This is a genomic window from Streptomyces sp. NPDC047841 (genome assembly GCF_040704085.1).
Classification (GTDB): domain Bacteria; phylum Actinomycetota; class Actinomycetes; order Streptomycetales; family Streptomycetaceae; genus Streptomyces; species Streptomyces argyrophylli.
Genome location: NZ_JBEYRP010000044.1, coordinates 1 through 42,460 on the forward strand (window position 1 = coordinate 1; position 42,460 = coordinate 42,460).

The 42,460-nt window shown below is 70.5% G+C and carries 40 protein-coding genes and 9 pseudogenes; 26 read left to right on the forward strand and 23 right to left on the reverse strand.

The genetic code is table 11. The features are described from left to right. From AB0947_RS39430 to AB0947_RS39440, 3 genes are all read left to right on the forward strand, one after another. Window positions 1-711: hypothetical protein (locus AB0947_RS39430; protein WP_366755210.1), on the forward strand; the 711-nt coding region annotated here is incomplete at its 5' end. A gap of 152 nt (window positions 712-863) precedes the next feature. Then, window positions 864-1,013: a hypothetical protein gene (locus AB0947_RS39435; RefSeq protein WP_366755211.1), complete on the forward strand. Its 150-nt coding sequence runs from the start codon at window positions 864-866 to the stop codon at window positions 1,011-1,013. A 181-nt stretch (window positions 1,014-1,194) separates the two neighbouring features. Next, the gene (locus tag AB0947_RS39440; RefSeq protein WP_366755212.1) at window positions 1,195-2,496 is read left to right on the forward strand and encodes an ATP-binding SpoIIE family protein phosphatase; all 1,302 of its coding nucleotides are present in this window, start codon (window positions 1,195-1,197) and stop codon (window positions 2,494-2,496) included. Window positions 2,497-2,688: 192 nt separating this feature from the next. Here AB0947_RS39440 and AB0947_RS39445 read toward each other — a convergent pair whose 3' ends face one another. Beyond that, window positions 2,689-3,396 (reverse strand): hypothetical protein, encoded by a 708-nt coding sequence (locus AB0947_RS39445; protein WP_366755247.1) that lies wholly within the window; start codon window positions 3,394-3,396, stop codon window positions 2,689-2,691. Window positions 3,397-3,522: 126 nt separating this feature from the next. On the opposite strand from AB0947_RS39445, the gene AB0947_RS39450 reads away from it, so the two are divergent. From AB0947_RS39450 to AB0947_RS39470, 5 genes and pseudogenes are all read left to right on the forward strand, one after another. Further along, a complete protein-coding gene (locus AB0947_RS39450; protein WP_366755213.1) occupies window positions 3,523-3,714 on the forward strand; it encodes a hypothetical protein in 192 nt (63 codons plus the stop codon). 8 nt (window positions 3,715-3,722) lie between these two features. Further along, window positions 3,723-3,935: pseudogene (locus tag AB0947_RS39455) on the forward strand (hypothetical protein); the annotation flags it as partial. Window positions 3,936-4,202: 267 nt separating this feature from the next. After that, window positions 4,203-4,391, forward strand: a pseudogene (locus AB0947_RS39460) (ribonuclease BN); the annotation flags it as partial. Between the two features lie 49 nt (window positions 4,392-4,440). Continuing rightward, window positions 4,441-5,007 (forward strand): Chromate resistance protein ChrB, encoded by a 567-nt coding sequence (locus AB0947_RS39465; protein ID WP_366755214.1) that lies wholly within the window; start codon window positions 4,441-4,443, stop codon window positions 5,005-5,007. Continuing rightward, entirely contained in the window at window positions 5,004-6,194 is a 1,191-nt protein-coding gene (locus AB0947_RS39470) for an MFS transporter (RefSeq protein WP_366755215.1), read from the forward strand. The genes AB0947_RS39465 and AB0947_RS39470 overlap by 4 nt, the downstream gene beginning before the upstream one ends. Window positions 6,195-6,211: 17 nt before the next feature. Here the strand turns inward: AB0947_RS39470 and AB0947_RS39475 are convergent, their stop codons facing one another. The 4 genes from AB0947_RS39475 to AB0947_RS39490 are packed head-to-tail and all read right to left on the reverse strand — an operon-like array spanning window position 6,212 to window position 8,901. Continuing rightward, the gene (locus AB0947_RS39475; RefSeq protein WP_366755216.1) at window positions 6,212-6,556 is read right to left on the reverse strand and encodes a DedA family protein; all 345 of its coding nucleotides are present in this window, start codon (window positions 6,554-6,556) and stop codon (window positions 6,212-6,214) included. Then, complete coding sequence (locus tag AB0947_RS39480) at window positions 6,535-6,822, reverse strand: hypothetical protein (RefSeq protein WP_366755217.1); 288 nt, start codon at window positions 6,820-6,822, stop codon at window positions 6,535-6,537. The genes AB0947_RS39475 and AB0947_RS39480 overlap by 22 nt, the downstream gene beginning before the upstream one ends. A gap of 37 nt (window positions 6,823-6,859) precedes the next feature. Further along, window positions 6,860-8,233, reverse strand: coding sequence for an ATP-binding protein (locus tag AB0947_RS39485; protein ID WP_366755218.1), 1,374 nt, complete (start codon window positions 8,231-8,233; stop codon window positions 6,860-6,862). Continuing rightward, window positions 8,230-8,901, reverse strand: coding sequence for a response regulator transcription factor (locus AB0947_RS39490; RefSeq protein WP_366755219.1), 672 nt, complete (start codon window positions 8,899-8,901; stop codon window positions 8,230-8,232). Before AB0947_RS39490 ends, AB0947_RS39485 begins: the two co-directional genes overlap by 4 nt. 160 nt (window positions 8,902-9,061) lie before the next feature. On the opposite strand from AB0947_RS39490, the gene AB0947_RS39495 reads away from it, so the two are divergent. The 4 genes from AB0947_RS39495 (at window position 9,062) to AB0947_RS39510 (ending at window position 11,799) form a co-directional block, all read left to right on the forward strand. Beyond that, on the forward strand, window positions 9,062-9,715 hold the full coding sequence (locus tag AB0947_RS39495) for a DUF4956 domain-containing protein (protein ID WP_366755220.1): 654 nt from the start codon (window positions 9,062-9,064) through the stop codon (window positions 9,713-9,715). Then, window positions 9,712-10,518 (forward strand): polyphosphate polymerase domain-containing protein, encoded by an 807-nt coding sequence (locus tag AB0947_RS39500; protein WP_366755221.1) that lies wholly within the window; start codon window positions 9,712-9,714, stop codon window positions 10,516-10,518. Before AB0947_RS39495 ends, AB0947_RS39500 begins: the two co-directional genes overlap by 4 nt. Beyond that, window positions 10,515-11,375 (forward strand): phosphatase PAP2 family protein, encoded by an 861-nt coding sequence (locus tag AB0947_RS39505; protein ID WP_366755222.1) that lies wholly within the window; start codon window positions 10,515-10,517, stop codon window positions 11,373-11,375. The genes AB0947_RS39500 and AB0947_RS39505 overlap by 4 nt, the downstream gene beginning before the upstream one ends. Window positions 11,376-11,598: 223 nt before the next feature. Further along, a complete protein-coding gene (locus AB0947_RS39510; protein ID WP_366755223.1) occupies window positions 11,599-11,799 on the forward strand; it encodes an LAETG motif-containing sortase-dependent surface protein in 201 nt (66 codons plus the stop codon). A 29-nt stretch (window positions 11,800-11,828) separates the two neighbouring features. Here AB0947_RS39510 and AB0947_RS39515 read toward each other — a convergent pair whose 3' ends face one another. From AB0947_RS39515 to AB0947_RS39525, 3 genes and pseudogenes are all read right to left on the reverse strand, one after another. Further along, entirely contained in the window at window positions 11,829-11,960 is a 132-nt protein-coding gene (locus tag AB0947_RS39515) for a hypothetical protein (RefSeq protein ID WP_366755224.1), read from the reverse strand. Window positions 11,961-12,002: 42 nt separating this feature from the next. Further along, a pseudogene (locus tag AB0947_RS39520) lies at window positions 12,003-12,107 on the reverse strand (VCBS repeat-containing protein); the annotation flags it as partial. A 68-nt stretch (window positions 12,108-12,175) separates the two neighbouring features. Further along, window positions 12,176-13,027, reverse strand: a complete 852-nt coding sequence (locus tag AB0947_RS39525) for a class I SAM-dependent methyltransferase (protein ID WP_366755225.1) — start codon at window positions 13,025-13,027, stop codon at window positions 12,176-12,178. Window positions 13,028-13,147: 120 nt separating this feature from the next. On the opposite strand from AB0947_RS39525, the gene AB0947_RS39530 reads away from it, so the two are divergent. Then, a complete protein-coding gene (locus AB0947_RS39530; RefSeq protein WP_366755248.1) occupies window positions 13,148-13,732 on the forward strand; it encodes a TetR family transcriptional regulator in 585 nt (194 codons plus the stop codon). A 586-nt stretch (window positions 13,733-14,318) separates the two neighbouring features. Here the strand turns inward: AB0947_RS39530 and AB0947_RS39535 are convergent. Then, on the reverse strand, window positions 14,319-14,960 hold the full coding sequence (locus tag AB0947_RS39535; protein WP_366755226.1) for a methyltransferase domain-containing protein: 642 nt from the start codon (window positions 14,958-14,960) through the stop codon (window positions 14,319-14,321). Window positions 14,961-15,508: 548 nt separating this feature from the next. Beyond that, complete coding sequence (locus tag AB0947_RS39540; RefSeq protein WP_366755227.1) at window positions 15,509-15,898, reverse strand: metalloregulator ArsR/SmtB family transcription factor; 390 nt, start codon at window positions 15,896-15,898, stop codon at window positions 15,509-15,511. Between the two features lie 106 nt (window positions 15,899-16,004). Between AB0947_RS39540 and AB0947_RS39545 the strand changes: the two genes are divergently transcribed. Beyond that, on the forward strand, window positions 16,005-17,984 hold the full coding sequence (locus AB0947_RS39545; RefSeq protein ID WP_366755228.1) for a heavy metal translocating P-type ATPase: 1,980 nt from the start codon (window positions 16,005-16,007) through the stop codon (window positions 17,982-17,984). Beyond that, on the forward strand, window positions 17,981-18,391 hold the full coding sequence (locus tag AB0947_RS39550; RefSeq protein ID WP_366755229.1) for a (2Fe-2S) ferredoxin domain-containing protein: 411 nt from the start codon (window positions 17,981-17,983) through the stop codon (window positions 18,389-18,391). Before AB0947_RS39545 ends, AB0947_RS39550 begins: the two co-directional genes overlap by 4 nt. Window positions 18,392-18,486: 95 nt before the next feature. Here the strand turns inward: AB0947_RS39550 and AB0947_RS39555 are convergent. Both AB0947_RS39555 and AB0947_RS39560 read right to left on the reverse strand, forming a co-directional pair. Further along, window positions 18,487-19,176: pseudogene (locus AB0947_RS39555) on the reverse strand (MFS transporter); the annotation flags it as partial. A 106-nt stretch (window positions 19,177-19,282) separates the two neighbouring features. Further along, window positions 19,283-19,735 (reverse strand): annotated as a pseudogene (locus AB0947_RS39560) (HAD-IC family P-type ATPase); the annotation flags it as partial. A gap of 1,028 nt (window positions 19,736-20,763) precedes the next feature. Between AB0947_RS39560 and AB0947_RS39565 the strand changes: the two are divergent. The 3 genes from AB0947_RS39565 (at window position 20,764) to AB0947_RS39575 (ending at window position 24,473) form a co-directional block, all read left to right on the forward strand. Continuing rightward, entirely contained in the window at window positions 20,764-21,984 is a 1,221-nt protein-coding gene (locus tag AB0947_RS39565; RefSeq protein ID WP_366755230.1) for a S53 family peptidase, read from the forward strand. 319 nt (window positions 21,985-22,303) lie between these two features. Next, window positions 22,304-23,530, forward strand: coding sequence for an ADP-ribosylglycohydrolase family protein (locus tag AB0947_RS39570; RefSeq protein WP_366755231.1), 1,227 nt, complete (start codon window positions 22,304-22,306; stop codon window positions 23,528-23,530). A 706-nt stretch (window positions 23,531-24,236) separates the two neighbouring features. Next, a complete protein-coding gene (locus tag AB0947_RS39575; protein ID WP_366755232.1) occupies window positions 24,237-24,473 on the forward strand; it encodes a hypothetical protein in 237 nt (78 codons plus the stop codon). A gap of 1,153 nt (window positions 24,474-25,626) precedes the next feature. Here AB0947_RS39575 and AB0947_RS39580 read toward each other — a convergent pair. The 4 genes from AB0947_RS39580 to AB0947_RS39595 form a co-directional block, all read right to left on the reverse strand. Beyond that, the gene (locus AB0947_RS39580) at window positions 25,627-26,466 is read right to left on the reverse strand and encodes a caspase family protein (RefSeq protein WP_366755233.1); all 840 of its coding nucleotides are present in this window, start codon (window positions 26,464-26,466) and stop codon (window positions 25,627-25,629) included. Next, window positions 26,463-26,867, reverse strand: a complete 405-nt coding sequence (locus AB0947_RS39585) for a hypothetical protein (RefSeq protein WP_366755234.1) — start codon at window positions 26,865-26,867, stop codon at window positions 26,463-26,465. Before AB0947_RS39585 ends, AB0947_RS39580 begins: the two co-directional genes overlap by 4 nt. A gap of 34 nt (window positions 26,868-26,901) precedes the next feature. Beyond that, on the reverse strand, window positions 26,902-27,483 hold the full coding sequence (locus AB0947_RS39590) for a SigE family RNA polymerase sigma factor (RefSeq protein ID WP_366755235.1): 582 nt from the start codon (window positions 27,481-27,483) through the stop codon (window positions 26,902-26,904). 152 nt (window positions 27,484-27,635) lie between these two features. Then, a complete protein-coding gene (locus AB0947_RS39595) occupies window positions 27,636-28,037 on the reverse strand; it encodes a peptidoglycan-binding domain-containing protein (protein ID WP_366755236.1) in 402 nt (133 codons plus the stop codon). 562 nt (window positions 28,038-28,599) lie between these two features. On the opposite strand from AB0947_RS39595, the gene AB0947_RS39600 reads away from it, so the two are divergent. Next, on the forward strand, window positions 28,600-28,809 hold the full coding sequence (locus AB0947_RS39600; RefSeq protein ID WP_366755237.1) for a hypothetical protein: 210 nt from the start codon (window positions 28,600-28,602) through the stop codon (window positions 28,807-28,809). 63 nt (window positions 28,810-28,872) lie between these two features. Here the strand turns inward: AB0947_RS39600 and AB0947_RS39605 are convergent, their stop codons facing one another. Further along, window positions 28,873-29,082 (reverse strand): hypothetical protein, encoded by a 210-nt coding sequence (locus tag AB0947_RS39605; protein WP_366755238.1) that lies wholly within the window; start codon window positions 29,080-29,082, stop codon window positions 28,873-28,875. Between the two features lie 608 nt (window positions 29,083-29,690). Here AB0947_RS39605 and AB0947_RS39610 point away from each other — a divergent pair. After that, a pseudogene (locus tag AB0947_RS39610) lies at window positions 29,691-29,831 on the forward strand (IS30 family transposase); the annotation flags it as partial. 41 nt (window positions 29,832-29,872) lie between these two features. Here the strand turns inward: AB0947_RS39610 and AB0947_RS39615 are convergent. Then, window positions 29,873-30,346 (reverse strand): hypothetical protein, encoded by a 474-nt coding sequence (locus AB0947_RS39615; RefSeq protein ID WP_366755239.1) that lies wholly within the window; start codon window positions 30,344-30,346, stop codon window positions 29,873-29,875. A 222-nt stretch (window positions 30,347-30,568) separates the two neighbouring features. Between AB0947_RS39615 and AB0947_RS39620 the strand changes: the two are divergent. Together AB0947_RS39620 and AB0947_RS39625 are read left to right on the forward strand one after the other, a co-directional pair. Continuing rightward, a pseudogene (locus tag AB0947_RS39620) lies at window positions 30,569-31,072 on the forward strand (NUDIX domain-containing protein). Window positions 31,073-31,463: 391 nt separating this feature from the next. Further along, on the forward strand, window positions 31,464-36,056 hold the full coding sequence (locus AB0947_RS39625) for a hypothetical protein (protein ID WP_366755240.1): 4,593 nt from the start codon (window positions 31,464-31,466) through the stop codon (window positions 36,054-36,056). A 67-nt stretch (window positions 36,057-36,123) separates the two neighbouring features. On the opposite strand, the pseudogene AB0947_RS39630 reads toward AB0947_RS39625, so the two are convergent. Beyond that, a pseudogene (locus AB0947_RS39630) lies at window positions 36,124-36,884 on the reverse strand (transposase family protein). A gap of 658 nt (window positions 36,885-37,542) precedes the next feature. Between AB0947_RS39630 and AB0947_RS39635 the strand changes: the two are divergent. The 3 genes from AB0947_RS39635 to AB0947_RS39645 all read left to right on the forward strand — a co-directional run bounded on the left by AB0947_RS39635 (window position 37,543) and on the right by AB0947_RS39645 (window position 39,009). Next, window positions 37,543-37,854, forward strand: a complete 312-nt coding sequence (locus tag AB0947_RS39635; protein WP_366755241.1) for a hypothetical protein — start codon at window positions 37,543-37,545, stop codon at window positions 37,852-37,854. A 295-nt stretch (window positions 37,855-38,149) separates the two neighbouring features. Then, window positions 38,150-38,725, forward strand: coding sequence for a transcriptional regulator (locus tag AB0947_RS39640; protein WP_366755242.1), 576 nt, complete (start codon window positions 38,150-38,152; stop codon window positions 38,723-38,725). Between the two features lie 44 nt (window positions 38,726-38,769). Next, window positions 38,770-39,009: a hypothetical protein gene (locus AB0947_RS39645; RefSeq protein WP_366755243.1), complete on the forward strand. Its 240-nt coding sequence runs from the start codon at window positions 38,770-38,772 to the stop codon at window positions 39,007-39,009. 262 nt (window positions 39,010-39,271) lie between these two features. Here AB0947_RS39645 and AB0947_RS39650 read toward each other — a convergent pair whose 3' ends face one another. The 4 genes from AB0947_RS39650 to AB0947_RS39665 form a co-directional block, all read right to left on the reverse strand. Then, window positions 39,272-39,772 (reverse strand): hypothetical protein, encoded by a 501-nt coding sequence (locus AB0947_RS39650; RefSeq protein ID WP_366755244.1) that lies wholly within the window; start codon window positions 39,770-39,772, stop codon window positions 39,272-39,274. Next, a complete protein-coding gene (locus AB0947_RS39655; protein ID WP_366755245.1) occupies window positions 39,685-40,797 on the reverse strand; it encodes a hypothetical protein in 1,113 nt (370 codons plus the stop codon). Before AB0947_RS39655 ends, AB0947_RS39650 begins: the two co-directional genes overlap by 88 nt. A gap of 125 nt (window positions 40,798-40,922) precedes the next feature. Continuing rightward, a complete protein-coding gene (locus tag AB0947_RS39660) occupies window positions 40,923-41,240 on the reverse strand; it encodes a hypothetical protein (RefSeq protein WP_366755246.1) in 318 nt (105 codons plus the stop codon). Window positions 41,241-41,278: 38 nt separating this feature from the next. After that, window positions 41,279-41,536, reverse strand: a complete 258-nt coding sequence (locus tag AB0947_RS39665; RefSeq protein WP_366755249.1) for a hypothetical protein — start codon at window positions 41,534-41,536, stop codon at window positions 41,279-41,281. Window positions 41,537-41,548: 12 nt separating this feature from the next. Between AB0947_RS39665 and AB0947_RS39670 the strand changes: the two are divergent. Beyond that, window positions 41,549-41,806: pseudogene (locus tag AB0947_RS39670) on the forward strand (transposase); the annotation flags it as partial. Window positions 41,807-42,460 lie beyond the last annotated feature (654 nt).

The window sequence follows — 42,460 nt, forward strand, 5'->3', positions numbered from 1 at the left end:
TCCCGCTTCAAGCGAGGCCGACACGCGCCTCACCTGGCCGACACCGACCCCATCCCGCTGATCGGCGTGACCCAGCTCTACCGGCGGGACGTGCCCGGCTTGCCCGACATCGATGCAGGCGACCTGCTCCAGGTGTTCTGGTGCCCCTTCGAACGGCACGGCGAGAGCCGCCACGAGATGCACGTCGAACTGAGGTGGCGGCACTCGCAGGACACTGGCACACCACTGACCGAGCAGCCGGCCCCCGAGGTCGTCGGCCGCCCCGAACTCGTCCCCTCGCCCTGCGCCCTGCACCCCGAGGAAGTCGTCGAGCACCCATGGTTCGAAGAGCTCCCCGAGAACGTGCGGGAGCGCATCGAAGCGTGGGAGGGAGAGCGGCAAGAGAACGAAAGCGACGACCAAAACGAACAGTACATCTACGATTTGTCCACGGCCCCCGGCTGGAAAGTCGGCGGATACATCGCCTGGAACCTCACCGGACCCACGCGCCTGGCCTGCCCGGTCTGCGACGCAGAGCTCACCCCGCTGCTCACCATCGACCAGCGTGAATGGGATCCCGCCACCACCAGTTGGGTCCCCTACGAGGACCGGCAGGACATCGGGGTCATGGGCGCCAACGTGCCCACAGGCGTCTCACCGGGCCGGGGCCGGCTGATCATCGCCGTCTGCCCCCGCGACCCGCACCACCCGTTCCGCCTCGTCACTCAATAAGTGAACGCCCTCTCCTGCGGGGTGACAGCGGCAGCGCGGTGTTCGTCTTCGCCGACGCCCAGGCCGAGGAAAACGTCGATGGCGCTGCTGTCGATCACGTGCAGCGCCCTCCATCACGCACACCGCCGGCGGAGCGGCGGAAACTGAACCGGATGGAACTCGCCGCAGTCGACGGAGTGCGGTCCGTCTTCGACGGTGACGACCCCGCCGAGCGGCTGGGCGGCGGAGATCTGCACCTGCGCAACGCGGCCCTGCGCCTGCCACTGTGGCGTAGCCGGCCGGCATCGAGTCGGACAACGTAGTCCCACCGCTGTCCGACCACCCCCTCCTGCGCAGCTTCCAGCACGGCGAAACAGTCCCCTGCGGTCGGGACGACTTCGCCGCCCTGATCGGCGGCCCGCACCAGGCCGAGCGGCTCATCCCGCACGACGGCCATGCGGTGATGGTGGCCCCCCATATGCCCGCGGCCTCACCCTCGGCGCGATGGTGGTCTGGCGCACCGGCCTGTCCGAACCCTTCACCGAAGACGAGACGGACCTGATGCGGCAGATCGCCTCACGGGGAGCACTCGCCATCGACAACGCCCGCCGCTACACACGCGAGCACCGAGCGGCCATGGCCCTGCACCAGAGCCCGCTTCCCCCGACCACGACCGACACTCCGGCAGCCGAGACCGCCGGCATCTACCGGCCCGCGAGCGGGGGAGCGGGCACCAGCGGCGACTGGTACGACGCCATCGCCCTGCCTTCCCTCCGACTGGCCCTCGTCGCCGGAGACGTGATCGGCCACGGCATACCCGCAAGCGTCACCATGGGCCGCTTGCGGCGCCGCCATCCAGACACTCCCAGACCTCGAACTGAATGCAGCGGGATGTGCTCACCCGTATCGCGGACCTGGTCCAGCGCCTTGCGGCCGAAGCACCGTCCGACGAACACGACAACCGTCGACGCCACCTGCCTGTACGCGGTCTACGCCCCGGTTACCCGACGCTGCGCCATGGCCAGTGCCGGACACCCGCCACCCGTCCTGATCCGGCCCAACGGGACCGCCGAAGCAGTCGACATCGTCCCCGGACCACCACTCGCCGTCAGCGGCATGCCGTACGAGACCACCACGATCGCCCTCGAGCCAGGTAGCGTTCTCGCCCTCTACACGGACGGCCTGGTCGATCGAGGGGCGGACGACGACACCGATGGCGGGCTCCGACGGCTGACCCGTGCGCTCACCACCTCCCACGGCTCGAACCGCACTCTGGACGAGACCGGCCGGGCAATCGTCGCCGACCTAGTGGACGAAGAAGCACGTGGCGACGCGACCCTGCTGCTGGCTCGCACCCGCGCCGTGCCCGCAGAGGACACCGCTCACCGGCAGATCCCCGCCGATCCGGCAGCCGTCTCCGAGGCGGGGGAATGGACGACCCGCCAACTCACCCTGCGGGGGAGTGGACGACCTGCTTTCACCACCGAACTCATCGTCCACGAGCTGGTCACCAATGCGATGCGCCACGGTCGCCCACCCGCGGAGCTACGGCTGATCCGCCAGAACGTGCTGGTCTGCGAGGTCACCGACGCAAGCAGCACCCAGCCCCGCCTGCGCCGTGCGCGCGCCACCGACGAGGGCGGACGCGGCCTCTTCCTCGTCGCCCGACTCGCCGAGCGCTGGGGCTGCCGCCATGGCCAGAACTACAAGCGATCTGGTCCGAGCAGCTCGTCGCTTGCCCCCACTGGTCCCTCCCGCACTCTCGGAGTGAGGTCTTCGAAGCGGGCCGCCCCCGGTGTCGGATGAGGGAAACGCGTCACCACCATGCATCCCGGCATTGCAGGGGGCTGGGAACCACTGGCCGTCGGCGCATATCGGTGAGCCCGGTGAGATGCGTCTGCCATGACGAGCCACAGGGGCTTCTCACCGGGCTCATCCACTTGGTCTAACTATCCCGAAACGGAGAGGTACCGTCCCGCTCCCGAGTGGCCTCGACGGTCAAGGCGCCCGCCACCGGCGAGAACCACTCCGCTTCCGGCTCGCCGGGGATGGCCCGCCCCTCCGCACGCCACTGCACGGCCAAGCGGCAAAGATCGGCTCCGTGTGCGGATCCGGGCTGTGCGGCGCGTCTCGCGGACCTTGTACTTCCGCCAGCCTCGCACCGACGGCCGGTAGGCATCGGTGAGCCGCTTGAAGACCACGCCCTCCATCCCGACCGACGCCCACGTCAGCCACTCGCCCACGGTCTGCGGGTCGAGCGTCGGACGGGCACAGCGTCCATGGCGCGATGAGCCGGCGGGCGGCGAACAACGATTCCAGCGCGGCCCTGCGCCGCCGGTACGGCCACCCGGTAGTGTCCGTCCCCGACAACCTGAGCGGATCGAATGCCACGAAGTGCGCCGGCCACTCTCCGGCCGCCCGGGCCGCACCGGCGCCGCGCCGGGCAAGCCGGTGTTGCAGCTGCTCGAAGGCCAGCCGGCCCGTGGCGTCCCAGACGACGAGTTCGCCGTCCAGCGCGGTCGCGTCCGGCAGCTGCGCGGCCCCGGCCACGATCTCCGGAAACGAGGCCGCCATCTCGGTGCCGCGCCTGGAGCGCAGCACCACCCCTCCCGCTTCAGCGGAGACGAGCGCCCGGAATCCGTCCCACTTCGGCTCTGCGGCCCACCCGGCAGGCACGTCAGGTCTGTCCACGGCAACGGCCAGCATGGGCTCGGGCAGGCTCCAGGTCACCGTCGGTGCCTTCCACCGCGGCTGGCCGCCGTTTGGGTGCCTTCGGGCGGGGTTCGACGGGCGAAGGGACTCGCCGAGAGAGCCGCTGCGGACACTGACGTCATGAGCGAGAGCAGCGAGAAGGTTCACCACCCCGGTGAGATCGTCCCGCAGTCAGGGATCTACGAATGCGACTGCGGCCAGGGGCATGGGTACAGCACTGACATGAAGGGGCACCGCTTCCCGCCACTGCACGAGGCCTGCGGCGGCAGTGGCTGGAAGCTGAAGGCCGCCGTCGCCCATCCCGGGCCCTGAGCGGCCGAGTGCGGCACCGCTTCGGCCGCGACACCCTGGACGGAGCCGCGGTCCGGGCCACCCTGCTGGACCTCGTCGTCCAGCTCGCCCTCACGCTGCGTCGTCGCGGCCAGGTGGCCCAGGCAGTCACCCTGACTCTGCGGTTCGCCGGTGGCACCACCTGGGAGAAGACCCGCCGTCTGAAGGAAGCCTCCGCGCACGACGAAGATCTGCGCAGCCGCGCATACCAGCTGATGGATGCCGCCGGCCTGCAGCGCGCCCGGCTGATCGGCATGTTCCTCAGGGGTGAGGAGCGTCATCGACGCCGACCAGGTCGCCCAGCAGATCAGCCTCGACCAGGCACGCGAATCCCGGCTCGTGGCCGAAGAAGCCATGGACCGAATCCGTGCCAAGTTCGGCCCCGGCGCGGTCGGTCCCGCCGCCACCGCCGCTTTCCGTCGCGCTTTCTGACCCACACCGTCGTCCGGCGGTCTCCTGCGGCGTACATGTCGGCGACCGACGCGGTGTTGGCCAATATCAGGAAACTGGCCCCCGGTTCGGCCAGGGACATCATCACCCGGGCCGAGAAGCAGTTGCAGAGCAATGCCGGGGTCGGCTCCATCATGGCGGTTGCCGGCATCGTGCTGGCGATGTGGTCGGCCTCCGGCTATGTGACCGCGTTCATCGGCGCGGCGAACACCGGTTCGCCTGAAGTGCCCGAATGTAACGCCTGCTACATTCCTTGATGTGTCGGACACAGAGCCGGGCAGTCGCTGGCTCATTCTCGTGATCAAATTGGCCGCCGAGCCGTCGCGGCACCGGGTGGCGGTCTGGCGGGAGCTGCGCAGGATCGGTGCGCTCTCGCTCGGCCAGGGCGTGTGGGCCGTTCCGGACGTACCCGTCTTCGCCGACGGCATCGCCCGGGCGATCGCATTCACGGAGCAGGCCGGCGGACAGGCGGTCACCCTGAACGCGTCCGGACGCGGGCCCGAGGACGCTGCCCGCTTCGAGGCGCTGTTCACGGCCGCCCGGTCCGCGGACTGGGCGGAGTTCCTGGCAGACTGCGGCAAGTTCGAGGCGGAGCTGGCCAAGGAGATCCGCCTCGCCAAGTTCACCCTCGCCGAGCTGGAGGAAGAGGAGCAGTCGCTGGAGCGGCTGCGGCGCTGGCACCGCGACCTGACCGCCCGCGATGTGTTCGGCGCGCCGGAGGCGGCCGCGGCGGGCCGGCGGCTCAAGGAGTGCACCGCGGCCTGCGAGGACTACGCCGAGCGCGTCTTCCGCGTGCTGCACCAGGCCCCCGAGGGGGAGCAATGACGGCGCGGTCGGCGTCGGCCCGGCAGATGTGGCCGCTGTACGCGGCCGGGTTCACCACGGCCTTCGGCGCGCACGGCATCGCCGCCAACCTCGGCGGTCACGCGGAGGGCGCGGTCACCTCGCTGCTGGTGCTGGGCGGACTGCTCGCCCTCTACGACGGCGCCGAGGTGCTCCTCAAGCCGCTCTTCGGCACCCTCGCGGACCGGGTCGGTGCCCGCCCCGTGCTGCTCGGAGGGCTCGTGGCGTTCGCCGTGGCATCCGCGTCGTACGTCGTGGCGGACAGCCCGGGCTGGCTGTGGGCGGCCCGGCTGGGTCAGGGCGCGGCGGCCTCCGCGTTCTCGCCGTCCGCCTCGGCGCTGGTGGCCCGGCTCAACCCGGCCGCCAAGCACGGGCGTGCCTTCGGCAGTTACGGCTTCCACAAGTCCATCGGTTACACGCTCGGCCCGCTGCTCGGCGGGGTACTGGTGTGGGCCGGTGGCCTGCGGCTGCTGTTTGTGGTGCTGGCGGTGCTGGGCGGGGCGGTGGCGGTGTGGGCGGCGGTCGCCGTCCCCGTCGTACCGCCCCTGCCCAAGGTCCGGCAGACGGTGCTGGACCTGGCACGTCGCCTGGCCGAGCCGGCCTTCCTCGCTCCGACGTCCGCGCTGGCCGCGGCGACCGCCGCCCTGTCGGTGGGCGTGGGCTTCCTGCCCGTCTCGGGCAGAGCCGCCGGGCTGGGCACGATCGCCACCGGGGCCGCCGTGTCGGTGCTGGCCGCCTGCGCGGCCGTCGTCCAGCCGAGGGCCGGACGGGCACTGGACGACGGGCGGCTCACGACGCGTGGCGGGCTGGCGATGGGGCTGCTGGTCACCGCCGGCGGCCTGGCCTGTGCGATGCTGCCGGGCCTCGCCGGGATCCTCGTCGGCGCCGCTCTGATCGGTGTCGGTACGGGGCTGATCACCCCGCTGGGTTTCGCCGCGCTGGCCGCGAGCACCCCTGCGGAGCGTCTCGGGCAGACCATGGGCGCCGCCGAACTGGGCCGCGAACTCGGTGATGCGGGCGGGCCCCTGTGGGTGGCCGTCGTCGCCTCGTTCGCCACGCTCACGTACGGATTCGGGGCGCTCGCGGCTCTCATCGGGATGGGCGCGGTGGTCGCGCTTGTGCGCCGTCGCGCGGTGTCGGCCGTACCCGAGCCCGACACGGAGGAGTGAGGGTTTCTCAGCGCCGGTCAGTCCTGGTGTCTGCGGCGCAGCAGATGCCGGAGCGCGAGTGCGGCGCCGAGGGCGATGAGTGCGTAGAGCTGGTAGCGGGTGATCTCGTCGTAGAGGGCGGTGATGTGGGTGCCCGCCACGTAGGCCAGGGTCGCCCACAGGCCGACCCACAGCGCGGCACCGAGGGCGTCGAAGACGAGGAAGCGGCGCCAGGGCATGCCGCTGGTGCCCGCGATGATGCCGTTGAGCTGGCGCAGTCCTTCGATGAAGCGGGCGACGGTGACGAGCTCGCCGCCATGGCGGGTGAAGAACTCCTCGCTTGCCTGGAAGCGATTCGGCGTCAGGAAGACGTACGGCCCCAACGGTGGACGAAGGCGCGTCCTCCGGTGTGGCCGATCGGGTAGCCGATGTTGTCCCCGATGACGGCGGCGGCGAACGCGATGGAGGCCACGGCCACGATGCTCAGCCGTTCTGCCCCGGCGTAAATCCCGGCGGCGATCAGGATGGTCTCGCTCGGGGCGCGGAATCCGAAGTCTTCCACGAGGATCACAGCGCCGACGGCCCAGTAGCCGTAGTGGCTGAGCAGGGGGGCCGGATGAGCCAGTGGGCCCGGGAGGGGCGGGGCCATGCCTTCACCGTACGCGGAGGCCGAACTGGTGCGCCGGTCAGCAGGGCAGGTCGAGGACGACGGAGGCCCCGTGCCCGGTGTTCTCGGCGTGTGCGGTGCCGCCGTGTGCGGTGGCCACCGCGTGGACGAAGGCGAGCCCGAGGCCGGATCCCTCGCTGGTGCGGCTGGCCTCGGCGCGGGCGAAGCGGTCGAACGCCCGGGGCAGGAACTCGGGAGGGAAGCCGGTCCCCTCGTCCGTGACGCACAGCCGCAGCCTGCTGTCCCGGACGGTGGCAGTGAGGTGGACGGCTCCCTTGCCGTGGCGAAGGGCGTTGTCGAGCAGGTTGCCGATCGCGGGCCGCAGCCACCGGGCGTCGACGTCGACGGTCACGCGGGCCGCGTCGACGGTCACCGTACGCCCCGGCCGCTCGGCAGTGCGCAGATGTGGTGCGACGGCGGCGTCGACGAGGTCGGCGAGTTCCACGGGGGCACGGGTGATGTGCTGGGTGCTGCCGAGTTCCTCCAGGTCCAGCAGGGCGTTGGAGAGGTCGATCAGGCGCTGTACCTCGGCGTCCACGGAGCGCAGGGTCTCGGTGAGCTCCCCGGCCGAGCGGGGGCGGTGCAGGGCGACGTCGACCTCGGCCCGCAGCAGGGACAGCGGGGTGCGCAGCTCGTGGCTGGCGTCCGCGACGAACCGGCGCTCGCGGTCGGCGGACTCCTCGAGGCGGTCGAGCATGTGGTTGAGGGTGTGGCCGAGGCGGGTGATCTCGTCGTCGTGGTCGGCGGGCACGTCCAGGCGCAGGTTCTGGGCGCCGTCGGCGAGGGTGGCGGCACCGCGGCGGTAGCGCTCGACAGGGCGCAGGGCGGCGCGGGCGGTGCGGTAGCCGACGTAGGAGGCGGCGATGAGGGTCAGGCCGGAGGCGAGGGCCAGTTGGGCGAGGAGTTCCCGTAGCGCCTCGTCGCGGTGGCCTCGCCGGACGGCAGCGATCACGATCCGGGGCTGTCCGTTCGCCGCGACGCGTTTCGCCTGGAGGCGCAGGGTGCCGGGGGTGATCGGGAGCAGGGAGCCGACGTCACGCCGGATGGTGGCGCCGCGCGTGACGGCGCGGAGTTCGGCGGGGGTGAGGAGCGGCTGGTGGCGGAGGGAGTCGCTGGAGGTAAGGACGCGGCCGTGTGCGTCGAGGACCTGCTGGAGACTGCCGCTGGGGCCGGGAGGGAGCCGGTTTCCGGCGCGTACCGCCTGGTCGAGACTGTGCCGGTAGGTGGTCAGGTCGTCGTTCAGCTGCTGGTCGAGGGCGGTCCTGACCCGCCAGTAGACCAGTCCGGCCGCCCCGGTCAGCACCAGGGACATGGTGATGGCGACGGCCAGCACGAGGCGCGTGACGACGGGCAGCCGCCTGAACCACGGCCCCAACCGGCCGGGCAGGGTCACGGGGTGGTCTCCAGGCGGTAGCCGCGCCCGCGCAGGGTCGTGATCGTCGTACGGCCGAAGGCGCGGTCGACCTTGGCGCGCACCTTGGAGACGTGAACGTCGATGGCGTTGCTGCGCAGGTCGGTCTCGCCGTCCCAGACCTCGTTGAGGAGCTGAAGGCGGGTGACCAGGCGCCCGGCGTTCTCCATCAGGACCCTGAGTACGTCGAACTCGCGGCGGGAAAGGTCGAGTTCGGTGTCCCCCCGCCAGGCGCGCTGCCGCTCGGGGTCGAGGACGAGGTCGCCGACCTTCAGGCGCCCGGAGTGCTCGGGACGGCGCCGGGATATCGCGCGCAGCCGGGCCAGCAGCTCCTCCATGGCGAACGGCTTGACCAGGTAGTCGTCGGCGCCGGCGTCCAGGCCGGCGACCCGCTCACTGATCGCGGCGCGCGCGGTGAGCAGGATGACGGGGATGTGTATGCCTTCCTCGCGCAGTGTCCGGCACACCTGGACCCCGTCCATGCCCGGCAGCATGACGTCGAGGATCACGGCGTCCACGCGCGGGTCGCGGGCGGCGGCGAGCCCGGACGGTCCGTCGTAGTGGCCCTCGGCGGTGTGCCCGGATTCGGTGAGGTAGCGGACGACCAGGTCCGTGAGGCGGGTCTCGTCGTCGACGACCAGATAGTGCATGCCCGTCAGGCTAGCCGCCCGCGCAGGTGTCCGGATTCCCGGAGCCAGGGGGAGGCTTCATGGTCTGTTCATGTGACATCCCTACCGTCGTTCACGTCGCGGTGCTCCGCGGACCGCGACCGGTCCGCCGTTGCCACGCGCCGGGACGGAAGGGACAGACATGCACGCACTGGTGCTCGCCGCCAAGGGCCTCACCAGCCACATCGCGCCGATGGACCTGATGACCCGCGGCGGTCTCGACGTCATCGCGCTGCTGATCCTGGTCGGCTGGCTCTACCGGCGCCGCCCCAGCGCCCCGGCGATGCCGCTGGTGCTGGCCGCGCTGAACATCGGCCTGTTCGCCGCGATGAGCACGATCAGCGCCGGGAAGTTCCCGGCCGGGGTCGGCTTCGGCCTCTTCGGCATCCTCTCCCTGGTCCGGCTGCGCAGCGCGGCGTTCACCCTACGCGACGTCGCCTACACCTTCGTGACCCTGGTCATCGCGCTGTGCACGGGGCTGCCGCACCGGCAGATGTGGCTGGTTGCCGTACTGGACGCCGTGGTGCTGCTGGCGGTGCTGCTGGTGGACGACCCGAAGTCCTACGAGCCCCCGACCCGCACGGTCAAGCTCACCCTCGACCGGATCTACCCCGAGCCCGCGCTCATAGCCCACGACGTGGCGCTCCGCTTCGGCCAGGCGCCCCTCTCGGTGGTCGTGGACGAGGTCGACTACGTCCGCGAGACCACCCGGGTCTCCGCCCGCTACCCCGCCGTACCGGGGGAGCCCGCCACCGCCCAGGACGCCGAGCCCCGCGAGCAGGTGACCGCCGCATGAGCCTCGCCTCCGACCTCGGCCTCGACGCCCTGCGCGGCGCCACGCTCGCCGAGGTCGACGCGGCGGCCGCGCTCCAGCACCGCACCGACCGCAAGTACCTGCTCCCCCTCGACCGCGCCCGGGACCTGGTCGCCCGGCTCGCCGACAGTCACCGCGCCCTGGACCTGTCCGGCCGCCGTACGACGAGCTACCTCAGCACCTACTTCGACACCGAGCAGCTCGGCGCCTGGCGGGCCCACGTGCAGCGGCGCCGCCGACGCTGGAAGGTCCGCACCCGCCTGTACGCCGAGGACGGGCTGTGCCGGGTGGAGGTGAAGACCAAGGACGGCCGCGGCGCCACGGTCAAGCACGCCCTCAAGGTCCCGGCCACCGCGTACGGCGAACTCGGCGCCCAGGCGGCCGAGTTCGTGGACGAGGTGCTGGCCACGTCCGGCATCCCTGTCATGGCCAAGGAACTGGTCCCCGCCGCAGAGGTCCGTTACGTCCGGGCGGCCCTCGCCGACCTGGACCACGGCACCCGTGTCACCCTCGACGGCGCACTCACCTGCCACCAGGGCGCGCGCACCGCCGCGCTCGACTCCGGCCACGTGCTCGTCGAGACCAAGGGCGGTGTCCGGCCGGCTCCGGCCGACCGGCTGCTGCTGAACCTGGGCGGCAGGCCCGTCTCCCTCAGCAAGTACGTCATCGGCCGGTCCCTGCTCACCCCCGGCCTCCCCGACAACGACGTACGCCGCCTCGCCCGCACCCACTTCACCACCGGGGCGAGCACGGTACCGCTCTACGAAAGGACCCCCGCCGCATGAACGTCCTGCGCGGCATCAAATGGCCGTACGCCCTGATCGCGCTGCTCGCCGTCGCGGCCGTCGCCGTCGGTGTGATGCGACCGCAGCTGGTCTCGGCCGCCACCGGCGGTTCCGCGAAGAAGAAACCCGGCGCGACGGAGCTGATCAAGCAGAACCCGCCGCCCACGCTCTTCACCGACGCCGAGATCACAACGATCGGCAAGCAGGCGGCGGCCCAGCGCAAGAAGGCGGACGCCCTCTTCGCCCAGTGGAAGAAGGCGCACGGCACCACCCGTGACGACAAGGCGTTCGCCACCTGGGCCGCACAGCAGGTCCCGGCACCGCCGTCGGCCGCGCAGCGCACCGCCGAACTCCGTGCGGACCAGCAACTCGCGAAGACCCGCACGACGGCGGGGAAGAAGGCCGCGACCTGGCTGGAGCTCTACGGCAAGAAGGACATCTGGAAGCTCTACCTGCACGACCAGCGCGAACTGATCCCCGCCGCGCAGGGCACGGCCGAGAAGGCCGAACTCAAGGCGGCGCTGAAGATGGCCAAGACGATCAGCGACCAGCTGGCCGCCAAGGACAAGCAGCCGGCCCCGTTCGTCCTGGACCCGAGCCTGCGCCCCGACAAGCACATCAAGCCCGGCGCCAAGGGCCCGTACTCCTACCCCTCCCGGCACGCCGCCCGTTCCGCCGCAGCCGTCACCTTCCTCAGCGTCCTCTCCCCGCACCGCGCCGAGGACTACCAGTGGATGCAGGACGAGGTCCTCTACTCCCGCCTCTACATGGCCGGCCACGTCACCAGCGACCTCACCGCCGGCACCCTGCTCGGCGACCTGATCGGCGACTACGAACTCGCCGTCAGCGGACACTGACCTCCCTGAAGCCCTCGCGATCTGCCCGCCCCACGACTCACGTGGGGCGAGCAGAGACTATGGGGACGGCACCTGCCCGACGCCTGCGACGCTCCCTCCTCATGCGGGACGTGCCTGGCCGGCGACAGCTGCTTGCAGCTCTCGCCGGCAGAGGGCCGGGCAGGACCGCGCCCTGGGCGTGCTGGAGGACGCCGTGCTCGCAGCGCCCCGGCCTCTACACAGCGTGCCCGCCTACGCTGGCTGGATCGACAAGACCATGAAGACCAACGGCGCTCCGTCCCCCAAGGCTCAGGGCTCCGACCTCACCGAGACCGGCACGAACGACAGGACCGCGGCGGTTGCCGGCGTGCCGGCCGCACTGCTCGCCGCCGGTGGAGGCACCGCCCTCGTCATACGCCGCCGCAAGACCCGCCAGGCCACCTGAGCGCACTACTCCCCGCCTCACCACGCGCGTCACCGGCCGCAGGCGTCACGGGCGACATCGACGCCGACCTCCACCACCAGCTGCGGTTCCACCAGCGTGACGTCCAGCTGCTCCCGGCTGACCTCGGGGTCGAGCAGGGATGGACCACGGCCGAGGAGCACCCCCGGTTCCTCGGAGGCGGCCTTCGTAGGCCAAGGGCACAGTCATCGGGTCCTGAAGCGGCGGTAGAGGTTGCGGACCACGTACACGCCGGGGCCGCCGAAGCCGACGATGTCGGCGCGACCGTCGCCGGTGATGTCGGTGAGGAACTCGGCTTGAGCGGGGCCTACGCCTACGCATGGCTGGCTGGCGTCGGCAGTTGGAGGTGCCTGCGAAGTCAGGCGTCGGGTGTGGTGGCGGTGAGCAGCCAGGCGGTGCTGCGCAGATGCAGGCCGGTGTCGCTTTCGTGGGGGCGGAGGGCGTCGGTCAGGCGGGCCCGGGCGCGGGCGGCGGTGCTGGGGGCGGTCTGCGTCAGGAGGTGGCGGCCGGGTCCGGAGTTCAGGAGGAAGTCCGCTGCCTCTGACGCGCTGTGCCCCCAGTTGCCGAAGGCCGTGACGTGTTCGGCCCGTACGTTCTGCAGGCCTGCCTGGTTCAACAGTGCGGCCGCGGCGCCGGGCGCGGCCAGCGAGAACATGCCGGGGGCGCCGGGCTTGCCGAGGCCGGCCAGCGGCAGCATGTCCTGAAGGGTGGCCAGGGCGGTCAGCCACTGGTTGCCCTCAGGTTCGGCGGAGCACAGCAGAGCGACGCGACCGCCCGGACGCAGTGCGGCGGCGATGTTGGCGAAGGCGGCGGCGGGGTCGTTGAAGAACATGATGCCGAAGCGACTGATGGCGAGGTCGAAGGTGCCGCGGGGGAGTGGGTGGACCTGGGCGTCGCCCTGTTCGAAGCGGACGTTGCCGAGACCTGCGCTCTCGGCGCCGGCTCGGGCGCGCTGGAGCAGGGGGCCGGAGAGGTCCAGGCCCAGGGCGCTGCCGTGCGGGGCGGCGGCGCGAGCGGCGAGCCGGGTCGTGGCTCCCGCGCCGCAGCCGATGTCGAGAACGTGGTCACCGGGCGCGATGGCCGCGGCGTCGAGGAGGGGCTGGTTGAAGCCTGCGTTCACGGCGTCCCAGCGGTCGTGGTGGGCTGCCCAGTGGGTGCCCTCGTAGCCGTTCCAGGCCTGTGCCTGGGCGGTATTGGTGACGGGGTGCATGAAGGGAACCTCCCGTGGACGAGCGTTGCCAAGCGGGGAGCCGCCCCTAGTATGGGCGTATGCCCAAACAGTATGGGCACATGCCCATACCTTGCAATGTCTTTCGACCGGGAGGACTCGTTGTCACCACGCGGAGTGGCCATCCCCGATCTGCGCGAGCGGCTCTTCGAGGCGGCCGAGCGGGTCGTGGCCCGGGACGGGGCCGCTGCTCTGACCAGCCGGGCGGTCACGACCGAAGCCGGCTGTGCCAAGGGGGTGTTGCACGCGCACTTTGCCGGACTGGACGAGTTCGTCGCCGAGCTGGTGCTGGACCGCTTCACCCGTACCGTCGCGCTGGCCGCCGACCTCCCCGCGCAGGCAGGCAGCGGCACTGTCACCGGCAACCTGGTGAACCTGGCTGCGGCGGTGCTGAGCCTGGATCCCGGAGTGGTCGGCCTGGCAGTGACCCGCCCGGCCGCAGCCCTGCGCGTACGTGAGGCCTGGGCTGCGGGCGCGCCCGGCTTCGATGCGGTCCAGACTTCGATCGAGGCCTACCTGAGCGCCGAACAGCGCCTGGAACGCATCGCGGACAAGCTCGATGCCGGGTCAGTCGCACTAGCGCTGGTGGGCACACTGCACCATCTGCTGATGACGGGCCGCCCGGGCACACCGTACCCGCAGGACCGGGTGCAACGGCTGGTCCACGCCCTGACCGGCCTGTCCTGATCAAGACCCTCTGCCGCCGCATCGGGGAACCACAGCACGGGCAGGGTCGTTTCGCGGCAAAAGCAGCCACGCCCCGACGCCGGTCGGTCCAGGACTGGGACGACAGGATGGCGGCCGTGGCGAGTGCGTGCAGGCAGTACCCGGCCACCACCTCGCCATCCAGCCCGCGTGGAACATCAAATGATCGGCTCCGCCGCTGCAGCGGGTGTAGGCCCGGCCGGGGCACCAGCAGCTGGCGGGACGCTTTGGAGTGACGTCCAGCACCCGTATTGGCTCTGTGACTCGCGCTGACCACTCCGGTGAACCGGTGGATGATCAACCGCGGCCAGGGCCATGCCGTCGTGCACGCCTACCACTGACAGGCACCGCATTCCTCCCGGCCTGGGCCCCTGCGGCCCAGGCCCGGCCCGTTGCCCGGGCTGTGCAGGCGAGCGCACGGGGCGCCGAGCGTCCACAGCACGGCACGGACGGGGCCCGTCGCAGGTCATGACCGACGAGCCGAGCAAGTGCATCGGCACCGACGGGCCGCGCTCGTAGGCGGCATGGCACGGTCTCGACCCACTGTTGCTGCGAGGCGGCGCTCCGGTCAGCCGGTACGGCGCAGGACGGCCCAGCTGCCCCAGCCCGCCTCGGATTCGGTGGCTTGCCAGGTGCCGGGCAGCACGGCAGCGACGGTGTCGGCGGGAAGGTACAGCGGTCCGTCACCACCCAGCTGGTTGATCCACAGCAGCACTCCGCCGGACGCCAGAACGCGTGCGGTCTCAGCGGGGAAGAGCAGCATGCCGATCGCAGCGACGGCGGCGATGGATGCGTCGGCGAGCGGCAGTGCGCTTGCGTCGGCCCGCACCCGCCATGCAGAGCGGCTCCCGGCCTGCTGCAGCATGCCCGTGGACAGGTCGGTGCTGACGACGTGCGGAAAGGTGGCTCTCAAGGTGGGGGTGTACAGGCCTGTGCCGGAGCCGAGTTCGAGGCACGTCCCGTGAGGCACGGGACCGCCGCGGGTCAGGGCATCGCGCACGGGCTCATCGCGGCCGGTGGCGCGGGTGGTGTCCCAGTCGTCGGCGAGCTGGTCAGACATGTCGGTGATGAAGCGCGCTGCCTCAGACGTCCACGGCTGCCGGCCGGCAGCCAGGTCGGAGGCGAATGCCCGGAACGTCTCGGCGGTCCTCGACGGGGGAACGGGCTTGCCTTCCGGGCTCGGCAGGACGCGCGGCAGGGTGGCAGTCACACACCTGCTCCACCACGGGAGCAACATCGCGCGGATCGATCCGGGGGTGGATCGAGCACTCCACCCGCGGGTGGAGAACCCCTCACGGTCGTGATACCCCACCCCCCGCATCAGAGCCCGTATCCGCACGCCCCGCGAGGCAGAGCCGCCGGCTCCGGAGCCAGGACGACGCCGTGCGGACTCGAGCCCAGAGGCTGTCCCGGCATCGCAGGGTGTGCCGGTGGGAGGGACTTGTAGGAGATTGGCCCCCGTACTGGTGGGCTCGCGGATTCAACTGCCGCGAGTACTGCTGCCGAGAGGCGGGATCGCGGAGAAGCGGCTGCACGCCACCGCAGCGCGGGCCGCAGGAGGGGAAGCGGGTTTCTAAGTTCGAGCGGCTGCGCCGGCCGCCGACGCGGACGACTGCTCGGCAGCTGGCGCTTCACCGCCTCCGTTCCCGCCGCCGATGTCCTGTGCCCGCTGCGCAACGGGGACCGTCCGAGCTGGACGGGAGCAACGACGGCGCGAACAGAGCTGAAGCGCCGGACAGCGAGGCGGCCGCCGCCTGCTCAGCGCCCGACGGCGGCAGGGGCGTCCACGTGGGCCGGGGTGTCGTGCAGACCCAGGCGGAGGTGTTCGGCGTGGTAGAGCGCCTGGTCGAGGAGCTCGGCGACGTGGTTGTCGTAGAGGGCGTAGACCACGGAGCGGCCCTTGCGGGTGCCGGTGACCAGGCCGAGGTTGCGCAGCAGGCGCAGCTGGTGGGAGCAGGCGGACTGCTCCATGCCGACCTCGGCGGCTAGCTCGGTCGCCGGCAGGGGGCCTTCGCGCAGGCGGGCGAGGATGAGCAGACGCGAGGGGGTGGCCAGGGCCTGGAGGGTGGTGGCGACCCTGGCGGCGTTGGTCGCGTCCAGGCGCGTACGCGGGACGTCGTTGTCGGATGGTGCGGCTCCGTGACCCATGGGGTAATGGTACGGCGCCATGAACACATGAATCCGTGTTCATTCGTTCCTGTTACTGTGGTGAGGTTGGACGCTGTCCGTCGTTCCCGTATCAAGGACTGTCTCGATGTCTTCCACTCTCACCCGTCCGGCCCCGCCCGGCGGCGTCGTCCGCGAAGCCGTGGCACCGCGGCGCCGCACCCGGATCTTCTCGCTGCCCGAGGCCCGCTGGGCGGCCGCGGCGCTGGTGCTGTTCCTGGTCGCGTTGCCGCTGCACCTGGCCGGGGCGCCGGTCTGGGCGTGGGGGCCGCTGTTCGCCCTTACCTATGCCACCGGCGGCTGGGAGCCCGGCTGGGCCGGATTGCAGGCTCTGCGTGAGAAGACCCTGGACGTCGACCTGCTGATGGTGGTCGCGGCACTGGGGGCGGCGGCGATCGGGCAGGTGCTGGACGGCGCGCTGCTGATCGTCATTTTCGCCACCTCCGGTGCCCTGGAGGCGATCGCCACCGCCCGCACCGCCGACTCGGTGCGTGGCCTGCTCGACCTCGCCCCCACCACCGCGACCCGGCTCGCCGACGACGGCAGCGAGGAGACGGTGCCGACTCAGCAGCTCGGGGTGGGCGACATCATCCTGGTGCGGCCCGGCGAGCGCATCGGCGCCGATGGCCGGGTGCTGGACGGCGCCAGCGACGTCGACCAGGCCACCATCACAGGCGAGCCCCTCCCCGTAGCCAAGCAGGAGGGCGACGAAGTCTTCGCTGGCACCCTGAACGGCACCGGTGCCCTCAGGGTGCAGGTCGAACGCGACCCGTCCGACTCGGTGATCGCCCGGATCGTGACCATGGTCGAGGACGCCTCCGAGACCAAGGCGCCCACCCAGCTGTTCATCGAGAAGGTCGAACAGCGGTATTCGATCGGCATGGTCGCCGCGACGATCGCGCTGTTCGCGCTTCCGCTGCTGTTCGGCGCCGCGCTGCAGCCCACGCTGCTACGTGCGATGACCTTCATGATCGTTGCCTCGCCGTGCGCGGTGGTGCTGGCCACCATGCCGCCGCTGCTGTCCGCCATCGCCAACGCCGGCCGCCACGGTGTGCTGGTGAAGTCCGCCGTGGTGATGGAGCAGCTGGGCCAGATCGACGCGGTGGCGCTGGACAAGACCGGCACGCTGACCGAGGGCACCCCGCGCGTGACCGACATCCGCCCGCTGGCCTCCTCCGGCCTGAGCGAGGACGAGCTGCTGCGGCTCGCGGCTGCAGCCGAGCACCCCAGCGAGCACCCGCTGGCCCGCGCGATCGTGGACGCCGCGCGCGCCCGCAACCTCGGCATCCCGCTGGTGGAGGACTTCGCCTCGACGCCGGGAACAGGGGTGAGCGCGAAGGTCGAGGGCCGCACCGTGGCGGTCGGCAGCCCCGCCCGCCTCCTCGACAATCTCATCAGCCACCCGACCGCCACAGCGGCCGCGACGCTGGAGCAAGAGGGCCGCACGGCCGTGCTGGTCACGCTACACGGCACCCCGGTGGGGGTGTTGGGTATCGCGGACCGGCTGCGCGAGGAGGCCGCCGCCACCGTCACGGCCCTGGGCGAGCTGACGGCCAGTGCCCCGGTCCTGGTCACCGGCGACAACCCGCGCGCTGCGGCCCGGCTCGCCGGCGAGGTCGGCATCACCGACGTCCGCGCCGGTCTCCTGCCGCAGGACAAGGTGAGCGCAGTGCAGGAGATGGAGCAGGCCGGCCGGAAGGTGCTCGTGGTCGGCGACGGCGTCAACGACGCCCCCGCGCTGGCAGCCGCCCACACCGGCATCGCCATGGGCCGCGCCGGCTCCGACCTCGCCCTGGAGACCGCCGACGCGGTCGTGGTCCGCGACGAACTGGCCACCGTCCCCACCGTCGTCCGCCTCTCCCGCCAGGCACGCCGCCTGGTCGTGCAGAACCTCGTCATCGCCGCGGTGTTCATCACCGGCCTGGTCATCTGGGACCTCGCCGGCACCCTGCCCCTGCCGCTCGGTGTTGCAGGCCACGAGGGCTCCACCGTCATCGTCGGACTCAACGGCCTGCGCCTGCTCGCCGACGGTGCCTGGCGCCGCGCCCGCATCGGGACCGGCCAGTGAGCCGCCGCACCCGCAAGGCTGCCCCTGCCACCGCGGGGGCAGCCCGCTGCACCGTCACCGTCTGCCGCGGTTGCTGCTGCGGCACCGCGAAAATCCCCGGCATCGACCACGCCGCCCAGCTCGCCGGACTCCGCCGCGCGCTGGAGGGCACCGCGCAGGTGCGGGTAACCGACTGCCTGGACGCCTGCGAGCGCGCCAACGTCATCGTCGTCCAGCCGTCCGCCGAAGGCCGCAAATACGGCGGCCGCCCGGTCTGGCTGGGCCTGGTCAACGATCCCGACGCCACCGACGACATCACCACCTGGATCCAAGCCGGCGGTCCCGGGCTCGCCGACCCGCCCGGCATCCTCGACCTCTACGCCTTCCGCCCCTCCCGCCGCGTCCAGGCCGAACTCCACGACACGTAACCCCCGTGCCTGCTGCTTGTCGTCAAACGAATCGTTTGACGACAAGCAGCAGGCACGTCCGCCGTCCTGGAAGGGGCGTGCCCGGAGTCGCGGTTCTGCACCACGAGGAACAAGGTCAGCAAGGCAGCAGCACCCACGAGTTCGGCAATGGTCTGTGCCGAGCCCCAACCCGCCTCGGGTGCCCTCACCACGGCGAACACAGCGAGCGCGATACCGGCGGTGACCGTGATTGCCCCGAGTGCGTCGACCGTGCCCCGCCTGGCCCCCACTGCAGGGAGCAGCTTGGTGGCGGCCAGCGTCGCGGCGCCGATCGGGATGTAGATGGTGAACACCCATGGCCAGCTCTGCCATTGGGTGAAGACGCCGCCGAGGAACACGCCTGCGGTGCCGCCGGCCGGTGCTGCGGCACCATAGAGGGCCATGGCCTTGCCGAGTTCCTTGGGAGCGTGCCCGAACAGCATCATCAGCAGTGTCCTCGCGGACGGCGCGATGAGCGCGCCCCCCGGTATCTTGGACAGCCCGGCCGACGACCTCCACCCACGCTGTCTGGGCAGCGGCCGCGATGATGGAGCCCGCGATGAGGACGCCCCAGCCCGCCGTGAAGACCCTGCGGGCACCGAGTAGGTCGGACAGGCGTCCGCCGAGCAGCAGCAGGCCGCCGAAAGCGATGACGTAGGCGTTGAACACCCACTGCAGCCCGCCCTGGGAGAAGCCGAGGGGACCATGAACTGGGCGGCGGCGAGCACGATGAGGGCCCGCCAGCGCCGTGGGTTGACGGCTGACATTGCTGACCTCTCTTGAACAGACGTAAAGCACGGAAGCGGGATGGAGGGGAGAACCGAGCGGAATTCGGGACGCTCAGGCGGCTTGGTGCCGCGCTGGTGCGGTGGCCTACCGGGTGGCGGCCTGGAAGCGGCGCAGGCGCAGGGTGTTGCCGACCACGAACACCGAGGAGAAGGCCATGGCCGCACCCGCGATCATCGGATTGAGGAGTCCGGCCGCGGCGAGGGGCAGGGCGGCGATGTTGTAGGCGAAGGCCCAGAAGAGGTTCGATCGGATGGTGCCCAGGGCCTTGCGGGCAAGTCGGACGGCGTCCGCGGCGACGCGCAGATCGCCTCGGACCAGGGTCAGGTCGCCGGCCTCGATGGCCGCGTCCGTACCGGTGCCCATTGCCAGACCGAGGTCGGCCTGCGCCAGAGCGGCCGCGTCGTTGACGCCGTCGCCGACCATGGCGACCGAACGCCCCTCGTTCTGGAGGCGCTTGACGATGTCGGCTATGTCCTGCGGCAGGACCTCGGCAACCACCTGCTCGGGCTCGATGCCCACCTCCGCTGCAACCGCCTCGGGTTGGCGAGGCGCGCGTTCGTCCCTTGAGGCCTGATGCCTTGGCGCGGCGGCGACCTCAGACGGGGAGGTTGGCGAGGGGCAGGTCGGGGCGGGTTGCTTCCGAAGTAGCGGGTCACCGCGAAGACGCGCCCGGCCGAAGCAGAAGGCCTCTCCTTGAGCCTTGCGCGGTGGTCCTTCCGCACGTCGCAGCACTTGGCGGCCCCGGCTCCGTCACACAACCAGGTCCTGCACACGCACCCCGCCGGTTGGTAGCCGGCGCTTGGAGGGCGGCGGCGGGGGTGGACCTTCGGGGTGTTGGCTCCCGTCCGGCAGCTTCGACAAGCCGGACGGGATCGGCGGCACGGGGCCTCCTGGGTCCCTTGAGCACGAGGGGAACCCGCGTGGCCCTGCCGGCGGCCGAGTACGGCACGACCGTCCGGGCCCTGTCACCCACCGCGACGATTGGCTGCGCGGCTACCGGGACGCCTTCGGCTTCCTCTGCCTGATCCTGCGCCGGACGTCCGGCTGAACCAGAGTGGACCACCTCGCCACCTCACGCCAGCCACCGTGGACCGGCCCCATCTCCGTTACTCGGACGTGCTGTTCGACGAAGCCCTCGACCGGCACGCCACCCATGGCGATGTCTGACGATCACCGTACTCGCGCGACGAGGGCAGACGCCCACCTTTGTGCGGACCGTGGACTGTCGGGCGAGCGCAAGCACCATACGAGGGCGCCGGCTCGCCGCCCCTGTGCCGCCCACCCGGCGGTCACAAGACAGACCGACACGCCGTCAGTTCTCCGTGCGAAGGGTCACCGGAGTCCGTCAAGCCATGGTCGGGCCGCATTTCGGCCATGACTTGCCCAGCAACGGCACATGAATGCCTCCGGAAAGGCAAAGGAACGTTCCCGCTTCAACCGCCGTCTTGTTGTCGTGGCCCGGACATCCGTACGTTCTGCGCGGCCACGGTGCACACCCCGCGCCGAGGCCGTACCGCGCACCCCCCACAGCCCTCCGGTTCACCCACCTTGCAGAGGACGTCACTTTGCGTAGAACCGTTTCCCTCGCCGCTGTGGCCACGCTCGCCACGGCCGCTCTCGCCCTGGCCGCCCCCACCGGCCAGGCAGCCCAGGCCACCACCTCCCCGTCCCACGGCGTCACCGTGGCCCACGCCTGCGCCGCCCCGACGAAGAAGGGCGAGATGGCCTGCAACGCCCTGCAGGTCACCGCGGGCACCCCGCAATCAGCGCACGCCGAAAGCGATCTGACGGCAGCCGCAGCGCCCTCCGGCTACGGCCCCGCCTCATTGCAAGCGGCATACAACCTTCCCTCCGCCACGGGCGGTTCGGGCCAGACGGTCGCGATCGTCGACGCCTACGACGACCCGAACGCCGAGGCCGACCTCGCCGTCTACCGCTCCCAGTACGGCCTGCCCGCCTGCACCACCGCCAACGGCTGCTTCAAGAAGGTGGACCAGAACGGCGGCGCCACCTACCCGCGAGGCGACTCCGGCTGGGCCGAGGAGATCTCCCTCGACCTCGACATGGTCAGCGCGGCCTGCCCGAACTGCAAGATCCTCCTGGTCGAGGCCGGTTCGGCCACGATGACCAACCTCGGCACGGCCGTGAACACGGCGGTCCGGCTGGGCGCGAAGTTCGTCTCCAACAGCTACGGCGGCTCGGAGTCCTCAAGCGACGCGACGTACGACTCCTCGTATTTCAACCACCCTGGCGTCGCCATCACCGTCTCCTCCGGTGACAACGGCTACGGCGTCGAGTACCCGGCCGCCTCCTCGTACGTGACCGCGGTGGGTGGTACGTCCCTGAAGACCGCGTCGAACTCGCGTGGCTGGACGGATACCGTGTGGAGCGGGGCGGGTTCCGGCTGCTCCACGTACGACGCCAAGCCCAGCTGGCAGAAGGACACCGGCTGCGCCAACCGCACGGTGGCGGATGTGTCCGCGGTCGCCGACCCGAACACCGGCGTCGCGGTCTACGACAGCTACCGCTCGGCCACCGGGTGGATGGTCTTCGGCGGCACCAGCGCCTCCTCCCCGCTGATCGCGGCGACCTACGCGCTGGGCGGCACCCCGTCCGCCGGCTCCTCCCCGGCGTCCTTCCCGTACGCGCACACCTCGGCGCTGTACGACGTGACCAGTGGCTCCAACGGCACTTGCGGCGGGTCCTACCTGTGCACCGGCACCACCGGGTACGACGGCCCGTCCGGACTCGGCGTCCCGAACGGCACCGCCGCATTCACCGGCTGAACAGCCCGATGAGCTGAGCCGTTCGGCGGTATGCAACGCGCGGAGGGCGGCGGCCGCCTTGTTGCGGCACTCCCGGTCCTCCGCCACCGCCACCGGGGCCGGAGTCGGCGATGATGCCGGCTCCGGTCCCCGGCTGCCGGAAATGCCATTCCGTACGGCGGGCGCCCGAGTCAGGGCAGCCTGTGCAGGGCTACGCCCTGTCACCGGTGCGGTGGTCCTTGCTGCCCGGTTGCTCCTGCCGGCCCTGAGCCCGCGTAGCAGGTGGTATCACTGCTGTTCTGGGAGAACGCGGCATCGCACGCTGTTGGAGGGGGAGCGTATGGCTCATGGTGAGCAGGGCCAGGACGGGGTGGAGGTGGATGACGAGCGGTACCAGCCCTACCACCAGGGCGGCATCGTGTGGGACCCGCCTTTCGTGCTCACCCCCGAGCAGGAGCACGCCAAGCATGAGGCGGAGCAGGAGCACCGTAGGAAGTTCCTCAGGAACAGGGCGGAGTCTCGAGTACGGGGGATGCTGCTGGGTCTGGCGGTGGGGGAGACGCTGGGGGCCGCTGGGGGCAAGCTGCCGGCCGGTGGCCCGTTGCGGGCCGGTGTGAGTACCCAGTTGGCTTGTTTCACTGCGGAGGGCACGATCCGTGCGATCGTCCGCGGGAAGCACAAGGGCATCTGCCATCCGCCGTCGGTGGTCTGGCACGCGTACTGCCGGTGGGCAGCCCTGCAGGGCATCGAGGCCGAGCGGATGCGGCGCCGTTGGGCCCCCTACGACAAGGAAACGACGTGGCCGGACGGCTGGCTGGCCCAGATACCCGTGCTGACGGAACGGCGCGGCTCCGCGCCGGCCACGGTGGCGGCGTTGTCTAAGGTCGAGCAGGGCACCTTGGAGCGACCGGCGACGGACAGCCGTGGCTACCACGCTCTGACCCGCACCCTTCCGGTTGCCGCGGTCGCCGTCTCGGATCTGGGGTACTGGACCGGGCAGGCGCGAGAGTTCGCCGCTTTGACGCATGGTGACGGGGCGGCGCACTCCGCCGCAGCGCGCGCGACCGTGCTGGTCCATCACTGCCTGACCGGCAACGGGGTGCGGGATTCACTTCAGGCCGGGCTCTCCGCTCTCCCCTCCCTTGATCGGGGCCTCACCGACGACGAGCACGGGCGGCTCACTGCAGGCCTCCGGCAGGCCGTCGCTCAGCCCGCCGACGCCGGACGGCTCGCCCAGCTCGCACCGGATGCCACGGCACCGTCAGCACTCCTCGGCGGGCTTTATGCCGCTGCCTCCTTTCCTGACCGTACCGACGTCGAGACCGCGCTGCGCTTCGCGGCCGGCGCACCGAGCGGTGCCTCGGTCGCCTGTGTGACCGGCGCCCTGCTCGGGGCGGCGCACGGCGTCGAGGCACTTCCGGGCGGCCTGGTGAGCCGTCACGAACTGGCCTGGGTCCTCGATACCTTGGCTCGCGACCTGTTGAGCGAAGCCACCGATTCGCCGAGCGGCGGCGAGTACGTCGGGGGCTGGGACCCGAACTGGTGGAACCGCTATCCGGGAGGGTGATTCTCCCGGTAGCCACGCATGGCGGTTGCACTGCCCACGGCACCGGCAGCCGCGCCTTCTCCGCGTCGGTGACCATCTGCTCGACACCGCACCGGCGGCGCAGGAGGACGTCAATGCCGGCCAGACACGCGTGCTCGTGCCTGCTTTACACCCACACCCGCGTCCGACACCGCCTGGAGCAGATGCGTCGGCGCACCGTCGCCGACCGCGCCACCTGCCTCGCCGCCGCGCCGGCCGCCGACGGACACCCATGTGCCCGGCAGGCGACCTCCCACTCGCTGACACCCCGACGTCCCTGCGGGGGGAGTGCCGTGGCGCGCATCCGGCCGACGGGATTTGGGCCGCCCCCCGCCCGGTGGGTCGCCGGGGCGGCCCTGCCCGGACACCGCCTCGCCGCGTGCCAGGCGACTGCTCAAGCGTCCGCCCGGACCGAGCGCTGCGCGCGCTCACGCGCGGCGGGGCGGCAGGCGGTTCCATGCGCGCCGACGCGGCGGCGGGATCCTTCGCCGGACGGCCAGTGACCGGGCGGCTGATCTCCTGGCTGTCCGATCACTGTCGGCTCGCTCCACACTACGATCGGCATCCAGACAACTGGGTGGTTTTTCTCGGACACGCGACAGCTCTCGAAGCCACGTGCGATTCCTGCACCTCGCCACGCCAGACACGGCCGTAATGGTGTCGTTCCACCCATCGTTCAGTAATAAAAGTGGTCCGCATCCGGGCCGGGGACGAGTGGGCCGTCATGTGCCTGAGCGGGATGCTCGACGATGCAGGGTCGGCTTACCAGGGCAACGAGGCCGAGGACGGGCTGGAGGACCGGATTCCCCCGGCGGCGCGCGAAGCAGCCTGCCAGACGATCACCGACGTGGAGGCCGTGCCCGCCGCCGTCGAGGGCAGGGCGGAGTCGTGTTCGGTCACCCTGGTGCGGACGCAAGCCGCCTGACAACCCCGACGGCGGATGCCCTCTTCCTCGAGCAGGAGGCCCGCGCCGACGCGGAGGACAAGCGGCGCCGTGCCGCTGAGCGGGGGGGTGGAGCGCGGTGTGCAAGCGGTGCGGACAGAAACTCACCGACCAGCGCTGGGAGGAGACCACCGCGCACAGCACTGCTGGAAGGCCGGGGACGTGTCCGTGTGCGGCACCCGCCATGCCGATGATGTCGCCCGCGAGGAAGCCGCCGCCGAAGCCGCCCGCCTCCAGGCCGTCGCACCGCCGGAGCCGGACCACGGCCAGGAGCCGGGCAGGGGCCGCAACTGGTTCCGCCGACTCCGGCCCTGACTTCTGGACGGCTGGGACGCGGCGGGCGGGGGAGCACCCTCGTAGTGCTGTACCAGCGCCGGGGCGCTCAGGCGGGTGCCGGTGCCGGGCGCAGCGATGCCAGCGGGGAGCGCCGGCTCTTCTCCACCGCGCGCAGCTTAGGAACAGTTCGGGTGTCCCAGGGCGTGCGCTGTCTCAACGGACCGGCTGTCGCTGCATCGCACTGACAGTGAGGGTCTTGTACGGAGCTGTCTCAATAAGCGACGACAAGCGTTACCCACTCGTGACCTTTCAGATGGGGTGGGCCGATAGCAGACGGTGGAGCAAGCCGATCAGGTCGCGGCTGATTTGGGAACTGCCGACCCGTACTTAGCGCAGCCGTGGGTCCATCTCCAGTAGCTGTTGGTCGGTGCGGTAGATGCCGCCGGCGAAGTGTTCGATCGCCGAGCGCAGGCGCATGGGGTCGGCGCCGTAGGTATCCAGCATTCCCGCGACGACGTAGCGCCGGTCCGGGAGACGTTGGTGAGCTTCTTGTGGAACCCTGGTGGGCGCGGTGCGTCGGCTTTCAGGCGCACGATGAGAACATTGGAGACCATGAGAGTCCCCGGCGCCCTGCGCAGCACGCCCACGCACTCGACGTCCTTCCACGGCACGTGAGCTGAATGCGTCCCGTGCTCGGTGCTCAACCCGTCGCCGTTGACGACAAGGTCGTAGTGGACATCTCTGCGAAGCAAGAGCAGGAGGAGGACCAGACCGAGGAAGAGCGCTATACCGGCGGCGGCGATCAAGGTCGCGAACCACCCCTCGAACAGCACGCCCATTGCGACGGGCACAGCGAGCATCAGGACCCACAGGATGGTGTCGCGGAGGCGATTGGCCGGCGGATCGGGCGGCTGCTGCCGGAAGCGGATCTCTCCCTCATTGCCGGTCGGCGGCCCTGCATGCGGCTGGACGGGGCCCCGGACGAGGGCGAGGTTCCCGGCGGCGTTGACGGAGCGCCGCTGCGGCCGCGGCAGTCCCATCCCGTGCAGCACGGTGTCGATGTGCTGGTGGATGTCGTCCAGGGTAGCGGCTGTGGCTGGTTCAGCGCGTCCAGCAGGGCTGCGGTGAAGGCGGTGTGCCGTTGCCCGGGCGGTGCGTGGGAGGGGGCGGTGGCCGTGGTGGAGGTGAGGGTGTAGGTGCCGCTCATGTCGAGTTGAGCCGACAGCAGGCTGCCTGATTCGGTCATGGCGGCCACCGCGCGGCCGGAGAAGCAGCAGTCCAGCACCAGGACCCGCAGATGTGCCCGGGCCCGGCCGAGGTAGCGCTTGACCAGATCGGCCGGGACACCGGTGAAGCCGACGTGATTGGGGTCCGTGGAGGACAGGGCGAGGTGGAGCAACCCGTCCTCGTCCAGCAGTCCGTGTCCGGTGTAGTAGACGAGCAGCAGGTCCTCCGCCTCGCGGGCGGCTTGGGCAAGTGCCATGCCGACGCTGCGGTGATCGGCCGGATCGGCCAGCACCCGGCAGTGTTCCGGCGGCAGGATTCCGTGTGTCTGATCCGTGAGTGCGGAGCGAAGGTCCGCGAGGTTGGCGCCCACGGCGGGAATCGCGGGCAGACCGATGTCGTCGAAGTCGCTGCACCCGATGAGGACCGCCCGGGAAGTGACACCGTCGGGGAAGCGCGGCGCGCTCTGCCTCACTCCTGCCCGCCCTCCAGCAGCTGCCCGACCGCCCCGATCACCGCCTGCGGATCGCTCGTGCGGCGGACCTCCACGGTGACCTCCCGCCCATCACCGCGGCTCACGTGCACGGTGACGTCCGCACGGCGTTGCACCAGCCAGGTCGACAGGGAACGGGCCAGCACAGCTCCCGCTCCGCCGGAGCCCAGCGCCACCGCCAGCACGTCCAGCGCGGCCCCCATCTGCCCCGGCTGAGGCATCCGGGCCAGCAGCTCCACCCGGCCGCGCAGCGCTTCTTCCGCGGCCAGCCAATCCCGCAGCGACACCAGATGCGCCTCTGCCTCCACACCTGGCTCGGCCGATACCTGCACCCTCAAAGTGCAGCCTGCAGACGGCGTTTGACTGTCCTCGCGTTTCTCCATGAGGCCATCGTGCCAACAACAGCGGCCCAACACCTCAGAACACCTCCATGAGTTGGCGCCGCGGGTGCGGTGCATCCCGCGCATCATGTCCGGCGGCCGACGCCGAACCGGAGTCGGGGTCGCGGCGCTGCCACTCCTGACGGAGCCGCGTAAGCGCACGGTGCAGAGCGCTCTTGACCGTGCCGGGCGCCATGCCGAGGGCGGCGGCCGTCTCGTCGGTGGACATCTGCTCCCAGCACCGCAGCAACACGACGCTGCGCTGCTGCGGCGCCAGCACTCGCAGGATGTCCATCAACAGCGCGCGTTGGGCGTGCTGCTCGGCGCAGTCCCCGACGGGCGCGTCCGGAAACTGCTCGACGGGCAGTTCCTGCAGCTTCTGGGCCCGCCACCACTCCGTGCGAGTGTTGATTATGACGCGGCGGACATAGGCGTCCGCGAGCTGCTTGTCCACTATGTCATCCCAGCGACCATACGTTCGCAGCAGCGCGGTCTGCAGCAGATCCTGAGCGTCCATCGGATCGGGGACCAGACTCCGGGCCCTGCGCAGCAGAGCGTCATGCCGCGTACGCACGTACTCATCGAAGTCCGGCGCCGGGTCAGGGTCTGGCGCATGCACGGTTGAATGCCTTTCGTGAATGGCCCTGAACGGCAGGAGAACCGCGGCGCGGCCGCTGCATACCCCCGTAAGACATCGGCCGCGCGTCGTACGGTCTGGCTGAGAGGAACTCGTCGCCGGCTCGCGATGTCCTCTGCATCGGCGAGCCGGGCTCACAGCGGCACGTGCCGGCCTGTCACCCCTCGTGCGACCGCGAGGCCGCACGAGAGAGGCGCGCAGGGTTCAGCTGCAGGTCCGGTAGTCGTAGCCGGCGATCCGTCCGTTGCCGTCACCGTCGTAGAAGTGATACCGGCCTTGGTCGTCTCGGCTGAGCTGATCGCATGGGCCGTGCCGATGTACGTGTCGATGGCTCCTTCGCCGTCTGTGTCCCGCAGCCAGTCGCCCGCCTTCCCGAAGGTCTCCTTTCCGACCACCCCGTCGGGGCTGGCCTCCCAGTCGCTCTGCCACGCCTTGGTGGCGTCCTTGGTCTGGGAGCCGAAGACGCCGTCGATGTCCGAGGCGGAGGTGAGGGTTGCCGTCCGCCCAAAGGATCTTCTGCCACAGGCTGGTGGCATTGGAGGCGGTGTCGGTGCCCGTCGACAGGATGCCCTCGTCGTCCCAGTCGTTCGAGAAGGCACTGGCGCCGTAGACGTAGGGTTGACCGCTGTAGGTACCGCTTGCGGAGGCCGGGGAGGCGCTCAGCGTCAAGGTCGCGACAGTCAACGCGCCGATCGAGCATGCGATCAGCTTGGCCCGCGTCATATGTGACGTCACAGGTGCTGCTCCCTTGTCGTGATTCTGATTGCCTCGAGCCTGCGCGGCGACGAGCAGGGCCGGCGCCTAGCTGCTCGCTGCGAGGCCTTTCGTCATCGAGTTCAGCGGGCCGGGAATTGAATGGGCAGCCGTCTCTGCCGCCCTGATCAATGGCGTCCATGGTGCCGGCGCGCGTCTTGGGTTTGCGCGTTCGCTGATCAGCCTCCGGTTTCCCTGCCCTGTGCAGGGCGTACCGAAGGCCGTAGATCGAGGCGGACAGGGATCGCACAGGCATCCAGCCCGCACCCTTCCGGACGCGGGCTGGCACGGCGATGGCGGGGAATGTGGATGAAAGGGGCAAGTCAGGCGGATATGGTGGTTGTAGTGGATGAGTTCGATGTGGACGCGGTTCTCGAGCAGGCGCTGGACCGCCTCGCGCTGCTGGCGGAGGTGACCACCGCGCTGGGCAGCACGCTGGACGCCGATGCGGGCCTGCGCAGGGTGTGCCGGATCATGGTGCCGCAGCTCGCCGACTGGTGCGCCGTGGACCAGCGAAGCATGGCGGCCCCGCGGGGAACGTCGGCCGCGAGCTGATCCCAGCTGAGGAAGCGCACATGTTCTGGGATGCTGACCAGTCCGGTGATTGCGTCCGCCGGCTCAGTAACTGACGACGACCACGATGTTTGCCAAGAGCAGAGCTACGAGCACGGCGAGGACAAAACGGTTGAACGTTCGGGACCGCCTCACCGCCACAACGGCAACCTCTTCGGCCGTCCTACCATCAGAGTTCGGGTAATCACGCCACCGACCTGTCGCCGCCCACAGCACCCCCAGGAACACGAGGACGTCAACCGTCCACTCACCCATTCGAAATGGCGTCACCTGCGAACCCCCTCTTCTCGCCCCGGCGCGGAGCCTAGCGCAGCAGCAGTGGTCCAGAGGTCCGGGCATGTCACGCTGAGTGTCTAACTGCGTGGCATCGCCGACAGATAGCGGCGGACAATCACGCACACCTGCGGACCGTCATCGCAGGTGAACGGAGGCGGGCCGGTCGGCACTTGAGTTGCTGGCCGCGGTCAGCGAGACGGTCCCCGACGACCTTGCCGAAGTGCTGCCGGGGGCACGCACCCACACCATCGAACCTGTGGACGAGTGGAAGGATGACCACCGCAGTTCGTTCGGCCGCCAGGGGAGAGGTGGGGTCTGGGTACGCCTGTCCTGGCACGACTTCCACCTGGCGGATTGACTCGACGTGCTCGCTGTGAGAGGTCGGCGACGGCTGATGGGACTACGGTGCGGACGCCGGTGAGACAACCACCGCCTTCCTGTCCGCCGCCGGGGCCCGGGCCGCCTGGCGCGAGGGCCGGGAAGCGCACCGCCGGCCCGCACCGTCGACCCCGATCCCGGAGACCTGGAACTACCGCGCCCCAGTCAGGGCGTACGGCACCGAGCTGGTCCGCGATGCCCCTGAGCGCGTCCAGAGCTTGCCTGCTCACCTGAAGCGGTCACTGACCTGGGACCAGGGCAGTGAGATGGGTCGCCACCGCGAGTCCGCCGTCGCTACGGACATCCCGGGCTACTTCTGCGCCCCGGCCGACTACTGGCAGCGCGGGTCGGAAGCCGACCTCTCAACATCGTGGACCGCAGGCCGGTGGCTCTACTCGGCCGTGCGGGCCTTGCCAGTTGGGCGTTCGGTCTGCTGGAAGATATCTCCTCCGAACCCGTCCCAACCGACGGTCATGGTCTTCCGCGACAGCGCGTAGACCCGCCCTACAGTCCGATCAGTATTGCCGTCATCGCATGTGAGTCTGAGGACCCACAGTCCGTCCTCTTTGGAGGCTCTGCCTCGACAGTGGTGTCCGCTGAACAGTTCGACTTTCCGGTCATCGATGAGGAGTCGGGCGAAGCTGCCGCGGTCGAGATGGACCCAATTGCCGTCGAGTGGCGGCTCGGCTCGGCCATTGGTGCCACGAGTGCCGGTCGTGTCGGACAGGCTGTCCGAGTTTGCCGCCGCCGTCGACGTAGGCTTCGAGGAGGGCTTCGGCTCACTGGACTTCGTGCCACCGCATCCGGACAGGCCGACGACTGCCGTCAGGATCATCCCGGCGACCTTGTGCACTCGCTTGATCACGTCATCCTCTCGAAGGGCCGGCAGCCCGAGATCGCGGGACGCTGCAGGACGGCAGCGGATTGTAGCTTTCGGGGGAGCCTATCGTGCCGTGCCTGCCGCCCTGCCGTGCCGCTGTCCGCGTGCCCCCGCGCTGCCGCTGCGTCGGCCTCCCGCTCGCGCGCCGGCCGCGCCGCCGTCCCCCAGGCCCGCGCGGTGTCAGTGGGCTCTGCCAGGGTGTGCGTCGTGGGCGAACTGGTGGAGCGTGTCGACGAGCAAGATCGTGTGCTGGGGGTGGTGGTCAGCCGTCGGCAGGCCATCCTGGAGGGCTGGCTGCACCGGGTCGCCGTGACGCTGTGTCGTGATGAACGTGGGCGGATCCTCGTGCACCGGCGGTCGGAGCAGCTGTCGCGCTTCCCCGGGCTCTACGAGGCCGTAGTCGGTGGTGCCGTGGATGTCGGTGAGTCCTATGAACAGGCCGCCGCGCGGGAGCTGGCCGAAGAACTGGGCGTTCGTGTGTTGCCGCGCTTGCTGTTCACGTTCCTCAACCGCGGTGGTTTGAGCCCTCACTGGCTCGGCGTGCACGAAGCCGTGCTGCCGGACGCCGTGGTCGCTGATCCTGATGAGGTCGCCTGGTAAAGCTGGCTGACCGAGCCGGAGCTGCGGTCGGCTCGGCTGGAATGGCGCTTCACCCCCGACAGCCACGAAGTCTTCAGCCGGTATCTCGCGTTCCGGGCCGCGCGGTCCTGACCTTTCCAGCTTCTCGGCCTGGGGTGTCTGCTTGCAGCCAAAGCACGGAACACGTCAACGACGATGCGTGCTCAGCGCTTCAAGAAAGGCCAGGTCCGGGTGGGAGATCGACGACAAACATCGCGATAGTCGGCACCCGTTGGAGGACACCTCCAGGAGGAGCCAGTGAGCCTTTTCCAACCTGACTGACGTCGACGGTCGGGCGCCATGCGGAGTGACCGGCGGCCGGCCTGTCGCATGATGGGATCGCTGGTCAACAGCCTGGCCCAGCTACAGTCAGGGCCGAGAATCAACCCTCTGACCAGCGAAGATGCCAGGTTGAAAGAGGCGCCTTGGGCCGAGGTTTTCGGGGACTCCGGAAAGTGTCGGTGAAGGGTGGGAAGATCGGTGCATGGCAGGTGGTGTGTTCGGTTTCCAGGTTCCTCGGGTGTGCCGGGTCCGGGGCGGCAGCGGTCCCGAGAGGGACCTGTTCACTGCAGATGACGGGGCTTTCCGGGTGGACGGCCAGGGGCTGGTGACGGAGGTGAGCCAGCTGGACGAGGGGGCGCTGGCGTCTCCGTCGGTCGTGGCGGCGTCCGGAGCGATGGTGGTGCTGGGGGAGCCGGGCGCGGGGAAGACCTCGGTGCTGACCGGTCTGGTCGAGGGGCTGCCTCGTCTGGAGGAGGCGTGGGAGGGGGGCGAGGATGCTTGTGTGTGGGTGTCGGGCGGGGACCTGACGGAGGCCTCATACGCGGATGAGCTCGGCTGCCACTTCGAGGTGCTGCCTGCGGCAGGGAGCACCGGCGATGGCGCCGGGATACTGACGGTCGTGTTGGACCAGGCCGACGAGAGCTCTTATCTGAGACATCTGTCCAAACGGCTGAAGAGATCCTTGCGTGGCCGGGATATCGGCCGGGTCCGGTTCCTGATGGCCTGCCGCACGGCCGACTATCCACCCGACGCGACGGGCGTGCTGGCCGAGGTCTTCGGCACATGCCGTTGCGTGGATCTGGCGCCGCTGAGCCGGCAGGAAGCGGTCGCGCTGGTCGACAGCGCCGGGGCGCCGGGGGAGGAGGTGGTGACCGCGGCCGAGGTCGCCGGTGCGGCGGCACTGGCCTGCGTCCCGCTGACTCTGGAACTGCTGGTGATGACCTACCGCGTCGACGGCCGACTGCATGGCACGCCCCGCGAGTTGTTCGCCCGCGGTGTGCAGTACCTCGCAGAGGATCCCGACCCTGACAGGCTCAGCCACGCTGTCACCACGACCGCGCCGCAGCGTCTGGTGGTGGCTGGACGGATCGCCGCCTGGATGCTGTTGTCCGGCCACCGGAGCGTGTGGCGCGGCCACAGCCTCAGCGCCGGTACCTTCGATCTGCCCGGCGAGCGGCTGGCGTCCGGCCAGGAGCAGGCGGCCGCCGGCACCTTCAACGTCACCTCGCAGGTGGTCCAAGAGACCCTGACGACAGCCTTGTTCACGGCGCCGGATGTAAACCGGGTCTCCTTCCGCCACTCGTCCGTGGCCGCCTACCTCGCCGCCCGCTACCTGACCGAACGCCAGGCCACACAGCGGCAGCTTGAGAACCTGTTCCTGGTCGGCGCCCCCGACGGCGGGACCGCCAGCATCCCTATCCCGCTGCGGGAGACCGCCGCCTGGCTGGTCGCGATGAACCCCACAGCCACCAGGTGGCTGGTCGGCGCCGACCCCGAGAGCCTGGCAGTGCACAGCACGCTGGTGCGCTTCGATGAGATCCGGCAGCTGACCGTGGAACGCCTCCTGGACCGCGCCGCCCAGATCGAGCTCAGCGGCCACAGCTGGCAGCCGACCCGCTGGGACCTCCACCACCCCCAGCTGGCAGACCAGCTCACCGACGTGCTCCGGGCGGCTCCCGAGGGCGAGGCGGCCGACTGGCCGACCAGGGCGCGCATCCGGCTGGCGATCCGGCTGGCGCAGGAAGCCGGCACCACCCACCCGGGGCTGGCCGCAGCGCTCCTGCACCTGGTGGAGAACGACACCTGGCACCAGACCGAACGCCGCCTGGCCGCACGCGCGGCATTCACCTGCGACCCCGGCCGCGCCATCCCCGTCCTCAAAGAGGTCCTCGCCTCGCTCATCGACCCTGCCCACGTGGACGCGGTCGACCCCGACGACGCCCTCCGAGGCACCCTGCTGAGCCTGCTGTGGCCGGACCACCTGGACGCGGCGACCATGCTTGCAGCACTCCGCCCCCCGCGATCCCAGCACACCTACGGCATGTACGCCCACTTCCTGAGGGCCATGCCGGACCGGTGCACGGACGAGCAGCTCCCGGAGGTCCTCACCTGGGCCGAGAAAGCCGCTACCGCTTCCACCCGGCCCCGGCCCGCACCGACAGCCCAAGACAACTTGGTAGAGACCACAGTGCTGGCCAAGGGGGCCGCCGAGGACCAGCCGGGCGACGGCTTCGACTTCGCACCCCACCGGGTGGAAGCCGAACTGCTCGACGCCCTGGTCAACCGGACCCTTAGCAGCCAGAACGCGACACAGCACCTGGACACCCTGGCCAGGATCATCTTCTCCCGGTTCCAGAACCACCACACCGTTCGCCTGCCCGACGCGCTGCAGCCTGACGAGCACGGACACGAGCCCCCACACGTGCAGAAGCTGCGCCGTGCCCTGGCCGACGCACTCATCGGTGAGGCCGTACGTAGCAAGACCGAACCTCGCCTGGCGGCCTGGCTCATCGTGCGGGAATGGGAGCGCCGATCGCCTCTGCTATGGGGCTCCGCGCCCGAGCACCCCAGCCGCCATCTGCTGCTGGACGGAGCCGACTTCCCCTGGGCATGGGAGCAGATACAGCATGCCGCGGCATCCGGGAACGAGGAGATCATGCACGCCTACGGTGAACTGGCCTCCACCTTGTTCCCCCACGGTGACCAGGACGCCTTCGAACTGGCCTACGACGATCAGCATCCCGGCTGGCCGTACATGCGCCACCTCTACGAGGCTGTAGACCTCGGCAGCGATCTGGCCAAGGCATGGCGCCGCAATCATCAGGGGCAGGACAGCACCTGGCCGGAGTCGACCGCCTTCCTCGCCGAGCAGAAACAACTCCTCGCCGACGCCAGAGATGGCGACAACGACAGCCTTTGGAAGTTCCTGTGGCACCTGCGCGTAGACCCGCAGACCGGCCGCTTCGAGGAGCTGCCCGACACCATCCGCGCCTGGCCGGGAAGCGCCGCCCTCCAAGACAACCTCACCGACCTGACCGACCTCGCACTGCGCTACCTCACCACCGAGGACGATCACGCCGACTCCTGGCTCGGGCAGAACCTGCACAACAAGCGCTCCTGGGCCGGGTACGCCCTCCTTACCGAACTGCACCACGCCAACCGCATCACAGACCTGCCACCTAACGCCTGGAAGGCGTGGGCCGCGGCCCTCCTCACCGAGAACCTGCACCTGGCCACCAGCTACACCGAAGACACCCGGCAAGACCTGCTGCGCATGGTCGCCATCCACGCACCCGAGGAACTGGCACGCCGCGTCGACCAACTGGCCCGAGCAGAACTCGCCGACGGCAGCCAGCCTCTCCAGCTCAACCCGCTCGACCCGCGCTGGGCACCACAACTGCGCAGCACCCTGGAGCAGCTCGCTGCCGGCCTCTCCGCCCGACTCGGGGTCCTCCAGACCACCAGCACAGGATCCGTTGGACCAGCCGCCTCAGACCACAGCCCTGTGCAGGTGCCCGACACCAGCGAAGCCCGTGACGCAGCCATACGGACCTGGCACAGCCTCCTCACCTCGCTCCTGGAAGCCGGCAGCCAGGTTGCCTATGACATCGCGGAAACCGCACTTGTCGCGCCCGCCGAAGCACCTGAGTCCGCCGACCTCCTCCTACCGGCCGCCCAGGCTCTTCTGGCCACGGACGCCGCCACCCACTGGCCCCGCATCCAGGCCCTTACCGCTGCCCATCCCGGCCTCAGCCACCGACTGGCCGAAGCCTGCGCCCAAGACCACATCAGCGCACCGATCCAGACCTCCCTCGCTGAAGCGGCACTCGCAGACCTGTACCACTGGCTTAGCGACCTGTACGCGCCCGAAGAAGACATGAACCCCCTGGGGGCGCACTGGGTGACCCCGCAAGAGCAGGCGAGACGGTGGCGGGACTCCTTGCTCGGGGAACTGAGCCGGCGGGCCACCGCGGAAGCCGTCATCGAACTTGGGAAACTGGCCAACGAGTATCCCGACAGACTGTCCATCGCCGCGGCTCTCGTCACCGCAAGAACCCAGCACAGCGCCGCTAGCTGGGACCAGGTGCGGCTGGAAGACGTCATCAAAGTCCTCCATGACCCCGCACGGCGCGTCCTCCGTAGCAGTACCGATCTCCTGGCCGCCGCCGGCGAGGTCCTTGAGCAGATCGCACAGGACATCCCTTCCCACGGTGAGCTGCTCTGGGACAGGACCCCTGGCCAACGCACCCGGAAGAAAACCGCCACAGCCGAGGACGCACCGGTCCCGGACACCTGGCGGCCCAAGCCCGAAGCGGCCCTGTGCGCATACCTCGCACATGAGCTTCGCCTGCGGCTGGGCGGCCACCACGTCGCGGTGAACCGGGAAGTGCTGATTCATCCCACTGACGCCTATGGCGCGGGGGACCGAACCGACATCCTTATCGACGCCATGCCGTCCCCTGGCGACAGCCCCCACTCCGCCTCGGAAGAACCGGTCAGACTCGTCATCGAGGTCAAGGGCTCCTGGAACCCCAGCGTTACCACAGCTCAGGAGGACCAGCTGGCGGGCAGGTACCTGCCCGAGACGAAGACCGACGCAGGTATCTACCTCGTGGGCTGGTACCCGATAGATCTATGGGACGCCGTGGGGGACAAGCGCAAAACTCAGGCGAAGAAGCTGGATCTCAGTACGCTGCGCACGCATCTGGCCGAGCAGGCGCGGAAGGTCTCCGAGGCCGCGACAGTGCACCTGCGTCCCATAGTGGTCGAAATCCCCCGACCGTACTCCCGGTAGTGTCTTCTGTGGTGGCGTCCCTCCGGATGTTTACCCGGCGGAAAGACACAAGGAGCTCTTTCCAACCTCAGTCTGAGCTGGCCAGATGCAGGCAGAGGACGGCTTGGACGAGGCTCGTGATGCGGGTGGTGGAGCATCGCAGTCTGCGGAGGAGCCGCCAGGACTTGAGGGTGGCGACGGCCTGCTCGACCAGGGCTCGGATCTTTGCGTGAGACCGGTTGACGGCCTTCTTTCCTTGGGAAAGCGTCTCCCAGCGTCCCCAGCACGGGGTACGGACCGTGCCCCCGGCGCCTCGGTATCCCTTGCCCAGCACTTGATGCCGGTGTCCGTGAGAGTGCGGATGATGCCGTGTTCGCGGGCGGCCCGGACATCGTGGATGGCACCGGGCAGAGCTGGTGAGGCCCACAGCAGCCGGCCGGACGGATCGGCCAGGATCTGCACGTTCATCCCATGCTTTTTGTGATTTCCGGAGTAGAAGGGCCGGTCCGCGGCGATGTGGTCGATCGGCAGCAGCGTCCCGTCCAGCAGTACGAACGCCTTGGTCGATGCCGTCCGGGCCGCATCAGCAAGGCTCGGGGCGAGGGAGGCCAGGAGCTCGACGGCCTCGGTGATGTACCGGTAGGCGGTGGTGGTGCCGACGTCGAACCCGGCTGCGAGCTGGGCATACGGGTGGCCGTTGCGCAGATGGGCGATAGTGAGCAGGGCCTGCCGGCCGGAGCTCAGGCGTCGCCGTCGAGTGCCGAGCTCCCGGCGGCGTCGGCGGAGCTTGGCGGACAGGAAGCGCAGGGCAGAGGTGGACACGTCGACGCCGGACGGGTAGACAAGCACACGAGGCCTCTGGTGGAGACGGATTTCTTGGTCGAAAACCCATCTACCAGGGGCTTCACCTCTCTGTCAGCCCAACTGCCCACCCTGGCCGTCAGGTTGGAAAACGCTCACTGACTGAGGAAGGTCCGGCTGCGGGAAGTGAGTCGAAGGGCTAACGCCCGGTCACGTGTCCCGCAGCCGGCACCGGCATGCTGTCACATCGGCAGGCCCTCGTGCGGCCAAGCACGCGGCGCAGGGGGATGCCGACCGGCGAGCGCGTGCCGATCGCCGTCCTCGCCTGACCGCCGGATCGGGGCGGGTCGAGATTCCAGGAGTGGGGATTCGCTACATCACGGGAGAAATTCTTGACTGACCTGCACGAACCACTCAAGCCGTTCGATCACTACCCGGACAGCGGCGTGGATCGCTGGCACGGCGCTATGACCACGGTCGCGGTTACGGGGCAGCGTAGGTATCAGCGCACCACCTCGGAGGTGTAGGCCGTGTGGTCCACCATCGTCGCCGTGCTCGGCACTCTCGCCGGAGCTGCTCTCGCGGGCTACACGCAGCGTGCGACCGACCGGCGGGCGCGCGACGCCGCGCACCGCCAAGAGGTGGCGCGCGCTGTCGCGGAGCTGCTGGAGGCCGTTGTCCGCCACCGGGAGATGCATGGCTGGCCGTGGCCGCTCGGCGAGCGGGCGACACCGAGACGACCGAGGAGCGTGCCGCGAGGGCCTCGACCCGCAGCGCGGCTACCGTCGCCCGGGACCGGCTCGGGCTCCTGGTGCTCGATGACCTCGCGCTGCTGGATGCCGCTGAGACGGCATGGAGGACGGCGGTAGAACTTCCCGACATCTCCTTGGGCCCCGTAGTCGACGGGCGGTTCGAGCCGGACGTCGAGGCCGCCCTGGAGGTCGCCCGGGAACGGTCTCGGAGCGCGCATACCGCGTTGCGGATCGCAGGTGCGGCGTACGTCAACAACGGTCACTGATTCGATGGCCTCGAGCCGGACGCGGACGAGCCGGAGTCGCCGCGGGCCGGCGAGGTCGGCCTCGTCATTGAACAAGGACCGGTTCGGGTCGACGACCTGCGTGCCCGTCGCCGCGCAGCTTCACTACTCCCGTTTCGTGGACATGGCCCACACCTGAGCCCACTAGAGCCACTGAGCGCCCCCCTCCCGCGCTTCCACCCCGTCCGGGTCTCCTCCGGGTGGCCCGGTGCGGAAAAGGCGCTCACATCGGCGCACACGGCCACACACGCAGCAGACGAAGGAGGGATCTGGCCCCATGCCGGAACGCAACCTTGAGTTCGGCGCGTTCGGTGCCCGCGGCATCAAGGGCCACGAGGCCGCCGCCCGCCAGCTCGACGCGCTTGCTGGTTTCATCGCCACGCCGATCACGGTCCGGCGCGGTTTGCTGGCCCGCCTGCACTACCTCACCCGCACCGACCGTGCCCGCGCCGCTGCCCGCGAGGCGGGCCTGACGGTCACCGACCGCACCCTGCGGGCCTGGCTCGAGGGGCGACGGAATCCGTCCCGGCAGAACCTGGCCCGCATCGAGGCCGCCTACCGCGCGGTGCGCCGGCGCAACGTGGCCCGCAGCCTGCTGGCCCGCCTCAACCGTGCCGGCCGCGGGACCCGGGTGGAGTTCCACCCGCTCAACCACTCACAGGTCCCCCGACCCAGGCAGCGGGCACTGAGCTACCGCCTGCTCAACGTCCGGCACTGGGACCGGATAGTCGCCGGATGGGCGGCCGGTGACGACGCGGCCCTGGACGACGCATGGGTAAGCGACGCAACCGTGGACCTCGGCTCGGAATGGGGCCAGTACGAGTACGTCACCAACATCGGATTCGCCGCCTGACCCGGGGGCGTAAACGCTGCTGGGAAGGCCGTCGGGCGGACGGTATGCCGTTCCATCCAGGCCGCGAGCACGAGCGCTCGGGAACCGAACCGGACCGGCTGTTGCCCGCCCTGCGACGCGCCGGACTCGTCCTGCCCGACGGGTCGACGCCCTTCGAGCACGGGCAAGACGTTCCGGACGCCATGCTGCGGGTACTGGCGATGGTTGAAGCGGAGTTCAGTCTGGACCTGCCCCGCCGGGCCGTGCTTGAGGACGCACTCACCACAGCTGTGGTTCAGGTGTAGCCGCAGGGCCGCACAACGCTCGCGCCATGCTCGCCCGCTCCCGGAACCGGCCGCCGCGCCCGCGCCACGCCGCCCTCCCGCTTCCTTCCGGCCACCCGCGGCAGTCCCGATGCCGACCCCCGCCATGACCCCGCCCGCGCCCGACACGGGCGATAGCCACCGCCAGGAGCAAGGCGAGCGGCGGCGCTCCGGCGCCCGACTGCCGTGGTGCGCCCTGGACGCCTCGGCCCAGCGCCCAGCTGTGACTGGCCAAGCCGCGTTCTCAGAGCTCGTCCACCGGCTCGTGGGCGGGTACTTCCCCGGGGCCGCGCCGTCTGCGGTTGCCGGAGAGCGCGACGATCCGGTGGACCGGCAGCCTGATCGCCGGGTGGCCGCCGGTGGGGGAGAGCCCGACGTGTCCGGTGTCGGGATCGAAAAAGGTCACCGTGCCGTACAGGCGGTGCAGCGCTGTGTCCGGCCGCCTCCCGCACTCGACGTCCACCCACAGCGTCCAGTCCCCCAGCCAGTGGATGGGCACCTCAGCCAGTTCCGCAGCAGCGGCGCCGGGGTGATCGTGATCCGGCACCCACGTATACGCCCCTACGACCAGATCGTTGTACCGCTCGATCGAGTCGAGCCCGCCCCGCCCCGCCCCCATTGCGGGCCGCGCGTCCCGCCGTGCCGCCCGCGCCTTCGTCACCAAAGACGTGGGCTGCGCACACGCGCCATCGCGCTCGGCATCCACCTCAAGGTAGGGGTAGGCGCCGCGCAGCAGCGACAGCACGTCCTGCTCCTCAGGCCCCCGGCGTGCAGGTCCGGCCCCACAACGATGCGCCCGGGGTGATCCCGGGTGTGCTCGGCGGCATGCCGGGCGGCGAAGCGGGGGACGGCCAGCACTACCGCGTGATCGGGTTCCCACCCGTAGCCGCTGCGGCGTCCGCCGAACGGCACCGTGGGCCCGTGCTGCTCGTACTGGGCCAGATAGGCGAGCTCTGCATCCTGCGGCCGAACCAGCGGCCAGCCGGTCACCAGCAGCAGCTTCCGACCCGCGACAGGATCACCACTGACGGCCGTATGCAGAGCCTGCTCCAGCCTGTCGCAGCACTCCATCACATACCGCTGCCACCGGTGCTGGAACTCTGCATCCGCCCACTGCGCGGGCGAAGCGAACCCATCAGCCGGCACCGCAGCGGGTTCCGGCAGCGCAGTCACATCACGCACCCGCGCGTCCCCCCAGCGAGCTTCCAGTGCCTGCATGGCCGCCGTGCGCGCCTGTGCCGCCCCCACACCCCGGTCCCGGGCACTGCTCCAGGCCCGCCGGACAACCGCCCACGCATCGAACGGCTCCGCCGCCCACCGCGGGCGATCCACCACCGCGGCCGCCAACTGCAGCCCTGCCTGCCGCACCTGCCCGTCAGCGGCCACCGCATCGCACGCCCTGCTGACCGACGTGGCCTCGCGGGCCGCGGGAGCCGCCGCCCGCCAAGCAGCCAGTGCCGCCTCCGACCACTCCAGCACCCCGCCCCACGCCCCAAGCAACTGCCGTGCGCCCGCACCGAAGACCGAATCAGCCGTCCACGGCTCAAGCCGCGCCCGCACCGCCGCATCACGATGCCGGGCCGCCTCCCACAACACCTGGGCATAACCGTCCCACGACCGTACCCCCGCCGCCCGCTCCTGCAGTTTGCGTACCCGGGCGTCGGCCGCGGCCACCTCGGCCGCCGCCAACCACAGTGCCTCCCCGCCCGGCGCCACCACCACCAGCGGCGCACAATGCCGGCACACCTGGTCCACGACATCAAGAAGCACCAGCGCAGTACCAGTCAGACGCTCTGCGTACCGGCAGTGGCTGCGCCACCTCGAACCGGTCGCGGGAACGTGCCACTTACCACTGCCGGAACGCCCCAGCACCACCGCGGCCCGGCCGGCAGGTATCACTCGGGTGGCATCGGCGGCTGGGCCAACGCCTCGATCAAGGTGACGACGGCGACCCGGTGCCGCTTGAGTCGGGACGCCTCGTCGTCGCCGGCGGTGTTGCGGATGGCGGGCGGTGTGAAGAGCCGCGCCTGGGCGGCGGCGGACGCGATCATGAGGGCGTCCGTGTCGGTTTCCAGGTCGGTGCCGTGGGTGTCGGCGACGGCTTGGGCCTTGCCGGGATATGCCTCCAACTCGGCCGCCGACGCCTCCGGCCGCCGACGCCTCCGGCCGCCGACGCCTCCGGCCGCCGACGCCTCCGGCCGCTCCAGCGTCATCCGCTGCCAGCCCTGCGCGACGAAGGGCTCGGTATAGCTCAGACCCTTCCTTCAGTTCTGGACTTACCTCGGAGGCTGCGGCGGGCCATCACCCAGCGGTAATGGGGCGGTGGATCAGGGTCGAGGATGGGGTTGGCGGGGAGCTTGGCCGCGACCCCGTCGTAGACGCGCGGGCCCTTCGCCCCGTCGCCGCAGGACAGCCGCTGCCAGGCATCGGCAGGTGCTTCCTCGATGAGCTGGTCGATGCGCCAGATCCCGGCGAGAGACGTGATCTGCTGGGACTTGGGCACTGCCACCACGTATCCGATGTGGACGGCACGCTGGTCCCTACCCGCGACCGGGCCGTGGCCGCCTTCAGCAAGAACTACCGCTACTCCACCAACCACCAGGTCGTCATCGACGCCGCCACCCGCCTCGTCGTCTCCGCCGGCCGGCCGCTGCCCGGCAACCGCAACGACTGCCGGGCCTGGGAGGACTCCGGCGCCAGGGCCGCCATCGGGGCAACCCCCACGGTGATCGCCGACGGCGGCTACCGGGGCACCGGCCTGACCGTCCCACACTATCGCCGCCACAAGGACGAGGAACTACCTGGCCCTGTGGCCCCGTCGTGTGATGCTCGCCGCCTTTGCGCGTACGGCAGCATGCCTGACGCATGGCTCATTCCGGGCCGGCGGCGCCGTGGCGGATGCGGACGCTCTCCCCGGCCCTCGGTCGTGCGCGGTGTGCCACGGTCGGGTTGTGGCTCAGGCGGTCGTCTCGACTCCTTGACCTCGTACGCACCCAGTCGGAGCGCCTGCGCACTCGAGGGGCGAAGCCGAGCGGCAGCGTGCCGCCTACCGCCACCGCTCCAGCCTGCCCGACGTCGTCGACCACGTCATCGCCGCCACCTGCCCCTCGCAGGTGCCCTGAACAGCACCAGCGGGCGTGCCCACGGGGCAGACCCGGTCACCGTGGAGCCCGGAGAACGCGCTTCGGGGGCGCGGGCGTGAGCGCCTCGCGCCGGCGGCCCGCCCGAGGAGGGGGCTGATGAACCCGGCGGGCTGCACGGGAGCGACACCGATGTCCACGAGGACCGTGTCTGCCGCAGCGAAAGCCACCTGACGCGCTGGGGCGCCAAGCAGCACAGTGGCCTGGTCTACTGCCGGAAGACTTCTACCCGCTGCAGCTCGACGTCCGAGTTGGGGCGGTCCTGCGTGGTGGGAACGTTGGCGATCGCGTGG

Coding starts and splice junctions, on each gene's coding strand:
- AB0947_RS39435 (WP_366755211.1), top strand. CDS start 864: ATGGAACTCGCCGCAGTCGACGGAGTGCGGTCCGTCTTCGACGGTGAC.
- AB0947_RS39440 (WP_366755212.1), top strand. CDS start 1,195: ATGGTGGTCTGGCGCACCGGCCTGTCCGAACCCTTCACCGAAGACGAG.
- AB0947_RS39445 (WP_366755247.1), bottom strand. CDS start 3,396: ATGCTGGCCGTTGCCGTGGACAGACCTGACGTGCCTGCCGGGTGGGCC.
- AB0947_RS39450 (WP_366755213.1), top strand. CDS start 3,523: ATGAGCGAGAGCAGCGAGAAGGTTCACCACCCCGGTGAGATCGTCCCG.
- AB0947_RS39470 (WP_366755215.1), top strand. CDS start 5,004: ATGACGGCGCGGTCGGCGTCGGCCCGGCAGATGTGGCCGCTGTACGCG.
- AB0947_RS39480 (WP_366755217.1), bottom strand. CDS start 6,822: ATGGCCCCGCCCCTCCCGGGCCCACTGGCTCATCCGGCCCCCCTGCTC.
- AB0947_RS39490 (WP_366755219.1), bottom strand. CDS start 8,901: ATGCACTATCTGGTCGTCGACGACGAGACCCGCCTCACGGACCTGGTC.
- AB0947_RS39495 (WP_366755220.1), top strand. CDS start 9,062: ATGCACGCACTGGTGCTCGCCGCCAAGGGCCTCACCAGCCACATCGCG.
- AB0947_RS39500 (WP_366755221.1), top strand. CDS start 9,712: ATGAGCCTCGCCTCCGACCTCGGCCTCGACGCCCTGCGCGGCGCCACG.
- AB0947_RS39505 (WP_366755222.1), top strand. CDS start 10,515: ATGAACGTCCTGCGCGGCATCAAATGGCCGTACGCCCTGATCGCGCTG.
- AB0947_RS39525 (WP_366755225.1), bottom strand. CDS start 13,027: ATGCACCCCGTCACCAATACCGCCCAGGCACAGGCCTGGAACGGCTAC.
- AB0947_RS39540 (WP_366755227.1), bottom strand. CDS start 15,898: ATGGGTCACGGAGCCGCACCATCCGACAACGACGTCCCGCGTACGCGC.
- AB0947_RS39545 (WP_366755228.1), top strand. CDS start 16,005: ATGTCTTCCACTCTCACCCGTCCGGCCCCGCCCGGCGGCGTCGTCCGC.
- AB0947_RS39570 (WP_366755231.1), top strand. CDS start 22,304: ATGGCTCATGGTGAGCAGGGCCAGGACGGGGTGGAGGTGGATGACGAG.
- AB0947_RS39585 (WP_366755234.1), bottom strand. CDS start 26,867: ATGGAGAAACGCGAGGACAGTCAAACGCCGTCTGCAGGCTGCACTTTG.
- AB0947_RS39595 (WP_366755236.1), bottom strand. CDS start 28,037: ATGCCACCAGCCTGTGGCAGAAGATCCTTTGGGCGGACGGCAACCCTC.
- AB0947_RS39605 (WP_366755238.1), bottom strand. CDS start 29,082: ATGGGTGAGTGGACGGTTGACGTCCTCGTGTTCCTGGGGGTGCTGTGG.
- AB0947_RS39625 (WP_366755240.1), top strand. CDS start 31,464: ATGGCAGGTGGTGTGTTCGGTTTCCAGGTTCCTCGGGTGTGCCGGGTC.
- AB0947_RS39640 (WP_366755242.1), top strand. CDS start 38,150: ATGCCGGAACGCAACCTTGAGTTCGGCGCGTTCGGTGCCCGCGGCATC.
- AB0947_RS39645 (WP_366755243.1), top strand. CDS start 38,770: ATGCCGTTCCATCCAGGCCGCGAGCACGAGCGCTCGGGAACCGAACCG.
- AB0947_RS39660 (WP_366755246.1), bottom strand. CDS start 41,240: ATGACGCTGGAGCGGCCGGAGGCGTCGGCGGCCGGAGGCGTCGGCGGC.